We start from the raw sequence: 57,671 nt of genomic DNA, 5'->3' as shown, positions 1-57,671 counted from the left end.
GTGAAAAATTTAACGGCAAAGAATACGATGGTTCACGATGTTTCTTTTGAAGTTAAACCAGGCGAAGTTCTTGGCATTGCAGGACTAGGAGGCAGTGGACGAACAGAAACAGCAAAACTTATTTTTGGTGCTGACAAAAAGAAATCTGGCACTTTAATTTTGGAAGGAAAAGAGATTAAAACCAATTCTCCAGTCGATGCTGCTGGGTATCAAATTGGATTTGTTTCCGAAGATAGAAAGGAAGAAGGTGTGTTTCTACCATTATCCATTCGACGAAATATCAGTGTAACGAGTTTTAAGTCTATTTCAAGTAAACTCGGTTTTATAAACGTAGACAACGAGTATAAAAAAGTCTTGGGTTTAATTGAAAAACTAAATATTAAAACACCAAACTCTGAAGTCAATGTCAAAAATCTAAGCGGTGGAAATCAACAGAAAGTAGCATTAGCCAAGTGGTTAAGTATTGATAGTAAAGTGATTTTTATTGATGAACCCACACGAGGAGTCGATGTAGGAGCTAAAATTGAAATCTATAATTTAATTAATGAAGTCGCTAAGAAAGGCGTTGGTGTTGTGGTGATTTCATCAGATATGCCAGAAATTATGGGCATTTCAGATCGCATTCTCGTTATGCATGAAGGCACGTTTTATGGCGAATTGACAAAAGATCAATTTTCAGAAGAAAACATATTAAGGTATTCCATTGGAGAACCTTTAAAACAATATAACTAAACTAACTAAATATTCACATTATGACTTTAACATTAAAACAACAACTTAGCAGTCCTGCTGGGATTCTTAAGTTCTTAGTAAAGTATAATACTATATTCATCTTTATATTATTAGTGATTTTCTCTGCACTCATTTCCGATGTGTTTTTCACTTCTGTAAACCTCTCTAACTTATTAAAACAAGTCTCTGGTATTGGTATTATTAGTATCGGAATGTTGATTGTTATTCTTACTGGTGGTATTGACTTATCTGTTGGGTCTATGGTGGCATTATTAGCCGTTACTTTTGCTATTCTGGTCAATATTTTTGCTTTACCATTGGCTATTTTAATGACCATAGTTATTGGTTTTGGATTAGGAAGTATATCAGGTTATCTCGTTGCCTATCAAAAAATGGCACCTTTTGTGGCGACACTAGCTTTAATGACTATAGCGAGAGGTATGAGTTTTATTTATTCAAAAGGGTCACCAGTAACGTTTACAACGGTTGGAGGTCAATTTATGTCCGACTTTGCAAACAATTCAACTTTAGGTATTCCAAACATTGCTATCGTGTTTTTTATCATCGTCATCTGTACTATGGTTATGCTGCGTTACAATGTTTTTGGTCGATTAATTATCGCTATCGGGAGTAATGAAGAAGCATCTCGTTTATCGGGAATTAAGGTCAATAAGTACAAATTTTTAGTCTATGCCATTTCTGGAGCTTTAGCCGCAACTGCCGCTATAATTGTAGCATCTAGAACCAATTTAGGTTCTCCAAATATGGGCATGGCATGGGAACTAGACGCTATTGCTGCAGTAGTTATAGGTGGTGCCAGTTTAAACGGAGGTAAGGGAACCGCTATAAATACTTTAATGGGAGTGCTTATTTTAGGCTTAATAGGAAACATATTAAACTTATTAAATGTTCCTTCTTATCCACAACAAGTGGTAAAAGGTGCTATCATCATTTTTGCAGTATTACTACAACGATTCGAAAGTAAATAAAAACATATTCTGTAATGGAAAACTTAAAATTAAATAACGAAAATCTTTCTACTATTTCAGAAAGAATTGCTGTACCAAAATACAATAGAAAAACGCTTAAAACAGGTATTGTACATATTGGTATTGGCGGATTTCATAGAGCGCACGAAGCGTTTTATACCGATCAATTATTACAAGATGAATCCATAAAAGATTGGGGTATCTGTGGTGTAGCTTTATTAGATTTTGATACTAAAATTTACAATACACTAAAAGAGCAAGATGGCTTATATACTTTAATTGTTAAAGAATTAGATGGCACACATACCAAACGCGTAATTGGTGCGATAACAGAATACCTTTTTGCCCCAGAAAACCCAACTAAAGTCATTGAAAAAATGGCGAGTCCAGACGTTAAAATTATCACCTTAACCATTACAGAAGGTGGTTATAATTATAACGAAGCGACCAAAAACTTTGATTTTACAAATCCGTTAATTATTCACGATTTAGAAAATCCTAATGCCCCAAAAACTGTTTTTGGCTACCTAACACAAGCTTTACAACTGCGAAAAGAACGCGGATTAAAAGGCCTCACTATTCAGTCTTGCGACAACATTCAAGGTAATGGTCACATGACACAAAACATGTTATTAAGTTATGTCTCTAAAGCAGAGCCTGGTTTAACAGATTGGATTATTGAAAACGTTTCTTTTCCAAATGCCATGGTAGACAGAATTACACCGGTTACTGCGCCAGAAGATATTACGCATCTCAAAGAAACGTCTGGTATTGATGATGCCTGGCCAGTAGTTTGTGAGCCTTTTAAACAATGGGTTATTGAAAATAATTTTGTTGCAGGTAGACCTGCTTGGGAAAACGTAGGAGCACAGTTTGTAGAAAACGTTGTGCCTTATGAAAAAATGAAACTAAGTTTATTAAATGCTGGCCATTCGGTATTAGGAATTTTAGGAGCATTAATGGGATACAATACCATTGATGAAGCGGTGAATGACCATGAACTTAAGACATTTCTAAAAAATTATATGGATGTTGAAGTAACACCTACTTTAGGTAACCTCAAAGGCATTGACTTAGAGGCTTACAAACAATCGTTATTAGAGCGTTTTGGAAATGTAAATATCAAGGATCAAATCGACCGCATTTGTTCTGAAACGTCTGCGAAATATCCCATTTTTATTTTACCCACCATTCAATCGCAATTAGAAGATAAGGGTTCTATTCAATTGGCTGCATTTGTAACAGCAGCTTGGGCAATTTATAGTTTGGGTACTAATGAAAATGGAGACGCTTTAAATATAAAAGATGCACTAAAACATGAGTTATATAAAAAAGCTATAGAAGCTAAACAGAATCCAACTGCCTTTTTAAAAATAGAGTCGGTATTCGGTTTACTAAAACAAAACACAGTGTTTTCGAAGGCATTTGTAAATGCATATGAAGACATTACAAATAAGACCATAGAAACAAATTTAATCACAATAAATAATTTATTTAAATAATATGAAACTAGGAATTCACGCATACGCTTGGTGCTCAGAATGGAGCAACGACACACTAGATCTAATTGATAGAGTTAAAAATTTGGGTTTAGATTTTATAGAATTACCATTAATGGCTTTAGAGTCTTTTGATACCGAAGCTGTTTCAAAAAGACTTCAAGAAGTTGGTATTGAAGCTTGTACATCAACTGTTTTATTAAACGACACAGACATCACTAGTGATGATCCAGAAATTAGACGCAAAGGTGTCGATTATTTGAAAGCTTGTGTAAAAGCAACTAGCGATATTGGAGCTACCAATTTCTCTGGTGTTATCTATTCTAAACATGTAAAAAGCTTACCGCACAGACCAACAGAAAAAGATTGGAATTACAGTGCAGAAGCATTAAGAGAAGTTGGCGAATATGCTGCTACACTTAATATTAATGTAGGTATTGAGCCTGTAAATAGATATGAAACCTATTTAATTAACACAGGGGCACAAGCCCTTAAATTGAAAGAAATGATAGGTTTAGATAACATCAAAGTACATCTAGATACCTATCACATGAATATTGAAGAGAAAGATTTTTACACGGCTACTGTAAACGCAGGAGACGATTTAATACACTTCCACCTTTGTGAAAATGATAGAGGAATTCCTGGTACAGGAACTGTAGATTGGGATGGTGTTTTTAAAGGCTTAAGTGAAATAAACTATAAAGGTTATGCCGCTTTAGAAAGTTTTGTAGATGCTACAGATAACATGAACACTTGGGTTTGGAGACAATTAGCTCCAGATGGAGATACGCTGGTTAGAGAAGGAATTACGTTTATTAAAGGTAAAATGAAAGCCTACGGTTTAGGCGAATAACGTCAAATTTAAAAGTTAAAAACATGTATTTAGAAAAATATAACTTAGAAGGAAAAAATGCAGCTATAACTGGTGGAGGACAATCTATTGGGTACGCTTGCGCAGAAGCCTTAGCAGAGGCTGGAGCTGCTATTTATATATTAGATTATAATGTAAAAGTAGGAGAAGAAGCGGTTGTTAAATTAAAAGACAAAGGATACGAAGCACATTTTGTAGAAGTGAATGTCACTGATTTTGATCGTGTAGATGCTGTGGCAAAAGCGTTAAACGAAAAAACACACATAGATATTTTAGTCTGTTCTGCAGGTATTGATCGCTCGGGAACTGCTGCTGAAGATGTTAGTGAAGAGTTATTTAAAAATGTTATGGATGTTAATGTTAATGGGCTTTTTGCTTTTAACAAATCGTTTGCAAAATACATGATAGAACGTGGTGAGGGTAATATTGTGAATATTGGTTCTATGTCTGGTTTTATAGTGAATAAACCACAATTTCAAAGTTATTACAATGCCTCTAAGGCTGCTGTGCATCATTTAACAAAATCGTTAGCTGCAGAATGGGCTAAAAAAGGAGTTCGTGTTAATGCTTTGGCACCAACATATATTGAAACACCAATGATACAGTATATAAAAGAAGATACAGAAATGTTTGGCCAATGGATGGATGGTACACCAATGGGAAGAATGGGGTTACCTGAAGAAGTAGCTAGTGCATCTCTGTTTTTAGCAAGTCCAGCTTCTAGTTTAATGACTGGTGCTGTAGTTTTGGTTGATGGTGGTTTTACCTGTTATTAAATTGAAATAAAATGAAAAATATAGTTTGTTTTGGCGAGGTGTTGTGGGATGTTTTTCCTAATCACAAGAAAATAGGTGGTGCACCATTCAATGTGGCATTACGTTTAAAATCTCTTGGAAATAATGTGTCTATTATTACTAGAATAGGGAGAGATGCTTATGGTGAAAAGATAGTTCTTCATGCAGTTAAAGAAGGTATTGATATTGAAAACCTTCAAATGGATACTACGCTTAAAACAGGTGAAGTAGAAGTAACTTTGGACGACTCAGGCTCTGCAACTTATGAAATTAAACAACCTAGAGCTTGGGACAATATTGAACTAACAGATGAGGCTAAAAAAGCAACAGAACTTTCAGATGGTTTCATTTATGGGAGTTTAGTAGCAAGAAGTTCTACTTCAAAAAACACATTATACAAGCTATTGACCTTAGCAAACTATAAAATATTCGATGTCAATTTAAGAGCACCATTTTATACACAAGAAGTCTTGAACTATTTAATGAGCGAAGCCAATTTTATAAAATTTAATGATGATGAAATTTTTGAAATTTGTAAGGAATTAAATTTTAATTCAGACTCACTAGAAGCGACTATAAAGTTCATCGCAAAACGGACAGATACATCATCTATATGTGTGACTAAAGGAGGTAAGGGTGCTATTTTGTATGTTAACAATACCTTTTATTATAACGACGGCTATACAATAAAAGTGGTAGACACGGTAGGAGCTGGAGATTCATTTCTAGCTACATTGATCACTAAATTATTAAATAAAAACAATCCGCAAGAAGCCATAGATTATGCTTGTGCGGTAGGTGCTATCGTAGCTAGTAGAGAAGGTGCGAACCCCAAAATAGCACAGGAAGACATAGATAGATTCATTAATCCCTAAGTAATGAGTTTATCTTATATTTGATTAATAGCAACTAAAAGCCTTATGTTTTCATAAGGCTTTTTTTTAATTATAATTTTAAATGAGCTCACCTTACGTCATAGTTTTTAAACGATCGCCTATCATGATGACACATTAGAAATAGATGCTTAAAACGTATTATTAAAATCATCTTGTAGTAGGTCTACGATATAAATCGTCTTTTAAGTAGCGTAGTGATAATTTAAGATTTGGCAAATTTGAGTATCTTATTTTTTTTAATTTAACAATATTTTTCCTATAAATTATTAGAATCGTAAACCTAATATTATAATTAGTTTATGCACATTCTTTTTTGTACTTTGTTTGGATACAATGACTACTAAGACATTATCGATTTTTTTATTAACTCAAATCGTCTTTAAGTTAAGTTTAGTTAATAACTAAAATTGTTACTTATCGGAGATTTTAAAAATGTATGACACATCTTTTACGCTTATGCCAAAACTAGATTTCTCCGCTTACGACACCAAAGGGTTTTATGACGAAATGTTTGATGAAAACAATGTTATAAGACCTAATTATAAATTATTTGCAGAGCGTCTGCAAAATTTTAGTCAGAAGAAGTTAAACACACTGCAACATGCCACAGACCGCGCGCAGCTGTCCTTGGGTATGACCTTTAATGTCTACAGTGACAACCAAGGTATAGAGCGGATTCTTCATTTAGATATTATACCCAGAATCATTAGTAGTAATGAATGGACAGAACTCGAAAAAGGCTTACAACAACGCATAAAAGCCCTAAACTTATTTATTCAAGACATTTACAATGACCAAAAGGTGATAAAGGATAAAATTATACCGAAAGAAATGATTTTTTCTAGCGCGTCTTATTTAAAGGAATTAGAAGGCTTTAAACCACCAAAAGATATATGGTGTCATATTACAGGTTCTGATTTAATAAAAGGAGGTGATGGTCAATATTATGTCCTCGAAGATAATTTAAGATGTCCATCGGGCGTTTCCTATATGTTAGAAAATAGAGAAATCTTAAAACGTACCTTTCCTGAGTTATTTGAACAACTCGATGTAAAACCGGTTTATAATTACACACATACATTAAGAGATACTTTAGAATCTCTAGTAGATATAGATAAACCTACCGTTGTAGTAATGACGCCAGGAATTTATAATTCGGCATACTTTGAGCATTCGTATTTAGCACAGCAGATGGGAGCTGAATTAGTTGAAGGTCGTGATTTAGTGGTAAAAAATGATATGGTATATATGATTACCACCAATGGTTTGCAACGTGTAGATGTCATTTATCGTCGTGTGGATGATGATTTTATAGATCCTGAAGTGTTTAATAAGAAATCCTTATTAGGAACTCCCGGACTGTTTAGAGCCTACCTCAAAGGCAATGTTGTTTTAGTGAATGCACCAGGCACAGGAGTCGTGGACGATAAAGCCGTTTACGCATACATTCCACGAATCATTAAATACTATTTAGGTGAAGACATGATTTTACCAAATGTAAAAACCTACATCTGTGATGAAGCAGATGATTGCAAATATGTGATTGAAAATATTCATAATTTGGTCGTGAAACAAACGGATGCTTCTGGTGGCTATGGCATGCTCATTGGCCCAAAATCGACCAAAAAAGAACAGCAAGAATTTATAGCAAAAATTAAAGCGAAACCAAGAAATTACATTGCACAACCAATGATTAATTTATCTAGAGTTCCTACCATAGCAGATAATACTATAGAAGGTCGGCATGTTGATTTAAGACCATATGCCTTATATGGAGATGATATAAAAATTATTCCAGGAGCCTTAACACGTGTTGCATTAGAAAAAGGTTCTATTGTGGTGAATTCATCACAAGGAGGAGGCAGTAAAGATACTTGGGTTTTAAACAGTTAAAAATTACACTATGTTAGGCAGAGTCGCAAATACCATATATTGGATGAACAGATATCTTGAACGTGCTGAGAATTACGCACGTTTTATGGATGTAAATTATAATTTATCGTTAGAGTTACCTCCTAATGAGGTAGAGCAGTGGCAACCTCTTGTGTTGATCACGGGAGATTGGGAACTTTATGAATCCTTATATCCTAAGGTTGAAAAAAGTAAGGTAATTTATTTCTTAACATTCGATAAAGAAAATCCGAATTCGATTTTCAATTGTATTTTAAACTCTCGAGAAAATGCGCGCGCTGTACGCGCTGAAATTACAAAAGAAGTTTGGGAGCAAATCAATGCACTATATTATTTAGTGAAGAATACAGCTGCAAAAAAAAATCAAACCAATAAGGAGTTAAGACGCTTTTTTACTGACATAAAAAATGGTTGTCAGCTCGTATATGGCATGTATTATGCCACTATATCTCGTAATGAAGGCTGGCATTTTGCAAAATTAGGACAGATTATTGAACGTGCCGATAAAACGTCTCGTGTTTTAGATGCAAAATATCATTTACTGCTAAAATCCCCGAAATTGGTAGGGTCTTCTTTAGATTTAATTCAATGGGCAGCCTTATTAAAATCCGTCAGTGCCTTTGATATGTATCGAAAAAAATATGGCAAATTAACATCTTCGGGTATTGCAGAATTCTTGATTTTAGATACTGAATTCCCTAGATCCATTCTGGCTTGTTTATTAAGTGCCGAACGGTGTTTAATTACCTTATCGGGTAGTTCTGTTGGTTTTAGTAATTTAGCTCAGAAGAAATTAGGAGTTTTAAAATCGCAGTTAGAATATGCCGATATTAATGATATTATTGCAGAAGGTATGCATGAATATTTAGATGATCTTCAAGGCAAACTAAATGATGTGTCGTCGGCTATTTACAATTCATTTTTTTCAATAGAACCTTATATTCAAACACAATCGCAGAGTTAAATACCATAAACGGAGCATAACTTTATAACCGTTTATGAAGTATAAATGACTAAAAACTAGTTCATAAAATATCTATAAAAAGCTAGAATTTAATCTTGGGTATTTATTAATTTTGCGGATTAATTTTAACCTAAAAATTAGCGTTTAGACGTTAACATAAGATGAAAATATTTCAATGTGGTCATTGCAATGCGTCTGTGTTTTTTGAAAACAACAGCTGTGATACCTGTGGGCATTTAACAGGATATAGAGCGACAGATCATAAAATGTTAACGTTCGCTCCTGATATCGCTGCGCTTATTTCTGATAGAGAACATACGGAATACAAATATTGTAAGAATAAAGAATATAATGTTTGCAATTGGGTGTTAGAAAAACATGATCCTGAAGATTATTGTAGCGCCTGCCAACTCAATAGAACAATCCCGAATCTGTCAAATACAGCTTCAGATAATTTTGAAAATTGGCAACATCTTGAAATTGCTAAACACCGTCTAGTATATCAACTTCAAAAAATAGGATTACCATTACGAAGTAAATTACAGGATGAGGATGGTTTATGTTTTGATTTTGTATCCAAAAAAGACAACCCAAGCCTAATGACAGGTCACGCCAATGGTGTGGTGACTATTTTAATTAGAGAAGGTAATTCAGTTTTAAGAGAACAAGCCCGTAAAGACATGGTTGAACCATACCGAACTTTAGTGGGGCATTTAAGACATGAAGTAGGGCATTATTACTGGGAACGTTTAGTGCGCCATCACCCTAAGGTTCTCAAAGACTTCAGAGCTATTTTTGGTAATGAAGAAACGGATTATTCTGAAGCACTTCAAACCTACTATAAAACAGGCGCACCTAAAGATTGGCAAGATTCATATATTAGTGAATATGCGACTTCGCATCCATGGGAAGATTGGGCAGAAACATGGGCACATTACTTACATATTATGGAAATGGTGGAAACGGCTTATTTCTTTCGTGTAAATGTGAATCCGAAATTTAAAACTAGAGCCTTAAAAACTAAAGTTTCTTTTGACCCTTACACCAAGAAAAATTTTGATGCTATTTTACATAAGTGCGTGCCTTTATCTTTAGCTGTAAATAGTATCAACAGAGCGATGGGAATTCCTGATGTCTATCCGTTTGTGATTTCTCCGCCTATTATTGAGAAATTAAAGTTTATTCATCAGTTGCTATTATATAAGCGCAAGTAAACTTCAAATTAAATTATTGTTGGGATTGGCTATGCATTTGATTGAGATACGACGTGGCAGGTCTTAAATCTACAGATACTTCCATAGTGTTTTTCCCCATACTATAAATCACCCCTTTTAGAGGAGGGACATCATAATAATCTCTACCGTGCGCCACAACGATGTGTTGGTTTTTTGGGATTTGATTATTTGTCGGGTCAAAATCGACCCAGCCATATGTTGGAATATACACCGAAAACCAAGCGTGAGACGCATCAGTTCCTATTAATTTTTCTTTACCTTCTGGAGGAACGGTTTCTATATAACCACTCACATATTTAGCAGGTAAACCCATAGAACGCACACAAGCAATAGCGATTTGTGCAAAATCTTGACAAACCCCTTTTTTAGCTGCCATTACTTCTTTTAATGGAGTCGCAATGTTGGTAAACCCTGGCACGAAGTCAAAATCTGTATAAATACGTTGCATCAATTCATAAGTAGCTTCATAAAATGAACGTTCTGGTTTAAAAGATAACGATGCATAGGCAGCAATATTTTCGTTACCATTAGTAATTAAAGGGGACGGCATTACAAATTGCCTCACATCAATGATTTCTGAATCGATTTGTTTTAAGTGTGCTTTAGTTTCTGCAACAGTCACTTTCTTAGCTTTCAAAAATTGAACCTCATCAAATTGCTCCTCATAATTTCTCTCTACTATGCTTCGAGCTATTACAACAAGTTCTTTATGGTGCTGTTGTATTGAGAATCGCGTCACAGAATTTCCAAAGAAATCTAAGCGTTCTGAAATATCTGTTGGAGTAGGAGTGATTTCTAAATGATAATCTAGAAGTGTCTGACCGGCAAAACTTTTAGGTTTAATAGTCGTAATATTATGACAAAACGAAGCACCATGTTCGTAACTATATTTTGTTTTATGCCAAAGATCAAAAATCATATTATGTCGTAATGTTTCTGTTCACCAACTGTTTCTGTGGCTGCGAATGGTTAAAATACGTGTTTGATATAGACAGTGAAGTGGTATGCAATAAATCACTTAATTCTGATAATGAATTATCTAAATTTTTACGCATATTCGATTCTGGATCCACAACCAGCATCTCTTTTACATTTAAACTTTCCATTTTAGAAATAACCATATTTATATTATTCTGACAAACGGTGAGTTCATTAGTCGTATTGATTTTAGGTAACTTATCTATATCCTTTTTTAAACGATGCATTTGATAGGTTAAAGATCTTGAATATTCCTTATCTAAAATAATTAAATTCAAGACGTTCTCTAAACTTAAATACGAGTTATAACTGTATCTATAAATGTTTAAACTTTCATGACTATTTAATAACGATTCCAAAATCTCATATTCTAACTCTTCGTCATAATTTACAATGAGTAAGGCTCTAAATTTTTCAATATTCATTGCTCCAATTTCAAGCTGTAAACCAATAAAATAGAGCAGAAGCCCTTGCCTAACTAATATACTTTCTTCTGTAAGTGTCATAAAAGCAATGAGTCGCGTTATGATCTTATCAAAGAAATTAGTAAGTTTATAAACACTGTAACTCTCTTCTTTTTTTAAGTTTTTGATATGCTTTTGTATGCCATCAAATACCCTCCACATATCTCTAGACCATAAATTTCGTAAGGCGTAATACGATGAACTAAAACTTTGCATGGATTGCGCAAAACTACCTATTTTAGTGTCATCGAGTATAATGTCTTTAATTTCTAAAAGTGGATTATTCAACACCTCATCATTTTCAGACATAAAACCAGGAAAGGTCGACGTGATTTTTGTAATGGATTGAAATAGTATTTTTAAACTTTCGGACTCCGGTTTTCGATCGGTATATTGTGCATGTGTCATTTGACTCAATACCATTCTTAAATATCTTGCCGTGACTAAAGCTCTGCCAATATATCTTCCAGACCAGAATAAATTCTCAGCAGTATTGCTTGGCACATCGTTTAAACCTGTTGCTGGACTAGAACTCGTTTTATTCCAAGAATAATTTTGAAGGTTGGCTTGCGGTACATCATTTACTATCCAAAAATCTTTACTCGTACCACCACGTTGATTTGATACAAATAATTCTTCACGCTCTGGAGCGACTCTCACCAAACCGCCTGGCATAACACTATAACTATCTTCCTTAGCAATTGCAAAGGTTCTACACAATATTTTACGTGGCTCCAAATGCGTGCTCACAAAGTTAGGTGCCGTAGAAAATGATATTTTTTCTTGAGCTACAAATTTATACGGATAGTCTAAAATCTCTTTCTTTAGATTTTCAAGTGCTTTCTTATCTAAAAATTCACAGAAATATATACGTTCTCTATTAGACCTATCGATTCTTTTTAAAACAAAAGATGGTAAATCTGCTAATACATGTTTTCGTTCTTTTTCCTGACCACACCACCACGATGCTATTTGGGGTAGAATTAATTCTTCATCTAAGAAATACTTGCAAATATTTTCCATAAAGGGCACTAATGCAGGATTTTCTAAAACACCACTTCCTATAGGGTTAATAATGGTTACATTTTGCAACCGAACGGCCTCCAATAAGCCTGCAACTCCTAAATACGAATCTTCTCGTAATTCTAAAGGATCCATAAAGGTATCATCAATGCGTCTTAAAATCACATCAATTTGCTTTAAGCCATTTAACGATTTTAACCAAACTTTACCATGTCTTACCACTAAATCATTGCCTTTAACGAGCGGATACCCTAAGAATGAAGACAAATATGAATGTTCAAAATAGGTTTCGTTATGAGGACCTGGTGTGAGAACAACAATCATTGGGCTTTCTGTATTGTTAGAAGCCGAATTGAGCAACAACTGGTTAAAGTCATTGAAGAAATTTGAAGGTTGTGTAACGTTGATATCGGTATATAATTCTGGAATTATTTTACTTGTAGAAAATCGATTTTCTAAAGCATACCCCATTCCCGAAGGTGCTTGCGTTCTATCATTCACCACCCACAAACGCCCATCAGGACCTCTGGCTAAATCTGCAGCATATACTGATAGTTGTTTGGATTTTTTATATTGAATCTGATCACAAGCACGTAAAAAGCCACTGTGTGCATAAATTAATTCTGGTGGAATAATGCCATTTTTCAGCAAGTCTCTTTTACCATATAAATCTTTTAATATAAGATTTAAAAGTTCGGCACGCTGTTGAATACCTTTTTCAACACCTTTCCATTCTTTTTGATGAATAATATAGGGTACAACATTTAAATCCCAAGGTCTATTTAAACCTTTAGGGTCATTATAAACGTTATAGGTAACACCGTTTTCGGCTAGCAACCAGTTAATCTCAGTCTGTTTTAGAGCTAAATTTTCAGAACCAATTTTTAATAAATTCTGAGACAATACTTTCCAATTTTCTTTGATACCCATTTTAGACGTGAGTAACTCATCGTAGCCAGATGACGCTGAAAAATAATTTTCAAATAAAGTCTTTGTTAGGGTCTTCATATATAATTAAGAACGCTTTTATTTCTTTCGTAAATCTAATGTATAAGGAAATTCAAAATTAACTGGTAATTCCTTATAAGAAAAACGTTTTGAGCTACTTTTTTCCTCAACATTTCTAAAGGTTGGTTCGGTATCAAAAGTCATGTTTTCAAATGGACTAATTTCACCTTGCGTGTGTCCAAATTCCCAAAAACGGTTAATCCGTCGTGATTCTGCTTCAAAGCTATTCACCGGATGCACATCATAAGAGCGTCCACCAGGATGCGCTACAAAATAAGTGCAACCACCAATGGAGCGCTTGTTCCATGTATCTACAATATCAAACACTAACGGAGTATCGGCAGGAATTGTTGGATGCAATGCAGAATAGGGATTCCAAGCTTTATAACGTACACCTGCTACATACTCTCCTTTGACACCAGTACTTTTCAGTTGCACTTTGACCCCATTACAGGTTAGTACAAAGCGTTCATCTATAAAATTAGAAACTTTTACTTGTAAGCGTTCTAAAGATGAATCCACGTATCTGGCAGTTCCACCACCAGTCATTTCCTCACCTAGGACATTCCATGGTTCAATGCCTGCACGCAATTCTAAATGGATGTTATTAATTTCAACCATGCCATGCAGCGGAAATCTAAATTCGAAAAACGGATTAAACCAATCTTCCTCAAATTTATATCCAGCTCTGTTTAATTGGGCTACAATATCCTTAATATCTTCTCTAACATAATGTTCAATTAAGAACTTATCGTGTAACTCCGTTCCCCAACGCACTAAATTGTGTTCGTAAGGTTTTTTCCAGAACCAAGAGACTAAAGTTCTTACCAGTAACATTTGTACCAAACTCATTTTAGGATGTGGTGGCATATCAAAACCACGCAATTCTAAAATCCCGAGTCGTCCGGTTGACGAATCTGGAGAGTATAGTTTATCGATACAGAACTCTGCGCGGTGCGTATTTCCTGTTAAATCGGTGAGTAAGTGTCTAAATAAACGATCGGTTAACCAAAATGGAACTTCACCACCTTTAGGAATTTGACTAAAGGCTATTTCTAATTCGTATAAATTATCTTGTCGTGCTTCATCTATTCGTGGAGCCTGACTTGTAGGTCCCACAAAAGACCCCGAAAATAAATAGCTTAAACCAGGATGATGCTGCCAAAACGTTAATAGACTTCTTAGTAAACTAGGCTTTCGTAATAACGGACTATCATCAGGACTTGTACCACCCAACGTCACATGGTTGCCACCACCAGTACCTGTATGTTTACCATCTAACATAAACTTTTCGGTTCCTAATCGCGATAATTTGGCTTGCTCGTAAAAGGTGAGTGTATTATTGACTAAATCTGTCCAATTCGTCACAGGATGCACGTTAACTTCAATAACACCAGGATCTGGCGTAATTTTTAACGATTCTAGTCGGTTGTCTTTAGGAGGATCATAGCCTTCCATAATGACAGGTACTTTTAATGCTTTCGCTGTAAATTCAATCGCAGCAATAAGGTCTAAAAAGCTTTCTGCCGAATCTAAAGGTGGTAAGAATAAATATAATTTTCCATCTCTTACTTCCGAACATATCGCAGTTCTTACAAAATAATTAGGCTGATTACTATCCAATCCATGTTCTAAAAAGGCTTTATGGCGCTTTTTTACATGATCTCTAAAACTTGGTAAACGTTTCTTTTTAGAGAATAAATCCGGTTCATAAGCCGGAAACACTTCATTTTCCGGATTTTCTAATAACGAATTTAAAGGCAATCGTAAACCCATTGGAGAATTTCCAGGAGTTAAGAATAAATGCTGTCTTCTAAATGCCCATTCGCTTGTAAACCATTTTCCATCGGTACTATTTAAGGGTAATAAATAGCCCACAGGAGTGGACGTGCCATTTTCTAAGATCTCTTTTAATTTGTTTTTGACTAAGGTGTTATCTCTATCTTTAGTTGGATCGACATCTATGGGAAGATTCCCATGTTCCCATAAAAAATAGAAGGCATCTTCAAAACCTGGAATGATATGTTGAGTTGAAACTCCTAAGTAGGTTGTTAGCGTTTCTAAAAATAATTTATCGGTGTTTGGTGGTACGGTATAATTGTCAACATACGTACCGAGATACCTCTTGTTATACCAAATAGGTCGTTTATCTTTCCTCCAACAAATTTCTATTTGCCATCTCGGTAAAGGTTCGCCTGGATACCATTTACCTTGAGCATGATGTAACACACCACCTTTACCAAATTCTTTATGTAAGCGTTTGGATAACTCTTTAGCGAGTTGACGTTTATGAGGTCCGTCTGCATCTGTATTCCATTCCGGAGACTCTAAATCATCAATAGAAATAAAGGTCGGTTCGCCTCCCATGGTTAACCGCACATCATTTTTTTGTAATTGCTTTTCAACTTTATGGCCGAGCTTATCAATGGCTTTCCATTGGTCTTCGGTGTAGGGCTTTGTGACTCGTGGTGACTCAAAAATTCGTGTGACTTTATTTTCAAAGAAGAACTCCGTTTCACATTTATCGGTCATTCCCGAAACCGGAGCCGCACTTTCAAACGATGGAGTACAGGCTAAAGGAATATGACCTTCTCCAGCTAATAGGCCAGAGGTGGCATCAAAACCAATCCAACCAGCTCCAGGCAAATACACTTCTGCCCAAGCATGTAAATCGGTAAAATCTTCTTCTGGTCCAGAAGGGCCATCTAATGATTTTTCATCCGATCGTAGTTGCACCAAATAACCCGAAACAAATCGTGCTCCAAAACCTAAATGACGTAAAGCTTGAACAAATAACCACGCATAATCTCTACACGATCCTTTTTTAGTTTCTAAAGTTTCTTCACAAGTTTGAACACCAGGATCCATACGGATATTATAACTGAGATATTCATAAATCATTTGATTGACATGAATAAGAAAATAGATCGTTTTTCTTGGAGTATAATCTAAGGTTTCTAAAAATTCATTTAGTAATTCACCATCGTCTGTAATTTCTAAATAGGGTTGTAATTCTTTTTTTACCGTTTCGGTATATTTAAATGGAAATTCTTCAGCATATTCCTCAATAAAAAAATCGAAAGGATTAATGGTCTGTAAATCTGCAATAATCTCAACGTCCACAGACAACTCATCCGTTTTCTCAGGAAACACCAAGCGCGCCACATAATTACCAAATGGATCTTGTTGCCAATTAAAAAATTGATCTTCTGGAGTAATTTTTATCGAATAGGATTCAATTGGAGTTCTCGAGTGTGGAGCTGGTCGTAATCTAAAAACATGCGGAGACAAGGATACTTTACGATCATATTTATACGTCGTCTTATGAGATATTACAATTTTTAATGCCATAGTATGGGTTGATATATAAATTCAGTAGCACAATAGAATGAAAACATCTAATGCCTATGCAAAATAAGGTATTTTACCTAAAACTAATATGGAAACTAAACGATTGTTAATTTTTTTGGATTAATCCAATCAAAAGTAGAAATGGTTTTTAAAATCGTAATTAAAATGGTTAAAAAATACTCATTTCTGAATGAGTCGTCACCGTTTCTAGCAATTTCATACCTTTAAATGAGTTTCCATTGGGATTTAACTTAGGACTCCAAACCGCAATCGTAAAATTATTAGGATATAAGGCGACAATACCTCCGCCAACACCACTTTTTCCTGGTAACCCAACTTTAAATGCAAATTCACCAGACTCATCATAGAAGCCACACGTAAGCATTAAAGCATTAATACGTTTGGTTTGGCTGCTTGTTAAAATCTTTTTGCCATCGCTCAATTTTTTGCCTCCATTGGCTAAAAACGAAAAGGTACGGGATAATTGCTCGCAATTCATTTCTAAAGAACACATATCGAAATAAAAATCTAATACTTCAGCAGGATCGTTTTTAATATTACCCAAAGACTTTATAAAATTACATAAAGCGACATTTCGGAATCCAGTTGCTTTTTCAGAATCAGCTATTTTATCGGAATAGTTCAAATCTGGAATATCACTGAGGTCTCTAACAAATTCTAAAAACTCTTCACGTGCATTTTCTAAATGTGTGATTAAGATGTCGCAAATAACAATAGCACCAGAATTCACGAATGGATTACGAGGAATTCCCTTATACGTTTCTAGTAAAAGAAGTGAATCGAATTTTGTTCCCGAAGGCTCAACATCAATACGTGTCCAAATACGTTCCCCAAGAAATTTCACGGCTAACGAGAGTGACAATACTTTAGCAATACTTTGAATGGAAAATTTTTCTAAATGGTCTCCAATTCCGAAATTATCTCCATCTAGTTTCGTCATATGTACTCCAAATTTATCGGGATCGACGTTTGCTAATTCGGGTATGTATGTGGCTAATTTACCTTGATTTTTAAGGGATTTTGTAAACTTGTATGCGTTTTCTATAATCTGACTGTAATCTGAATTCATGTGCTTTACTACTTTTGAAAAATTAGAGCAAGTTAAGTTTTAAATTGGTATTTCTAAATAGGTTGTCGTTCAGAGGCATATTTTGAGATGTTGCTAATGCAGTTGTCAATAGCTAAAAGTCTGAAACCACTACAATGATATTAAATCGGTTTATATCTAATTGGAATATAAAATCAGAAAAACCCCAATCATAATGCCTGCTAAAGGCACTAATTTTTTACGTTTGTTTTGTTCTTTGAAGACTAAACCTCCAACGACTACAGCTATTAAAATTTGACTTCGTTTTATGGCTGATAAGAGCATAATTAAAGCATCCGGATCTTGTAAGGCTTTAAAGTAGAAGTAATCTGCGGCTTGCAGTAAAATACCGACTGCAATGATGGACCAACGGAATTTAAAGGCTTTTCGTTTTTCATCATGCGGAAACCATGTGATGGTTAAGATGAGTAGTAAAATTAATATGGTGTATAGGCAAAACCAGAATTGTAAGGTTTGTGGGTTAAGGCTCAGGTTTTGGATTAAGAATTTGTCGTACAAACCACTCGAGGCTCCTAAAAATGTGGCTCCGATAATGGCGAAAATCCATTTGTTGCGTTTGAAATTAATGCCTTCTTTTTTTCCTATTTTAGAATAAAGCATTACTGAAAAAATGATGAGGAAAAAGCCAATCCATTGTAAGGTGTTTGGTTTTTCTTGATAAATTAAAATGGCACCAATAAAGGTGAAAAATGGTCCTGCAGAACGAATGGGCGTTACAATCGTAATAGGTAAATGCTTTAAAGCTTGATACGCTAAAATCCATGAACTCGCCATGATGGCCGATTTTATAAAAATAAAACCATGAGTTTGCCACGAAATCTTTTGAAAGTTATAACCATGCTCAAGCGCGTAATCTGGATAAAAGATAGACAAACCATAAAACGTAGCAACAAATAAAAAACCACTAGATACCGTTCCTAAAAGCACAGGAAATACTTCGTTTCCTTGTACGGCATGTTTTTTACATAGGTTGTGTAATCCTAAAAAGAGTGCGGCTAGTAAGCCTAAATACATCCACATATTGGGCTATAAATTTTAGTGATTAATGGTTGTGAAGCATTAAGATTTATCTACTTAAACGTATGACGAATTTCACCCGTTGCAGATGCTTTTAACAACTGATTGAATGTTTTTATGTTGTCAAAATTTTCAGTGATTGCATCAGATACCGCAATTCCAGAAATACCTGTTTCTAATATATCTGTGACATCATTTGTAGTGATATCACCAAAACCAATAATTGGTTTTTCTGTTATTAAAGCATTACTAATAGTCGTATAGCCGTCCAGACCTAAAGCTATACTTGAACTATCTTCGGTTGTTGTTCTAAAAGGTTCTAACTTAATATAATCGATGTCTTTAGCAAGTAAAGCTTCACAATCTTCTAAGCTGTTTGCTGAGCCACCAATAATTTGCCAGCTGTATAAATGTGGTCTTGCAACCGTTGAGCAGACGTCTGTTTTTTCTAAATGCACACCTTCAGCTTTAACTTCTTTTGCTATGTTATAGTTCCCATTGATGATTAATCGTGTTTGAAAATGAAACGTGATATCTCTAGCAGCTTTAGCAATCTCTAAATATTTAGCCTCCGAAATACCTGAAAGGTGTAATTGTACTAACTCCGCACCAGATGTACACGCTTTTTGAATGTTTTCTAAATGTGCTTCAGGAGTGTTTCCTTGAGATATATAATGTAGTTTAGATATAATCATGTTGTGGTGTCTTAATATTAAGCCTTCTCATCAAATGCGGCGCAAAAATACAAATGTTTAGTCGTGTACGTGATTAATATGGTTAAAATGGTGTGTTCTGTAAATTGAGAACTTATAAATGGAATTCTAAGGTCTTTAATAGACCAATAAAAAGCCTGCAAACATAATGTTATACAGGCTTTTCGCTATTAATCAACTTAGGGAATTGACTATTTTAATGCTTCTAATAACTTTTCTGCTACTAATTCTGAAGATGCTGGGTTTTGACCCGTAATTAAATTTCCATCTTGAATAGCATAAGCTGCCCAAGCATCTGCGTTAGAATAAAACGCACCGTTTTCAATAAGCATATCTTCTACTAAGATTGGTACTACCTCAGTTAAACCCACTTGTGTTTCTTCTAAATTAGAAAAACCAGTGACTTTTTTACCTTTTACAAGTCTTGTGCCATCAGCATTTTTGACATCTTTTAAAGCTGCAGGAGCATGACATACAAAAGCGATTGGTTTTTTCTGATCATTAAACTTTTCGATTAAAGCAATAGAAGTGCTGTCATTTGCTAAATCCCATAATGGTCCATGACCTCCTGGATAAAATACGGCATCAAAATCATCAGCGTTGATATCCGATAATTTCTTGGTGTTTGCTATTTTATTTTTTGCTTCTGTATCCTTATTGAAACGCTCAGTGGCTGCAGTAGCTGCATCTGGTCCATCACTAGCTGGATCTATTGGAGCAGCACCTCCTTTTGGTGTTGCCAATGTAATGGTCGCTCCTTTATCTAATAAGGTGTAATATGGACTTGCGAATTCTTCAACCCAAAATCCTGTTTTTTTTCCTGTATCTCCTAATTTATCGTGAGATGTTAATACAAATAATACCTTCATTTTCTTTTCTTTTTTTAATTCTTTTTGTCCTTCTGAAACCGTTTCAGAAACGTTATGTTCTTTACAACTTGACGCTGTAATTAATGATAGAATTACTACTATGGTTTGTAGTGTCTTCATTTTTATAAAGTCTATTACCAGTTTGACTATTGAAAAAACTGTTCTCGATACATCCCGACGTAAAAGTTTGGACATTCGAACTGGTATTTAGTTTTAAATTAATACGCCATTTTTACGATTTTCTCTACTTTATCTGGTGATAAGGTTTGGTGCTCTCCTAAAGTTTTCCAACCACGATCTGTAAAACGTTTCGCTATTTCTTCAGCTGTACCTTCATAATCTTCTGTATACTCCGATAATTTCGTCTTAATACCTAATTCATGGAAAAACTCAGTTGTTTTTTCGATAGCTGCATACGCTTTATCGTCTGTGCTACCTTCGGTAATATTCCAAACACGTTCTGCATACTGTGCTAGTTTTTCTTTCTTTGCTTCAAAATTAAACTTGTAATGGCTTGGTGCAATAATAGCTAGCGTACGTGCATGATCGATACCAAATAATGCTGTTAACTCGTGACCCATCGCATGAACTGCCCAATCGTTTGGTACTCCTTTTTGTATTAATCCGTTTAAAGCCATAGTACAACTCCACATAAAGTTAGAGGCTGCTTTATAATCTGTTGGATCTTTCAGCACTTTTGGTGCGATTTCAATAATGGTTTGTAAGATGCTTTCTGCAAAACGATCTTGCAACAAAGCACCAATCGGATACGTCATGTATTGCTCTAGCACGTGTGTAAATGAATCCATTAATCCATTTGCTAATTGACGTTGTGGAATGGATGCAATGACTTGAGGATCTAATATGGAGAACTCAGGAAATAATCCAGGTCCACCCATAGTGCGTTTCTCTTTAGTTTCTGCTCTTGTAATTACCGCACCAGAGTTCATTTCAGATCCTGTAGCTGGCAACGTTAAGACAGTTCCGAAAGGCATGCCTTTATGTGTTCTTATGTTTTTTGCTAAAATATCCCAAGGCGTATCACCATCATAAAGTGCTGCAGCGGATAAAAATTTAGTGCCATCAATCACTGATCCACCACCAACGGCTAATAAATACGTGATGTTTTCATCTTTAATGACTTTTAAAGCCGCCATCAATTTAGCATATTCTGGGTTTGCAGGAATGCCTCCAAACTCAACAACATCAACATTAGATAATGCCGTTTTTACCTGATCGTAAATACCGTTTTTCTTAATACTTCCTCCACCGTAAAGCAATAATACTTTAGCATCTTTAGGAATTTCGTTTGCTAGTTTTTCTATAGTGTTCTTTCCAAAAATTATTTTGGTCGGATTTTTAAATTCAAAATTGTTCATTGTCTTTTTCTTTTTTATTATTTATAATTCAACGATCATTTTCCCTTTGTTTTTACCTTCGAAAAGGTCGATAAAAGCTTTTGGGATATTATCAAAACCTTTAACGATGGTTTCTGAGTACATGAGTTTACCTTCGGATAACCAAGTTGCTAATTGCTTTATAGCTTCGGGAAATTTCTCAGCATAATTAGAAACTATAAATCCTTGCATTAACGCACTATTTTTTACTAAGAAGGGTTGTACGCTTAAACTTTTAGGTGCTTCTGTATTGTTGTAAACCGAAATGGCTCCGCATACGATGATTCGTGCGAGTCTATTAATATTCACTAATACAGCATCTGATATTGGGCCTCCTACATTATCAAAATAGATATCTACACCATTTGGTGCTGCTTCTGCAATCGCTGATTTCATATCTTTGGTGGTGTTGTAATTAATACCAACATCGAAACCGAATTTGCTTTTTAGCATTTCTATTTTTTCATCTGTTCCGGCAATACCAATTACTCGAAGTCCAAGGATTTTTCCAATTTGTCCCACAACAGATCCTACAGCACCAGCTGCTCCAGAAACTACTAAAGTTTCTCCAGCTTTAGGTTTTCCTATTTCTGTTAAGCCTGTGTAAGCGGTTAAACCCGTCATGCCTAAAATACCAAGATAGGCTGATAAAGGAGCTTTATCCGGATTAACTTTAGTCAATCCTTCACCGTTAGAGATTTGTTTTGTTTGCCAGTTGAGCATTCCAGAAACATAATCGCCTTCTGTAAACGTATCATTTTTAGATTCGAGTACTTTAGCAATGACGCCAGATTGAATGGGTTTGTTGAGTTGAAATGGTGGCACATACGATTTGGCATCACTCATTCTGCCTCTTAAATAAGGATCTACAGAAACGTATTTGGTTTCCAATAGTATTTCACCTTTACTAATTGTATTTTCAGATTCCTCAGTTATAAATTCGAAATCTGACATTGAAGGTTTTCCTTCAGGTCTATTTTTTAATAAAATGGTCTTTGTCATAATTCTTAATTTTTTATTAGTCTATTACAGTTACTAAATCTTCCATAGGTTTTCTCACCTTAACGAGATTTACTAACCAATCGTCATCTTCTTTTCTATAGCCTATTGGCAACATAACAGCACTACGTAAACCTTTTTCACGAAGTCCTAAAATTTCATCTACTGCAGCGGGATCAAAACCTTCTAGAGGTGTCGCATCAACCCCTTCAAAAGCCGCTGCTGTTATGGCTTCAGCAAAAGCGATGTAGGCTTGTTTGGCGGCATGGTTAAAGTTGTCTTCCGCATCTTTTTGTGGATATGAACTTAGTAGCATTTGACGGTAATTTTCCCAGCCTTCATTTTTAAAACCACGAATATCATTGGTTAAATCGAACATATAATTGATTCTATCTGCCGTGTAGGTATCCCATGCTGCGAAAACGAGTAGGTGAGAGCAATCTGTAATCACCGATTGGTTCCAAGCTACTGGTTTAATCTTTTCTTTAAGCTCTTGATTTTTAACAACAATAATTTCAAAAGGTTGTAAACCACTTGATGTTGGTGCTAAGCGTGCCGCCTCAAGAATGCGTTCTATTTTTTCTTCTGGTACTACGTTTCCATTCATGGCTTTAGCAGCATACCTCCATTTTAATTTATCTAATAATTCCATCGTTATTTTTTCTAATTCTAATTGTTTTTGCCTAATTTGTTAATTATATCTGATGCGATAATCGTGTCCTTGCAAGCCTTTGTATTGGCTAAATAAATCATAGTGTTAGCGATAACATTTGCGTTAACGACTTTGAATTTTTTTAGCGGTCCTATAAACAAAGGTTGAATGAGACTGAAAATCTTTAATCCTATTTTTTCAAGTGTTCTGGACTCTTTGCGATTTCCGCCAATTAAAGACGGTCTTAAGATGTAAGTGATGGGAAGATTCGGTGCTAATACACCTTGTTCCATTTCACCTTTTATTTTATTGTAGAATACACTACTATTTTTATTGGCACCCATAGCCGATACCACGATAAACGTTTTAATGTGTTTTGCTTTGGCGAGTTGCGCTGCTGCTACAGGAATACCATAATCTATGTTCTTATAGGTTGATTTGTCTGGTGTTTTCGATTTAGTTGTACCAATATTACAATACACTTCATCACCCGTAAAATCGGCTTTAAATTGATCTAAATTCATTAAATCCCCAATAAACTGCTGTACTTTGACGCTTGATAAGCCTTCAATCTTACTCCTAGAAAATAATTTAATGATACCATAACGGTCATCATCTATTAATTTCTGGAGGACGTGAGATCCAGTTAAACCAGAGGCTCCTAATATAATAGCTGTTTTTTTCATGTTATGATTTTGGTTTAATGCTGATGCTGTCCCATGCAGCGTCATAGGCCTCTGCTAAATGTGATGCATCTAACTGAAAAGCTCCGCGCTTTTGGGTAATCATTAAAAACGATAACGGGTTGATAGCGTAAGCATATAAAATATAATCTGATAAGGGTTTAATAACACCTTCTTCTTTACCACGTTGCCATAAGTCGAGTAGGGGTTGTAGGTGTTTTATACCTTCAATTCTACTTGGTTCATCAATCATTGGAGTATTGTCACATTGCGCTAAAAACATGGCGTGCTCACATTCTTTTAATTTGAAATCGGCAATACGTTTCCATATCAATTCAAAACCAGCTTCTACAGACATCGTTTCATCGTACGTCGCAAAAGCATATTTGGTATATTCCGCTTTAACTTCTATATAGGTTTGATTGACTAAATCTTGTTTATTTTCAAAATAGAGGTAAATCGTTGCCGGAGACACATTCGCCATTTTGGCTATTTTACTCATCGGTGTTGCATGAAACCCATCGTTATTAACCAATTCAATAGTGGCCTTAACTAATGCATTTCTTTTATCTATACTTTTTTGAAGCTTTGCCATAATCAATGTAATTCTGATACAAATGTAAACAAAAATGAACGTTCATTCTTTTTTTTAACATAGGTTTATGTTCTCTAAAAAAAAACGAATTTAATTGACATTAATTAGGGGAGTGACTTTACACGTAAAAGGAATCCATACGTTTTGAAATCGAAACAATACAGTAGTCGCACTTTTAAATGAATTTCTCCTTAAGATCCTCAGGGTTCACCACCGCTGTTGTGGAGATAAAATGCATTAAGAGGTATATGGCCATCACATGGCAGATTACAATTAATACCGTAAATGTATTGTCAAAATACAAAAACTCGTTAATAGCAATCAATGTTATCTGAAAGAAGGTAAAAATACCAGAAGCCAGTAAAATTGTCCCATTATGATACGTATCTCTAATATAAATAATCGCTATGGCAATGGTTTGAATTATTAAACTAGCTGCAATTAAAAACACAAAAAACAAGGTAAAGCCAGCTAGAAAGTCGATAAGCAAATCGACAATAGCATAGGTAATATAAAACACCAGTAATCCACTTAATATGACTGAAAACGATAGAACCGATTTTAAGGTGCCTTTTTGTAAATATTTCTTTAAGCTAAACGTGCAGCATAGTAAATAGATAGATGATGATATGGCAATCCAAGGAAAACAAGCTTCAAAAGCACGAAATGATAAGATATCAGATATTAAAATGGCTAATAAGGCTAAAATAAAAATAGGATTGGCGCTCTTTTTCGTGCGGCTTATATATTTAATTAAAATAGTCAGAATCACAACAGGTAAGGCATAAATGAGTTGTGAACGATCTAAGCACACACTCACGAGTATAGCTGCTAAAAATGATATATAAAACAAACTGTCGATGAAAATCGCCTTCTTAAAGGAACTTATATAGACCTCTTCTTTTTTAGTCATTGGTTTAATTTAGAGCATGTTAATACGACAAAGATAGCCAATTAGTTGTTTTTTAAGTAACTCAATCCGTTTATAATCAGACTGTATACCCATTTCAGAGCAAAAAAAACTAAAATAGAAGTACTCCTATTAAATTGAGAAACATTTTTATAAAAGCCTTGTTTAATAAACTATTTATAAAATCATGCATGTGTTTAAGTATTCAAACGTGGTGCACAATTCCCGCGTTTCAATAACATATATTCACCATTATTTTTAAATTCACGTATGGATATTCCTGCGTAGCGTTTAAAAGTTTTAGATAAGTGGCTAACATCAGTAAAGCCTAACTCATCAGCTATTTGAGTTAGGGTGAAATCAGAATTTAACAATCGGATTTCGACCAATTTAAGTTTTGCTTTAATTATATATTCACGAAGAGACATTTTGACTTGTTTCTTGAAAAACTCACTAACATACGTAGACGACATCATAAACACTTCTGCTAAATTTTCAACTTTTAACATTTCTGTTTTATCTATATTGTCATTAATATAGGTGAGCATTTTTGTGATTCTATCATCCGAATTCGTTTTAGGAACTTCAAAATAACGACTCTTCTTTATATTTCTAATTAATAATTCTAAAACGCTAGTCATTAAGCTCGTTACTAGGTTAACAGATGATTCGCCATAATTTCTAGATTCTAGTAAAATCATGGCGACTAAGCTGTTTAAATGGTTCCTATCCATTTCATTCTTTATTATATCACCAGGTAATTGATTATAATTAGAAAGTATATAAGCAGCTTCTTTAAACCATTCATTTCTATCAATTGTAATGCTATTCACATTTTTAAAAAATGAATCTGTAAACTTTAAAAACACAAAACGCGTAGGTTTCTCAATCGTGAAAGAATGGCATTTTAAAGGAGGCAACAAAAACATACTGTTCCTGCTATAACGATATTCATTATAATTGATGCATTGTGTACCTTCACCGTCTTTGATCAAAACAAGTTCAAAAAAATTGTTTTTAACAGGACGTTGTTTCCAGTCTGTTAATTCTATTTCTTGTATTTCAAAAGGTTTATAAGCTTCTAATACTTGCATTATGATGTGTTTTAAGTCGTAATTTAGAGTAAAACTAGAGAAATATTCATATAACAACTACTCATTTTATATCAAAACCTTTTTTTATACCTAATTATCCTTTCTATGTACCTTATAACCTGACGCATTCTAATTCGATTTAAGTTCTTTATATTTATGTTTACATAAAATTAGATCCATTGCTTTTAAAATTCATTACAAAACATTCAATTTTAACCCTTTCCATAAGCATTATTTTTGTTTTTAGTTTCATTGTGTTTTTTGCAACCGAAGCCAGTTACAATGCTATTGATAGGACTTCGTTATGGGTTAGAAATTACTTTGGGTATTTTTATTTATATCTTGGTTTAGCTTGTGTTTTGGCTTTGTTTACACTTGCTTTTTCAAAATTTGGAAACCTAAAATTAGGGAAATCAAACGATAAACCAGAATATTCACTTTGGTCATGGATAGCCATGTTATATAGTGCGGGAATGGGTTCTGGCATATTGTTACGCGCTGTTCAAGAACCGGTATTTATGCAACAACATCCGCCATTTGAGTCTAATTTATCTAACGATATTTTAGCTTTAGAATTTACATTTTATCAATGGGGATTTACAGCTTGGGCATTTTACGGACTTTTTGCAGTGGTGGTGGGTTACGCCTTACACGTTAAGAAAAAGAAAGTGAGGATAAGTGCCACGGTAGAAGACCATCTTAAAAGTAATTTTCTAAAACATGGAGTGGATGTTATCACTATCATTACCACAGTGTTCGGTCTAATTGCTGCAATTGGCTTGGGGACCACACAAATTAATGGAGGACTTAATCATGTGTCAGCTAGTAGTTTCGGGCTCACCACAACGATTCTACTTTGTGTCTTTATCACTGCTATAGCTTGTTATTCTGCATGGCAAGGTGTGAACAAAGGCATTAAAATTTTCTCTAAAGTCAATATTATAGTCACCTCATTTATCTTGATTTTTGTATTTGTTACCAATAATATACAAGTGAGTTTGCTGTCGTTTTGCAAAGCAACTTTTCATTATATCATAGATTTTATACCGATGAGTTTGGCCTTAGGCGATTATAATCCTGGGTTAGATTTTTTAACCGGTTGGACCTTTTATTATTGGGCATTTTGGTTAGCTTGGGCACCATTCACAGGTATTTTTATTGCACGTATTTCTAAAGGAAGAACCATCAAACAGCTATTATTAGGTGTTCTTATAATTCCATCTATTGGCACGTTTTTTTGGTTTTCGGTTTTTGGAACTTCAGCTTTTAATGTCATTGAAAATTGGGGCACCTATAATAGCGAATTCGGCAACGTATTTACCTCTATTTTCGTGTTTTTTGAACAGTATCCTTTTGCTACCGTTTTAAATATTATCTCAATATTTTTATTAATCAGTTTCTTAATAACCTCAGTAGATTCTGCAGTTTATGTACTCAGCATGTTTACAGATCAAGGTCGTAAAACGCCTAATAAAATACATCGTGTGATTTGGTCTGTTTTCATTTTATTAGCAACCATAGCTTTATTACTATTAGGAAATATAAAAGCTAATATTGATGTTTTAGAGACCGTACAGCGCCTACTAATTATAACTTCTTTGCCATTTGCCTTCTTTATTGTAGTTATGTTTTTCTTCTTTATTAAAGATATCTACAAAAAGCATTAGTGGTATGAATAAAGGTTAATCACTTACTTGAAGTACATTTAAGCGTAAAAAACCAGTGTTGCCTATAGTTTTTAGGAAAATTTTAAGATCACAACTTGAATAAACCTTTTTTTATACCTGTATTACCTTTTTTTGTACAAAAAATAATGAAGTGTGGGTATATACCTTTGTAGCGTAATTAAGAATCAACTCAAAAACATAAACAAATGAATTTAAAAGAAATTTTAAACTGGAGATACACAACTAAAGAATTTGACCCAACCAAAAAAATATCTGAGGCTGATATGGCTGAAATCAAAAACTTATTAAGAATGAGTCCATCGAGTGTAAACTTACAACCTTGGCATTTTATAGTTGCGGAAACTACAGAAGGTAAAGCGCGTATGGCAAAAGGAACTCAAGGTTTCTTTCATTTTAATGAGCCTAAAGTGACCAACGCTTCAGCAGTCGTATTATTCTGTTCAAAAATTGATGCCGATGACACTTATTTTCAGCACATTGCAGATACTGAAGATAAGAATGGAAGATTTCCAAATGAAGACATAAAAAACGGATTCCTAGGTGCTGTAAAAACTTTTGCAGGTATTCATAAATACGATTTAAAAGACCAGCAACACTGGATGGAAAAACAAGTATACTTAAATATAGGAAGCTTTTTACTAGGTGTAGCGAGTTTAGGTATAGATGCAACTCCAATGGAAGGTATAGATGTAAAAGCATTAGATGAAGAATTTGGTTTAAGAGCAAAAGGTTTTACAGCTTTAGTTGCTGTTTCTATAGGATACAGAGCAGAATCTGACTTTAATTCCACAGATAAAACACCAAAATCTAGATTATCTGAAAGTGAAATTTTTACACAAATATAAACTGCTAGCCTGCTAAAATTACAAGCTAGTTTTAAGGGTGAAATCAAAAATTTAAATTTAAATTTTAGAGTCGTAATTATTCAAGGTACTGTGGCGCATCAAATTTCTGGAGATAAAATTGTGAACCTCTTAGAAGCCGGAACGTATTTTGGAGCTGCTGAAAATTCAACACACAACAAATCGGTGAAAGAGGACCAAGAAGCATACGTTCTATAAATAGTATAACCACCAAGAAACCAAATAATTAGCAAATATTACATCGATTGAAATATGATTTAAAATTTAATTGTTAAATTATAGGAAATTACTTTGGTAAAATAGAAGGAATTCAAGTTCTTGCACGATTAATTTTTAAACGAAATGGATAACCTCATTACATTTTCAATTACTGTATTTACGGGCTTTTTTGCTATAACGAATCCGATATCAAATATGACTGTTTTTGTGTCATTAACTCAAGGTTTAGATAAGGCAACGAAAAGAGATATTAATAAACGAGCTAACATTACAGCATTTATCATTGTTACCGTTTTTGTACTTTTAGGAAAGTATATTTTTGAATTATTTAATATTAGTATTCCTGCCTTTAAAATTACGGGTGGTATCTTAATCTTTTATATTGGTTTTGAAATGCTACAGTCAAAAAAATCGAATGTAAAAAACATTAAAAATGTAGATGAAGATGAGAATATTGCGATATCTCCATTAGCTATTCCAATTTTAGCAGGTCCAGGAACCATTGTGACAGCCATGAATTTTGTGGCCAATGTAAATCCTATACAAACAATTTTAGTTATTGCGATTTTCGGATTAATGAGTTTACTGGCTTATTTTACATTTAGATTGAGTGACCTTATTGTTAGAATAGTGGGGAATAATGTGATCTCTGTTATTGGTAAAATTATGGGTTTAATTATCGCCATTATTGGTACAGGAATGATTATTCAAGGCATAAAAATTTCATTTAATTTAATCACAACTTAAACTCATTAAATATCTTCCGCATTTAGAAAAACGATATCGTCTTCAATCGGTGTTTAAAATAAGATTACCCAATTAAACTTTCAAAATACATCTCAATTATCGATTCCCAAATTTGTGTTGAATGACGTTTATAGATTAAATTGTAAATCCCATATGATAAAGTTTTAACGCTAAAAACTACGATAACGTTTTCGTAACTACCTGTAATGCAGTGTATTTTAAAAATTTATTCAGGATTTTTCACTTAATACCATATTTATTTCAAATACACGTTAAAACCTATTCATATTTAATAAAACAAACACACTATTTTTATATTATTATTAAATTTACCGCCTCTAAAATAAGAATATCATAAATCTTTAATTCTTATTTTTTCAATTTATCACACCTTTCTGATACTAATAGTTCTTGTAAGTCAATAACTACGCTATTCTCCACGCTATAGTATTTCTATTAGATAAGAAAATGAAGCTATTTAGTTTTTATAACATGATTTCTGTCATAAAACAAAAAACTGTCCTAAAGTAAATTTGTACAAGAACTAAAATTATAATCATGAATATATCACACATAGAGCATTTAGGAATTGCAGTAGAAAATTTAGACGAGGCTATAAAGTACTATGAACAGGTTTTAGGAATGAAATGCTATTCTATAGAAGAGGTTGTCGATCAAAAAGTGAAGACAGCCTTTTTTTTGGTAGGTAATACAAAAATTGAATTACTAGAAAGCACATCACCAGATGGACCAATTGGCAAGTTTATAGCCAAGAAAGGCCAAGGCATACATCATATTGCATTTGCTGTAGATAATACCAACGACGCTCTAAAAACCGCAGAAGAAAGAGGTGTTAAGTTAATTGACAAAACCGCAAGACCAGGAGCAGAAGGCTTAGAAATTGGATTCTTACATCCAAAATCAACTTTAGGCGTGCTTACAGAACTGTGTTCAAAACCAGAATAATTTGATATACTATTTAGATAAGAAAAGAAATTATGGCAAATCAAGATAAAATTAACGAGCTCATAGAAAAAAGAGCAAAAGCAAAGTTGGGTGGTGGAGAAAAACGTATCGATTCTCAACATGCTAAAGGTAAATTAACAGCACGTGAACGTATCGACATTCTTTTAGACGATGATAGTTTTGAAGAATTCGACATGTTTGTAACACACAGAACAAAATCCTTTGGGCTAGATAAACAAATTTATCTCTCTGATGGTGTGGTCACCGGACACGGTACTATAGATGGAAGAGTAGTTTATATTTTTGCTCAAGACTTCACGGTGTTTGGTGGATCCTTATCAGAAACCTACGCTTTAAAAATTTGTAAAGTCATGGATATGGCCATGAAAATTGGTGTTCCGGTGATCGGGCTAAATGATTCTGGTGGTGCACGTATTCAAGAAGGAGTGAGATCCTTAGCCGGTTATGCTGAAATTTTTCAACGTAACATTATGGCATCGGGTGTTATTCCTCAAATTTCTTCAATTCTAGGACCATGTGCTGGTGGAGCGGTGTATTCTCCGGCATTAACGGACTTTACGATTATGACCGAAGACACCAGTTATATGTTTGTTACTGGCCCTAAAGTCGTAAAGTCGGTCACTGGAGAAGAAGTTACTGCAGATCAGTTAGGTGGAGCTAAAATTCACTCTACACGTTCTGGTGTATCGCACTTCTTAGCCAAAGATGATGAGACAAACTTATTATTGATTCGTAAGATTTTGAGTTATATGCCTTCCAATAATTTGGAAGAAGCTCCAATCATTCCTTGTAATGATCCTATTGATCGCTTAGAGGATGCGTTAAACGAAATTATTCCTGAAAACCCAAATCAACCTTATGATATTGTTGATGTGATTTCAATCCTTGCAGATAATGGAGAGTTTACAGAAGTACATCGAAACTATGCCAGAAATATATGTGTCGGTTTTGCAAGATTTAATGGACGACCAGTTGGTATCGTGGCTAATCAACCTAAATATTACGCAGGTGTTTTAGATATTGATGCCTCTCGTAAGGCAGCACGATTTGTGCGTTTCTGTGATGCTTTCAATATTCCAATTGTAACTTTAGTTGATGTACCAGGATTCTTACCGGGAACAGGACAAGAGTATGGCGGAATTATATTACATGGAGCCAAATTATTATTTGCCTATGGTGAAGCCACTGTACCTAAAGTCACTATTACATTGAGAAAATCTTACGGTGGAGCGCATGATGTCATGAGCTGTAAACAATTACGAGGAGACGTCAACTACGCTTGGCCAACGGCAGAGATCGCTGTAATGGGAGCGAAGGGAGCTGTAGAAGTTTTAGAAGGCTCTAATATTAGAAAAATAGAAGATGCTGACGAAAAACAAGAATACATTGATAAAAAAGAAGATGAATACACAGAGCGATTCGCTAACCCGTATCAAGCAGCTAAATATGGCTTTATTGATGATGTTATTGAACCAAGAAACACACGTTTCAGAATCATTAGAGCATTAGAATTACTTCAGAATAAAAAAGATGTAAATCCACCAAAAAAACACTCAAACATCCCATTATAATGACACAGATACTATTATATACAGATACTATAAGCGAAGGCTACGTGATTCTAATTACGGGATTATTAATCGTTTTTGGAGCCTTAGTAACCCTTGCCGTTTTCTTTAACTATGGATTACCGTGGATGCTATACGTTTACAAAATAATCACGAAAGGAAAAGATAAAAAAATTAGTGAAATTAAAGTCAAAGGAGATAGTGGTTTTACTGGAGAGATTTCTGCGGTTATTGGAGCTTCTGTTCATATGTACCTCAGCGAGCAACACGATATTGAAAGTGGCATCTTAACCATCAAACAAGTTAAAAAAGCATATTCACCTTGGAGTTCAAAAATATACGGAATTCAAAATAGATTAAAATCATGAAAACATATAAATTCAAAGTCAACGAAAACGGCTATACGGTCAATATAAAGTCACACGAAGATAATGTCATCAACTTAGAGGTTAACGGAACCACTTATGATGTCATTATGAATAAAGAAATTAAAAAAACAAAGACTCCTACTTTGGTGCGTTCGGCTTCAAAACAACCAACAGCACCGATACAAACCACACCAAAATCTACAAAAACGAATATTGTAGCTCCGATACCTGGAGTCATTCTGTCTCTAAACGTAAAAGTTGGAGATACCATTAAGGAAAACGATTTGTTATTAGTTCTAGAAGCTATGAAAATGGAAAATAACATCGTAGCCGAAAAACCTGGTGTTGTGGCGTCAATAAAAGTAGCTGTTGGACAACAAGTGTTGCAAGATGCCATATTGATAGAACTCGAATAGCGTTAAAAATGCTGGTCATCAAAGTAAACTAATCATTATTTAAAATTAAAAAATGAAGAAATTAATCATAATATTTAGCGCTTTAGCCTTGCTCGTTTTCATAAGACCTGTCCTTGGTTTAGGCCAAAATATAAACGCAGCCACTAATTCTTCAGTAGCTACAACACAAGTTGACGATGTTGAAGAAGATAACATAGTTAATAAAGCCGTTGATGGTATAAAATCATTTTACAGTTATACAGGATTTGCAAATTCGACTTCTGGAAATGTCATTATGATTTTTATAGGCATCGTTTTTATTTACTTAGGTATAAAATATAATTACGAACCTTTACTCTTAATCCCCATTGGTGCAGGTGTGATCTTAGGAAACATTCCTTTTGTCGCCGGAAACCAAACCGGTATTTATGAAACTGGATCTGTCTTAAATTACCTCTACTTTGGAGTGGTAAAAGGGATATATCCTCCTTTAATATTCTTAGGCATTGGTGCCATGACCGACTTTTCGTCATTAATAGCCAACCCTAAGCTCATGCTTTTAGGTGGTGCCGCACAAATTGGTGTATTCGCAACATTTTTAGGTGCATTGTACTTAGGATTTGCCCTTCCTGAAGCTGGTGCGATTGGAATCATTGGTGGTGCCGATGGACCAACAGCAATTTTCTTATCGTCTAAATTGGCTAATGGTGTGAATATATTAGCGGACGGTACAACGGTTAAAAACCTAATTGGCCCCATCGCAATTGCTGCGTACTCTTACATGGCCTTAGTGCCTGTAATTCAACCACCATTAATGCGCTTGCTGATTTCCAAAAAAGACAGAAAAATCAAAATGAAACCACCAAGAGCGGTGACTCAAAAGGAAAAAATGATTTTCCCGGTAGTGGCTATGATTCTAACGCTGTTTATTTCGCCAAGTGCCTTACCATTATTAGGGATGTTATTCTTTGGGAACTTATTAAAAGAATCTGGAAGAACCGAACGTTTAGCTGATACAGCAAGAACAAAATTAATTGACATCGTCACCATTTTACTTGGTGTTACGGTTGGTGCGTCAACACAAGCTGATATTTTTATCACGAAAGATTCTATGTTAATCTTTGGTCTTGGTGCTATTTCATTTGTGATCGCAACAATGGGAGGCTTACTGTTTGCAAAATTCATGAACCTATTCTTAAAAGGGGATAATAAAATAAATCCACTCATTGGAGCTGCAGGTGTTTCTGCCGTACCAGATAGTGCGAGAGTCGTACATCATGAAGGTTTAAAATCCGATCCAACCAATTATTTACTGATGCACGCTATGGCTCCTAACGTTTCTGGTGTTATTGGCTCTGCCATCGCTGCTGGTATCATTTTAAGCTTCTTAGCATAAACAACTATAAATTTAAATTTCTATAGCATGAAAATACCTAATATAATGACAGCCAATGAAGCTGTTAAGCTCATAAAATCAAACGATCGTGTATTAATACAAGGTGGTTCTGCCACACCGCAAACCTTAGTTAAAGCTATGGTTGGCCGTGCACCAGAATTAAAAAATGTGGAAATCGTACATTTACACACCGAAGGTGAAAGTGGTTACACAAGCCCCGAGTTACGCGAAAGCTTTCAAACTAAAGCCTTCTTCATTGGTGGTAATGTTAGAAAAATGGTCGGTAATACCGTGGATTATATTCCTATTTTTTTAAGTGATATCCCTAGTCTATTTCGAGAAGGGTATATGGATTTAGATGTCGTTCTAGTTAACGTCTCTCCTCCAGATAAGCACGGATTTTGTTCTTTAGGAGTGTCTGTAGATATTGTAATCTCTGGTATTGAAAAAGGGAAGAAAGTCATTGCACAAATCAACCCTAAAATGCCACGTACATTTGGTGATGCTGTGGTGCATTTAAACAAGTTTGACGCTTGCGTTTTAGTTGATGAAGACATCTATGAAATGAAATTTGTACCGCCAACTGAAGTAGAACAAGCCATTGGGAAGCATATTGCCGGAATTATTGATGATGGATCAACGCTTCAAATGGGCATTGGTGGTATTCCAAATGCCGTGTTAACTTACCTTACAAATCATAAAAACTTAGGGATACATACTGAAATGTTTTCTGAAGGCATTGTCGATTTAGTAGAAAAAGGCATTGTCAACGGTTCTCAGAAAAAAGTAAATCCATTCAAAATTATCTCTGGTTTTGCCATGGGAACACGTCGTTTATATGATTTTATGGATGATAATCCAGAAATCGAAATGAATGATATCGCTTATGTGAATGACACCTCCATTATTCGTCAAAATCCTAAAGTTACCGCAATTAACTCGGCCATAGAAATCGACTTAACAGGTCAAGTTTGTGCTGATTCTATCGGTACACGAATGTTCTCTGGTGTTGGTGGTCAAATGGACTTTATGCGAGGTGCAGCCTTATCTAAAGGAGGTAAACCTATAATTGCCATTCCTTCAATGACTGGTAAAGGTGTTTCAAAAATCGTATCTTTATTAAAACCTGGATCTGGCGTGGTGACCACAAGAGCACATGCAAGATATGTAGCTACAGAGTATGGTATTGCCGATTTATTTGGTAAAAGTTTAAAAGAACGCGCACAATCATTGCGAGATATTGCACATCCAGATAGTAGAGAAGAGCTCGATAAAGCTATTTTCGAAAGATTTGGGAGTAGTGTAATGGTATAATAATTTGAATAATAGATTATATTATGGATAAAAAGAACAAACCACTCTTTTCAGAATTCCCGCCGGTTTCTACCGAACAGTGGATGGAAAGAGTAACAGCAGATTTAAAAGGTGCTGATTTTGATAAAAAACTCGTTTGGAAAAACTTAAATGGGATCAATATTCAACCGTGCTATTCAAGTGAAACCGAAAGCACTCAGCTTAAAAACACAGGCGAGAATTCTCAAACATTAGTGAATTATCGTACGGTTGCCGTATGCTGTTCTGAAACAGGAAATGAAGCTGCTAAAAAAGCGATAGAAGAGGGCATTAACGGTGTCATTTTTCAAATAATAAGTGACGTTAAAGTTGAAGACCTTTTACAAGATATTGATTTAAAAACCATCACCGTGGCTTTTGAATTGTATACGAATGCAGTTGCCTTTACTAAAAATTTAGTCAATTATGCTAAAGACAAAGACTTAAAGGGATACATTAACACAAGACCTATTTCTAACTATGTTACAACAGGTTCGTTTGACGAGTCTCAAGTCGATGTTTTGGCAGAGTTAATACAATTAACAGCAGACTTCCCAAATTTTAAAGTGCTCACCATTTCTGGAACTGAATTTTTAGATTCTGGTGCTAACCAAGTGCAAGAGATCGCATATACACTAAATGCTTTAGTCTTCTTAACTGAAAAACTAAAAGCAAAAGGAGTGGCGGTTCAAGATATTTTCAACAATCTAAACGTCCTTTTAGCCATCGGATTAGAGTATTTTGTTGAAATCGGAAAATTTAGAGCGTTCAACAATTTACTAACGGAAGTAGCTGCCAAATATGGCATATCAGACTTTTCTAATACCATAACCGCTAAAACATCAATTTGGAGCAAATCCATAACAGATGCAGAAACCAATTTATTGCGTTGTACTACAGAAGCCATGTCTGCTATACTAGGTAATGTAGATGGTGTGTTAATCGATCCCTATGATGCAACATTTAATAGCCCTTCTGATTTTTCAAGTCGAATTGCAGGCAATATAACGACCATATTACGAGAAGAATCGTATTTCGGAAAAGTTTCAAATCCTGTGGATGGTTCCTATTATATTGAAGAAGTTACTTCTAAAATTGCAGAAAAAGCCTTAGAACTATTTAAAGCTATTGAAAACAAAGGAGGCTTTTATACAACGTTTGAAAACGAAACGATTCAACAGCAAATAGCTGAAATACGATTACAAAAGCTAAAATTATTAAGCCAACGTCGTACGGCCATGGTTGGGATCAATAAGTATCCTAACTTAATGGAAACCGTGGATAAAAATTTGCTTTCTAAAGACAATACAGCGAACCCTAAAGTATTAACTCCGCGTCGTGCCTCTCTAGAAATAGAAGCGATGCGTAGAGTGACAGAAGACTTAGTACAGGAAACAAATATACGTCCAATCGTACAATTAGCGAGTTATGGGAACTTAACCATGCGAAAAGCGCGAGCAGCATTTGCTTACGATTTTATTGGAGTGAGTGGTTTTGACGTGCACCAAGAAGAAAGCTTTGAAAATGCTACAGTCGCTGCATACGAAAGCGCAAAATCAAATGCACATGTAGTGGTAATCTGTAGTTCAGATGACGATTACAATGCTACGGCACTGGACTTTATAAACACATTTAGAGCGGTTAATAAAGACAAAGTATTGCTATTGGCAGGAGCACCAAAAAATATGGCCGAATTAACTGAAGCTGGCTTGGATGGTGTAGTTAATATGAGAACTGATGTTCTTGTCACCCTTTCAGCGATTCAGAAAAAAATTCAAGAAACCTTTAAATCTTTAGAAGTATGACTCCCGATTTTTCAGATATAACATTAAACACAGCTGTAAAGTCTACAGTTGAAAAGAAAGCGGAGGCGCAAGAGGTATGGAATACTCCTGAAGGCATCCCAGTTAAAAAACAATTTACAAAAGACGATATTTCAGAAGCGGAACATTTACAGTTTACCGCTGGTGTACCTCCGTTTTTAAGAGGACCTTACTCTGCGATGTATGCGATGCGTCCTTGGACCATTCGGCAATACGCAGGATTTTCAACAGCAGAAGAATCGAACGCATTCTACAGACGAAACTTAGCGGCTGGTCAAAAAGGACTATCCGTAGCTTTTGATTTAGCCACACACCGTGGTTATGATTCCGATCACCCACGTGTTACAGGTGATGTTGGTAAAGCTGGTGTGGCTATCGATTCTATTTTAGATATGGAAATTCTATTCGATCAGATTCCATTAGATAAAATGTCGGTGTCTATGACTATGAATGGTGCCGTTTTACCCATTATGGCCTTTTATATTGCAGCTGCTAAGAAACAAGGCGTGGCTCTGGACAAACTTTCTGGAACCATTCAAAATGATATCTTAAAAGAATTTATGGTGCGTAACACCTACATTTATCCACCATTACCGTCTATGCGTATTATTGGTGATATTTTCGATTACACCACCAAATACATGCCTAAGTTCAATTCCATTTCTATTAGTGGGTATCACATGCAAGAAGCAGGAGCAACGGCTGATATCGAATTAGCATACACTTTAGCTGATGGTATGGAATATATTAGAACCGGATTGAAATCAGGTTTAAAAATTGATGAATTCGCTCCGCGTTTATCCTTCTTTTGGGCCGTGGGTATGAACCACTTTATGGAAATTGCAAAAATGCGTGCAGCACGTATGCTTTGGGCAAAAATCATCAAATCATTTAATCCAAAGAATCCAAAATCAATGGCATTGCGTACGCACAGTCAGACATCGGGTTGGAGTTTAAGTGAGCAAGATCCTTTTAATAATGTCGCCAGAACCTGTATTGAAGCCATGGCTGCGACTTTAGGTGGCACACAATCACTTCACACCAATGCCTTAGATGAAGCTATTGCCTTACCAACTGATTTCTCAGCGCGTATTGCACGTAACACACAGATATTTATTCAAGAGGAAACCCAAACGACTAAATCCGTAGACCCTTGGGCTGGCTCTTATTATGTAGAATACCTTACGCAAGAAATCGCTAAAAAAGCATGGACACTGATTGAAGAAGTAGAGGAGCTTGGCGGCATGGCTAAAGCTATTGAAACCGGAGTGCCTAAATTACGTATTGAAGAAGCGTCGGCGCGTAAACAAGCCCGTTTAGATTCTGCACAAGATATCTTGGTCGGTGTGAACAAGTTTAAAACCACTGAAAAATCAAATATCGAAATTTTAGAAGTTGATAATACGGCTGTTAGAGAATCGCAAATTGCGCGTTTAAATAAAATGAAAGCGGAACGTAATGCTGACCTTGTGGCGGCAAACTTAAAAGCCTTAGAAGATTGTGCCGGTGGAGGCGAAGGGAACTTACTAGCCTTAGCTGTGGAAGCCGCTGAAAACTTTGCCACTTTAGGTGAAATTTCAGATGCTTTAGAAGTGCACTTCGGACGCCATAAAGCAGCGACTAAATTAATTAGTGGCGTGTATGGTAATGAAGTCAACAATGATTCTACTTACGCAAGCGCTCAAAAATTAGCTGATAAATTTGCAGAGATCGAAGGCCGAAGACCGAGAGTTATGATTGCTAAAATGGGACAGGATGGCCATGATCGTGGTGCCAAAGTGGTGGCCTCTAGTTTTGCCGATTTAGGTTTTGATGTCGATATGGGCTCCTTATTCCAGACACCTGAAGAAGTCGCGAAACAAGCCATTGAAAATGATGTGCATTTTGTGGGAGCGTCAAGTTTAGCTGCTGGACATAAAACCTTAATTCCACAGTTAATTGGGGAATTAGAAAAACTAGGAAGACCTGATATTATGGTCTTTGCTGGTGGAGTCATTCCTGCTCAAGATTATGATTTTTTACTAGAACGCAAAGTCGTCGCTATTTTTGGTCCTGGTACCGTTATATCTGAAGCAGCAATTACTATTATGACTAAATATTTAGAGCAGGAGTAGAGAACCTGGTTAATATGTTAGCGAAAAGGCCCGAGCAATATGGTGTTCGGGCTTTTTTATTATTTCAATGTAAAATCAGTAACTAATAGGGCTTCCAAAGTGTGGTGGCTGTAGCACAAATTTTGTCGCTCCCTTCAACTTTTATACTGTGCTGAAACGTAGTGGGATTGTCCAATGTTTTGGTCAACGACATTACGGTATCACCAGACTGTGCTTCTGCAATAAAACGACCATCAATCACGTGCAAAAAGTGGGTATTTATGATAGCTTCTGGAATCGACTCCATCACCCATTGTAAATATCGAATATTATTGACGTGTTTATTCATATCCGTATCAAAACGATGCACTTGAAACGTTCCTGAATAATCAGCAACATCCACAACAGGTAGTTTTACCTTAATATTAGTGTCAATTGAACTTTCTTTGCAATAGGACCATTTTTCTTTAATCTCATGAAAAATCGGAGTTGGCCGTCTTTTTTCAATATCAAAAAACACCCACAAGCCTTTCGCGCGACCGATAATATTTTGCTGTGCATCAAAAATCAAGTTTTCTCTATACCCTTTAATTGTAGAGTAGCTAGATAACCAGGTTCTAATCGTGATGTTTTCTTTATAACTGGGATACCGATCCATTTGTAAGACCCCAGAAAACAAGACCCAACCAATATTTTTTTGAAATAAATCGAATAAACTATGATCTATAGCATAACAGTGTTCTGCGGCAGTTTCCTCAAGTAAGGCTAACATAATCGCTGGTGTAGCAACACCAAATTCGTTCATTTCAAAATACCGTAATTCAAACTGCTTATCAAAATAGTGCTCAACTGCCATGTGATATCGTTTTAGAATGGTTGAAGATAAGGTATTCTAAATTGAATTTTTAAATTTTTCAATAATCTGAAGCGCTGCTTTTACAGGTGAAATTTCTGAAGACACAATCTCGTTTTCTAATTGAGCCAGTTCATCTTTTATATGTGCTGAACCATAAAACATGTGTTTTAATTCTTCATTGATGTTATTGTACATCCATTTGATTTGTTGATGATTTCTATTCTTAACGAAGTAACCATTCTCGTCGACTAAGGTTTTGTATTTGAGTACCTGATCCCAAACATTAGAAATCCCAATATTCTTGGTAGAGGATGCGGTACTTACCACAGGACTCCAACCAGATTCAGACAACGGAAAAATATGCAATGCGTTCTGGTATTGTCGTTTCGCTATTCGGCTATTCGTAATATTATCTCCATCGGCTTTATTAATGACCAGCATATCCGCCATTTCCATAATGCCTTTTTTAATGCCTTGTAACTCATCACCAGCACCAGACAACATTAAGAGTAAAAAGAAATCCGTCATACCATGCACTGCCGTTTCTGATTGCCCCACACCAACAGTTTCAATTAAAATCACATCATAACCAGCCGCTTCACACAGCAACATGGTTTCTCCTGTTTTATTGGCCACACCACCTAAGGTATCACCAGAAGACGAGGGTCTAATATAAGCGGCTTCTAAATTGCTTAAGTGTTCCATTCGTGTTTTATCACCGAGAATACTGCCTTTGGTGCGCTGACTACTTGGATCAATAGATAAAATAGCCACCTTATGACCTTCGTTAACGAGGTACAACCCAAAGGCTTCAATAAACGTGCTTTTTCCAACTCCTGGCACTCCTGTGATTCCAATTCTTATAGACTTTCCTGAATGTGGTAATATCGCTTGAACAATTGCTTTGGCTAAGATTTTATCACTTTCTAAATTACTTTCAACAATGGTAATAGCACGAGATAATATAACGCGATCTCCTTTTAAAATACCATCAATATAAGCTTGGGCATCTAATCTGTTTTTGGGTTTGTAGTTTTTCATTGGAATGGTCTAAAGATTCGTCTATCTCAACAGTGATTTTCAACACTAACAAAGATACTGATAATGCAAAAAACAGCATAAAATAACCCAACTTTTTAACTGGTTTTTTCTATTTTATAATTCAGTCATATAACGCATTATTTTACATAAAAATAACAACAGAATATCCTAAAAACGTATAAAGTTTACTACTTTTAAAATAAGAAGCGCAATCGTGAATTCAAGTTTAATACGATAACTTAATAGGTGGCAATTATTATGAAAACAACACAACTCAACGAGCTTAAAAAAGAACTCGAGAAAATTATTAAGCTACTAGAAAAAGTTGAGTTGCCTGATGACCTAAAACCTATTGAACGAAAATTAGCAAGTGCTCAAAATCTTTTGCATTATATAGCGATTCGAACGATTAATGTCAGCGGACTTCAAAAAAAATTAAAAAAAATTGGAGCGTCGCGTTTGGCACGTTCGGAAGACCATATGCTACATTCACTTTATCTTTTACACCGTTTGGTCTGCGGTTTGTTACATGAGCCAGACCATCTAAAGCGACAAAAGCGAATCACCATTGCACGCGCAGAAAAAAAATTGAACAAAAACACGAAAAGGCTTCTTGGGCGAAAGTCTAGAATAAAACGTGTGAGACTCATGGTTACTATGCCTTCAGAAGCTGCGAATAACTACCTAATGGTTGAGAATTTCGTCATACAAGGTATGAATTCTGCACGCATAAATTGTGCTCACGATTCGGAAACCGAGTGGATTGCAATGGTGAAACATATTCGAAAAGCAGCCTTAAAGCACAATCGAAATGTCACTATCGCCATGGACTTAAGTGGACCAAAAATTAGAACGGTATTAGGTTCTGAAGACCAAACTTATATTAAATTAAACCAAGGTGACACTATAGAGATTATAGATGATAGCCTGCCAATCTTAAATATAGAAAAACAAATACGATGCAGTTTCCCTGATATCATTTCAAAAGTAAAACCAGGAGAACATATCTATTTTGATGATGGAAAAATTGAAGGTACGATTACTGCTGTAGAAGCAAAAAAGATAAGCGTCAACATTACGCGATGTAAAATAAATGGTGAAAAACTGAAGACTGACAAAGGAATTAACCTTCCAGAATCTAATTTGGAAATTGCAGGTTTAACACCAAAAGACAAGATAGATTTTGCGGTTATTGCTAAATATGCAGACATCGTTAATTTTAGTTTTGTTAATACCACAGCCGATTTAAAAGAATTGTTTGAACTCATGGCATATCATAACTCCAATAACTTGGGTGTGATATTAAAAATAGAAACCAAACAAGCGTATAACAATCTAAAAGATATACTTTTAGACACCAAAACCAAAACAAACGCTTTTGGTGTTATGATTGCAAGAGGCGATTTGGCTATCGAAGTTGGCTGGCAAAATATAGGACGGGTTCAAAACGAAATTCTTCGAATGTGTACCGCTGCGCATACACCTGTTATTTGGGCGACTCAAGTACTAGAGAATTTAGCAAAAAAAGGTATTCCATCGCGTTCAGAGATGTCAGATATCAACAATGCTTTTAAAGCAGAATGTATTATGCTCAATAAGGGACCATATATACTCGAAGTGATTCAATTTTTAAATGAAGTGTTACGCAATGAAGAATTATTTCAAAATAAAAATGAAGCCATGCTGCCCGAATTAAAACGCTTGTAACTCAAATTGTACATTTAAACAACAAAAACAATCAATTGAGACATATAGGAAAACCAACTTTATGTAACCTTTTTTATTGTTAGTTTTATAACATGAAAAAGATTCTAATTCTATTTGCGCATCCTAAACTCGAAAAGTCTAGAGCCAATTTACCTTTAATTAATCATATTAGAGATAAAGAAAACGTGACTATCAACGATTTATACGAGCAATATCCAGATTTTCATATTGACGTTCCAAGAGAACAACAATTATTAGAACAGCACGATATCATCATTTGGCATCATCCGTTTTACTGGTACAGTTGTCCTCCTTTAATGAAACAATGGATAGATATGGTTTTAGAGTTTAATTGGGCTTATGGACCAAAAGGGAAAGCACTGCATAATAAAATTTGTTTAAATGCCATTACAACGGGTGGTTCTAAAGAGGTATACTGTTCCGCTGGCTATAACAGTTTTACGGTAGAACAGTTTTTAAGACCTTTTGAACAAACGTCTAATTTGTGTGGCATGACGTACTTTCCACCGTTTGCGGTTATGGGTACGCATAGTATCTCGGATGAAGTATTACATAATTATAAAATCAGTTACGGAAAATTAATCGATTTACTTCAGGCAGATCTCTCCTTACAAGATTTTGAAAAGCTTTCATTTATAAACGATATCCCACAACTTAAAACCACTTAAACATGACTGGAGGTTTACTTTTTATGGCCATTGTCTTTTTAGCAGGCGCTATTATTTGTGTCTCTATAGCCAAACGCTTGGGATTAAGTTCTGTAATTGGCTATTTGTTGGCTGGTATATTAATTGGTCCCTACGTTTTAGGTTTTATCGGAGAGGAGGGTGATGATATTCTTCATTTTGCTGAATTCGGAGTGGTAATGATGTTATTTCTTATTGGTTTAGAAATCGAACCAAAGAACTTTTGGAACATGAGAAAAACCATTATTGGTATGGGAGGAATTCAGGTAGGTGGAACAATGCTATTATCCTTTTTATTGTTTTCATTACTTGGGTTTGATTGGGAGGTCACCTTAGTGATTTCAATGGCCATAGCACTTTCTTCTACTGCGATAGCCATGCAAACGATAAAAGAAAAAGGCTTAATGCCTACAACGTTCGGAACCTCTGCATTTTCAATTTTACTTTTTCAAGATATCATTGTCATTTTTATGATTGGTGCCATGCCGCTTTTAGCAAACACAGGAAACACAACTGCGACAGACGACCATAGTACTTCTGCAAATTTAATTGAAAGCTTACCATTAGGATTGCAAACCTTAGCCATTATTTCATCTGTTATAGTAATTATTGTTTTAGGCCGTTTTATTATTGTGCCTATGCTTAGAAAAGTAGCCAAAACTGGTGTGAGAGAATTGTTAATTGCAGCCGCTTTTTTAATTGTGTTTGGTATTTCGTTTATTATGGAACTGGTAGGATTAAGTCCAGCATTAGGGGCCTTTTTAGGTGGTGTGGTGTTATCTAATAGTGAGTTTAAACACGAATTAGAAAGTACCTTAGAACCCTTTAAAAACTTGCTACTCGGTTTGTTTTTTATGGCTGTTGGTGCCTCTATTAACTTTATCGTCATTGCCAAAAGTCCGCTTACTATTGGTGGACTTTTACTAGCCATCATTTTATTAAAAGCATTAGTATTATATATCACGGCACAGGTATTTAAATTAAAATTAGATCAAAAACTATTACTCACATTCAGTTTAGCCCAAGTAGGTGAGTTTGCATTTGTATTATTATCATTCGCGTTTAGCCTTCACATTTTAGAACAGGAGCAAATGGATATGATGCTCGTTATTACAGCACTAAGTATGGCATTAACCCCTATTATTAGTATGCTTAATGAGCGTGTGATACTTCCAAAAGTGGGCACTAAACAATCTATTAAGCGCCCAATGGATCATATTGCAAAATCCCACAAAATAATTCTTGTTGGATTTGGGCATTTCGGTAGTACTATTGGCCGTTTTTTAAGATCGCATGGTATTGAAGCTACAATTCTAGATCAAGATTCTAACCGTGTAGATTTTCTTCGTAAAATGGGATTTGAAGTCTATTATGGTGATGCCACACGATTAGATTTACTAGAATCTGCCGGAATTGCTGATGCCAAAATCATCATCGTAGCCACCAATAAGCTCAATGTATCTAAAGCCATTAGTAAAATTGTGAAGGAAAAGTATCCACATGTCGAGATGTTAATTCGTACCAAAAACAGATACGATGCATATGAATTATTAAACCTTGGTCACGACAACATCTATAGAGAATCCTTAGAAACCTCATTGGCAATGGCTAGTGAAGTACTGCACAAAATTGGATTTAGAAAATACACACTAAAACGACAGGTTAAAAACTTTATAAAGTATGACGAAACCAGTTTAAGGCGTCTAGCTAAAACATCGAAGCGAGGTGATGACTATATTTTTAAAGCGAGGAAAGAGTTACAAGAGCAAGAGGAATTATTGGGTGCCGATTTTAAAAGAGGTATAGTCGATTTTGACAAACATTGGGATAGTGAACACATTAGAAAAGCATTAGAAAACTCTAATACAAAGCTGTAACTCCTTAGCGCTTATTTGAATCCAAAATCACCATAGTTTGAGTCCTTATAATTAGCAATAATTTAGTAATTATTTAATAAAGAAAACGACTATGAAATTGTAATTTCACGTTTTAACCCCAAAATTTATATTCGAATATAGTTATGAATCCTAAGCACGTTGCATATTCCATATTAGACCTTGCCTTAGTATCTGAAGGCCAAACACTTAAAGCTACTTTTAATAATGCTTTACAATTGGCACAAGAAGCAGAAAGCTTTGGCTACAAGCGATTTTGGTTGGCAGAGCATCACAATGCCGAAAATATTGGAAGTAGTGCCACCTCTGTACTCATTGGCTATGTGGCGCAAGGCACAAAAACCATCAACGTAGGTTCTGGTGGTATTATGTTACCTAATCATTCTCCACTAATTATTGCCGAACAATTTGGAACCCTCGGAACCCTATATCCTAATCGCATCGATTTAGGCTTAGGAAGAGCACCAGGAACAGATAAAGAAACGGCGGAAGCCATTCGCTCGGACTTTATGCAGGCAGCACATTCCTTTCCCGCGGAAGTGGATAAAATACAAACCTTTTTCGATATAGAAAATGAAGATGCTAAAGTACGTGCCACCGTAGCAGAAGGAGTAGAGGTGCCTATTTATATTTTAGGTTCTAGCACAGATAGTGCACATTTAGCAGCAAAAAAAGGCTTGCCTTATGCTTTTGCTAGTCATTTTGCTACCACTCATTTATGGGATGCTATAGCGACGTACCGCAAAGAATTTCAACCGTCTAATGCTTTAGCACAACCCTACGTTATGGCCGGTGTCAACATTATTATCGCCGAGACTGACGCGGAAGCCGAACGCTTAGCCACCTCCTTAATCCGGATGATTGTCGGCATTTTTACAGGCAGACGCGCAAAAGTGCAACCTCCAACAGATATGACGGACGACTTAAGGGATATTATGCGAAATCCGCAAGTGCATCAAATGTTGAAATATTCATTTATTGGTAGCAAAGCCACCGTAAAAGCTCAGGTTAAAGAATTTTTAGATCAAACTAAAGCCGACGAATTAATTGCAGTCACGCACGTATACGATAGCAATGATAGAATTCGATCATACGAATTATTTGCGGAGATCATGAACGAACTACAACCTAAGGCATAAAAAAACTCCTAGAGTTACTAGGAGTTTAATGTATCTATAACGTCTTAAACGTTCAATTTAATTTGTTTTATCTGCAGTCGATTTTTTAAACTTATAAATCACACCAAAGTTAATCCCAAACGATGAATACGGTACTTTTACCGCTAGTTCCTTTGAGGTATCCGTATTATCGTTAGACAACTCATCAACATAGGTTGTGGTTTTGTTGACACCTGCTGGTAAATTATCTAAAGAGTAAAGCCCACGTACAGCAACCGTACCATCAGCTAAAACCACATCAGTATTAAACTCAGTGATTTCAGAATCTTTTCGTTTTAAACTAATACCATAATACTCAGCTTCTGCAAAAAGACTAAAATGATCATTCAATGGATGTTCATAACCCAAAGCCGCCACAAAGCCTAAAGGAAATTGACCGTGGTAATCTTCAACATAATTGGTTTCAGAATACGACCCTAATGGCACGCCAATAGCATCGGCTTCCGCTTGCGAAAACGTCGCTTTCTGATAGACAACCGCTTCTGTTTTTCCACCTAATTTAACCAATGCACCAAGTCGTGCGTAAATATTAGGATTAAACTTATACACAATAGATGCCGCAGCTCCAAAGGCACGTGCTCTGGCAATAGCATCGACTTCATAACCTGTTAAATTCACTTTAGATACCGTTTGGTCAGAGCCATGAAGATAGCCTAAACTCAAGTCAACACCTATAGCATCATTAAAAAAATAAGTACCTCGTAATTGAGCGTTTAAACCTTCACCATAACTACCATACGAGTTTTCTGTACTGCTAGACGTTTGGGTTTCACCTAATTTCATACCTGCACTGCTTATCGCGTAACCACCACTGGCAGACACTTGAAATTGAGCATAGGTTGTGGTGCTAAATATGAGGGCTGTAACTACTATAATAATCTGTTTCATAATTTTATATTTTGGAGACATTTTCATTTTTGCAAAGATACGGGTTCTATTGAGTTAACTGGGTTAAGTTTTTCATATTTCTTTGCCCAAACCCCAAATAAAACTATGGTCATGCAACGTTAATAAACCTCCGTTTGACTGTCTCATTTTTTTTATAAAAACGTAACGAGTATATTAGGCGAAGTAAAGAGCTAAATAAAAGTGTTTAAATCGAGTAAACAGCATGTCAAAAATTTCCCCTCCACAAAGCATACACCTTAAAACAGAAAAGCAATCACAGTTGGAAAAAGATAAAATTATAGAAAGACAGTTGCGCTTTCAAGACTTACTTATAAGCATTTCTACCACCTATATCAATGCCGATTTATCGGATGTCGATACACTGATCCGCACCTCATTACAACAAATTGGAGAATTCGTAGAATCTGATAGAAGCTATATTTTTACCTATAATTTTAAAGATAATACCACCTCTAATACTTATGAGTGGTGTGCTACAGATATAGAGCCCGAAATTCACAACCTTCAAAATATACCTATCGATTACATTCCGCAATGGATTGAAGCACACAAAAACGGAAACGCTTTTTATGTTGAAGACGTCAGTCAATTACCCGAAGATGGAGAACTAGGCCTCAGAGCTGTACTAGAGCCTCAAGGCATTAAAAGTCTTATCACCATCCCAAAAATTAAAAACGGAGAACTCATTGGTTTCATTGGATTCGATGCCGTTAAGAAATTAAACAAATACACCGAAAACGAAAAAGACATTCTCTTTGTATACGCTAATATGCTCGTCAATGTTATTAAGCGTAAAGAGAATGAAGAGCGCATCAAGGCACAAGAAAAGAAGAAGGAAGAGCTCTTACAACACTTATCCTTGCAAAACGAAGAACTTAACGAATACGCCCACGTGGTGTCTCACGATCTTAAAGCTCCACTCATCAATATCCACACCCTAATCAGTTGGTTTATGGACGATCATAAAGCCGCCTTTACTGAAAGCGATTTAAAACCCTTGCATCAGGTGTTGTTTAATGTTGAGAAAATGGACTTCCTGATTAAAGGTATTCTGGATTACTCTACCATTGATAAATTAGAACAACAAGACAAACTGGTCAACTTTAATACACTTATCACAGAGGTTTTACAAACCTTGCTCATCTCTTCACACATCAGCATTACCGTACAAGAGAACCTTCCGGGCCTCTATGGCAATACCTGGAGATTTAAACAAGTCTTCCAAAACCTAATTCAAAATGCCATTAAGTATAGTGATAAAGACCAAGGCACTATAGAAATTGGCTGCACAGCGCAGGACGATCTGTATCAGTTCCATGTCAAAGACAACGGAGTGGGTATTAAACCCGACTATTTCGAAAAAATCTTCAAGGTCTTTACCAAATTAGAAAGTAGCAGCTCGTCTTCGGGCATCGGACTCTCTATCGTAAAAAAAATCATCACCTTTTACAAAGGCAGCATATGGCTAGAAAGCGAAGAGGGTAGTGGCAGCACTTTTTATTTTACCTTGCCTAAATCCGGAACGCAATAAAACCGTTGAGATCAGTTGGAGTGTCCCGACTTTTTCTGTCAGGATGTATCGAGAACCTTCACGTCAGTTCGAGTGCTTCTTAATGAGAAGTACAACGAAGCATTAAGAAATGTATCGAGAACTATCTAATCATCTAACAATCTAACTGAGTCTAACAATCTAATCATCCAAGAATCCAAGAATCCAAGAATCCAAGAATTTAAATCCACCGTTAGTACAACCAAGTTTAAATTTATACTTTTGTGTACAAACTACACATAATGAGTAATCAATCTATAAAACTTTCTGTAGATGCTGTTGTATTCGGTTACGAAGAAGGCAACATATCTGTATTATTAATCAAAAGAAAATACGAACCATTTAAAGGAGAATGGGCTATTCCTGGTGGTTTTGTATTTAATGAAGAATCCTTAGAGGAAGCTGTTGAAAGAGAACTACATGAAGAAACAGGGATTAAGATTAATTATCTAGAACAACTATACACCTTCGGAAAGCCAAGCCGAGACCCAAGAGGTAGAGTAGTGTCTGTGGCCTATTTTGGACTGGTACGACCAAACGCTTATAAAATTGTGGCTTCAACGGATGCCGAACAAGTACAGTGGTTTAATATTAATGAATTACCAAAATTAGCATTCGACCATAAAGTAATCTTAAAAGCAGCAATAGAGCGCTTGCAAGGTAAAATAACCTACGAGCCTATAGGCTTTGAATTATTAGATAAAAAATTCCCGTTCTCAGACTTAGAAAAACTGTATACTACTTTACTAGGTCGCGATATCGACAGACGTAACTTCCGTAAGAAAATAGTGGGCTTAAATGTGTTAGATGAACTCGATGAAAAAGTATCAAAAGGGTCTGGTCGACCAGCAAATTTATTCCAATTCAATCCCAAACGTTATTTCCAATTAAAAGAAGAAGGTATTATATTCGAAATATAAACCCTTTTAAATCAACACTTTAAATAGTTTGCGTAAAAATAACGCATAATAAAGTTGGTGGATAATTTATTTCGATTTACATTTGTGTTATAATTACGCAAATAACCTTAAATACTTCATATTATGTTAGGAATAAATTATATCAAATTCGACTCAATGAATTACGTTATTCATTATCAAAACGGAAAAATTAAGAAAGAGGGAAGAGGATTATCATTCTTTTATTTCTCTCCAAATGCATCAATAGTGTCTATTCCGGTGCAGAGTAATGATTTTCAATTTGTATTTAACGAAACCACTAAAGATTACCAAGAGGTGACCATACAAGGTCAAGTGACTTATAAAATTGTACAGCCAAAGCAACTCGCAGAGACTTTAGACTTTACAGTCAATAGTAAAAAACAGTATTTAAAGAGCGACTACGAAAAAATACAACAACGTATTATTAATGAAGCACAAACAGCAAGTGCCTCTATTATTCAGAAACTAAGTCTTAAAGAAGCCTTACGACAATTAGAAGGCATCGAAAACGAAATATTCACTAGCGTGCAAGACTCTAAAACCGTAAAAATGTTAGGCCTAGAAATTCTTAGTGTCAATGTACTTGGCGTCTCTCCAAATCCAGAAATGGCAAGAGCCTTAGAAGCACAAACAAGAGAGTCTTTACAAAAAGAAGCCGATCAAGCAGTTTATGAGCGTAGAAATTTTGCCGTAGAACAAGAACGCATCATCAAAGAAAGTGAACTTAATACGGAAATAGCAGTAGAAGAGAAGCAAAAGCAAATTGTAGAAAAGAAAATGGAAACCGATGTGGTAAAGCAAGAAAACGAGCAGAAACTTAACGAAATGAATATGACCTCTAGTATCGCTCTAGAAGAACAAAAGAAAGCGCTTATAGATATTCAAGTAACCAACGAGAAAAAAGAAGCAGATGTGAAGGAGTATGTATTAAATGCCAACTTAAAACCATACAAAGAGCTAGACTGGAAAACCCTAATGGCCATCAGTAATAACGGCAATGATCCAAGCAATAACATCGCATTAGCCTTTAGAGAATTGGCGGAAAATGCAGATAAAATTGGAAATCTTAATATCTCTCCAGACTTATTAGAGTCTCTTACCAAAAGTAAATAACATGAAATTCGAAAACGTCATAATAATTAGAGACAAAACACGGCTTGAGCAATTAATCGAAAGATTCAACTCTAAAGCGCAAGCCAAATTTTATATTGAAAGTTCTGGTAGAGACTTTGCCTTTTTTGAAAGCGAACATCATACGTTTTATGAATCCCTTTCAAAAATTAAAACAAGCATCACCGATGGTCTCAAATACAAAGTGATCAATCGGTCTTTTCTGCCAACCTATATGTTTACAGCAAAAGATATCGTACTCGTCATTGGGCAAGATGGCTTAGTCGCTAATACAGCTAAATACGTTAACGGATTACCAATCATAGGTATCAACCCAGATCCTAAACGCTATGATGGTATTCTATTAAAACATGCACCCAACGATTTAAAAAACCTGCTCAAAAAGATGCTTAAAGGAACATACGACTCCAAACAAGTCACCATGGCGAAAGCTACTTTAAACGATGGCCAAGAATTATTGGCTTTTAATGATTTTTACATCGGTGCAGATTCACACGTATCGTCTAGATATAGCATAGAATATAAGGGCATCAAAGAACAACAATCCTCTAGTGGTATTATAGTATCAACAGGAGCAGGTTCTACAGGTTGGTTAAGTTCTATTTTTAATATGACGAATAATATTTCTGAATATTTTCATAATGAAAGTCGTTGTAGCAACAAATTAGAATGGAATGCCAACCAACTTGTCTTTGTCGTAAGAGAACCATTCTTAAGTAAACAATCACAAACTAATATCGGTTACGGCATCATAACAGAAAACACCACATTAAAAATAGAATCCAATATGCCTACAAAAGGCATCATCTTTAGTGATGGTATTGAATCTGATTTTTTAAATTTTAACTCTGGTAGTGTTGTGGATATTGGATTAGCTGATGAGAAAGCTAATTTGGTGGTTTGAAGTTTGAGTTATTAAAACCGATGTCAATGTATTGCTTTTAAAAACAGATTTCTATAATGGCGCGATTTTGCTGGTTCTGGTAGATTTGCTGGTTTAGAGATAGTGCGTATCGTTTGGCTTTGATTTTTAATTGGAGCGTTTGATTGGAAGTACAAAGTAAATCGTGTTAATTTATATTATCTTTGATATATCAATAAAATGATTGGATAGTGAGTAAAAGAAATTTTTTTAATATTACTGAATCAACTCCACAAGGAGTTAAGAAATTCTATTTCTTAGATTATTTTCTCATACTTCTACAAAGTTGCAATATCTCAGATGATCCACAAAAAATCTTTACAGTCTTCAAAACATTAAAAGAAAAAGAAAGACTAGGAGAATCAAAATATAAAAAACTTATCATTGATGATAGTGAAGAATTATCTGATTCTCAGGTAGCAAGATATAAATACACTTTTAAGCAGGTAATTAGTGAATCATTATCTTGTGGTTTGTTAAATGAAAAAGAGCATTTATTGTCTTTAACAAAGAAAGGAAGGAACACACTGAATATTGGGCTTAGAGACAAAAGAGCTTTTTATGATGTGATTTTAAAAATTTTAGAAAAGAAGTACTCTGCATTTTATCATTTAATTAAACTCTGTTATGAACAGAACAGTAGTAAGAATGGATTACTAATATTCCCTATTTATTCTCCGAGAAAATTAGGGTTTGACAAAAAGGAGATGAAAACTAACAATCATCTAATTAAATACTCTAACAAATTAAGAGTTACGCTTGAAAAAGATATAGAGAAATTTTTATCAGTTAAAATGTCTCTCAAAGAACCTGAGAAAGAGCTTATTAAAAAGTTAATAGATGATGATATATTAGTCTCAGGTGATTTAGATAATTTATTTAATTCGTTAAAGTACAATGCAATAATTGGAAGATTTAGAAAATTTTGGTTAAATTATTTTTTAAACGAAATTTATGAGTATCCTTTTTCTTTTACGACATTCAATATCTGGGTTGAAAGAGGTAAGCAACTAGGCGTAATTCATACAACTGAATTTTATCCTAATTTTGATGGAAGACTTGTTTATCCAACTTCAATTATAGTTGAGGATAATAAAAACAATGATTTAGTAAAAGCTTACGATTATGGACAAGGAGAGTTTTTATTTATACATAAACCTAAATGGAAGAATAATAAAAATAAATTTATTGATACTTTGCACAATTCTTATTTTGATTTAAAAAATAATAAAAGAACAAATTTTATAAGAATTTCAGACTTAAGAGAAAAAGTATGTTATAAACTTAAATTACCTACTTTTATATTTAATAATTTTCTTCAAGAAACTTATAATGAAAGCTTAAAAGGTGAAACTAAAATACAAATATCCCTTGAGGCAGATAGATTACCACAAGAAACTAGTGCAATGTATTTGAAGAGAGAACCAGTAATAATTAACAATCAGCAAAAAAATATAATTGCTATAGATTATAAAAAATAGATTATGTCAAATTTATTAAGAAAACCAAAATCCAAACATAGCATAGATAGCGAAGGTCGTTATCAGTTTCTTAATCTTAAAGAAAACCCATTTCCAAATACACCTTATGTTAATAAAAATAATGATGATATTAGATACAATGGAAGTATTTATGAATCAAGAATTAGAGAAAAAGAGCATGAGCAAATAATAAAAAATTTCATCAAAGTTCCGCAAAGTGATCCGAATCATATAAGATTGGGTTATATTCTTGATTATTCATATGTTGGTAGAGGTAATGGTAAATCTGCATTTGCACTCAATTTATTGGAAGAAATAAATGAAGAATATTGTTTGGATATATCAAATGAACAAAACAAATGTTTTGGTTTACATATAACCCCAGAAGTAAGTGGAAGGACTAAGACATTCTATAGTTTTACTGATTTGATTTTTGATACAATTTTAGATAAAAATTTAATAAATTATTCTTTGGCATCGTTAAGGTTAGGAGTAATAAATGAATTATATCCTAATGCTGATACTGATAATTTTGAAACTGAAGATGATTTAGTTGATAAGCTTAATGACTTAAAATGGTACAGAGAAAATAATATAGAAATCGCGTCAATAACAAAAGAAATATATAAAGAAAACGAAATATTAAAGAAAACGAACAATACCTTTCCATTAAATAAGGATAAATCAACATATTTTTCAACACAAATAACTAATCAAAAAGACTTTAAAAAATGTTATTATGAAACACTTAAGAAAGGTAAAGATAGAATTGAATTTCTATTTAACGACTTAGTATTACTTTTTGAAGCCGCTGGATTTAATGGAGCATATTTAATCGTCGATGACTTTGAAAGAATACCTGACTTTCAGAGTAAAAAACTTAAACAAGAATTTGCTCTTGAGCTAAGAACTAATTTCTTTGATGGTATTTTAGAAAATGCAAAAATTGGATTTTATAATTTAATTTTAGTATTGCACGCTGGTGTACCAAGATTAGTAGAGGAAGCATGGGCAGTTTCTGGTATGGATAGAAGAAGTCCTATGAATGATGATAATGCTTTGAATGTAATAAGGTTTGATAAGTTAACTATAGATCACGCTGTACTAATGTTAGAGAAATACTTGGAGAAATATAGAATTGATTCTAAAAAAGACAGCCTTAATCCTTTTACAAAAGAAGCAGTAAAAATAATTAGTGAAAAAGCAGAATTAAATGCTTCTACAATTTTAGCAAATGCCCATAGATTAATTGAGAAAGCTGCTGATCAGAAAATAGAATCTATTGATGAAGCATTTGTAAATAGTCAGTTAGGAAAAGTTGAGGAAGAATCTGTCAACGGTAAAAACGAAGATATTTCTTCCGAATCGACAGAAGATTTATTTAAAAAATCAAAAACTAAATAAATTGTATCACATATTTACGCCTATTGAATTAAAAGAATTTGTTTCGGTACTATTATTGAAACATAAAGATTTTGAAGATGATAATGAATACATAAACGATTTATTTAATGACTCCATCTCATGGCAAAGAAAGTTAATCTCGTTTAATCATTTTTTATCTATCGTGATTGAACAATTAGAAAAAAGAGGTATTGATTGTTCTAATTTAGTTCAAAGTATCTATTCACAGGTGGATACTTGCCATTTTGAAATACAAGAAGGAGATATTCGGTTTTTAGAATCTCTTTTTAAAAATGATTTTGGCTCCTCTTTGACTCTAGAAGAAGAATTAATTGAAGCGCAAAACCGTATAGAGAAATGAAAAGTACTTATGTAGTTGATACTTGTGCGTTAATATCATATTTTTCAAAAATACTTATTGGTTCTAATATTTCAATTAGCAAAGAGTCTATTGAAATAATAGATAGTGCTTTTTATTCTACAGAAATAAATTTAATTTTTCCATCCACTGTATTTATTGAGTTATTTAAAAAATGGTTTAGGACGGAAGAAGATGCTGAAAGAATTAAAACCGAGATTTACTTAAGAATTTTTGAAAGAGAAAATATGGAAATCCAGCCTTTTGATAAAGAAGTTTTAGAAAACTTCATTAAAATTAAAGATATAGAACCAAAATATAATTTTGATAATCACGATAAGCAAATATTGGCAGCAGCTATGACAATGGAATGTGCTTTGATAACTTCTGATACTAAAATTATAAGATATAATAAGAGAAAAAATGTAATTCCTTATATTTTAGATTAGTTGTTTTATTTCTATGGTCTGGTGTGATGATAAAAAGCTAAATTAGATATAACACTTAAACAAATAGTTCCCGTCTAAACACCATAACGCTCCTTCAACATTTCAAACAAATACATAAAATTGGTAGCACCAAAAGCTTCAGCAATTTGTTTTTTAGAAGCAAATTCATATAAAACATAACAAAATTTCACCCCAAACCACTAAAAACATTAAAAACATTCTTTTAATTTCGCACTTTACAAACGCCGCATAAATTTAGAAGCTTGCTAGAAAAAAGACCACAATTACCCCAAGAACAGATTACAGAAACAGAGTATTTTATTTATTGCTTAGAAGGAGTTGATGATGTAGACGCCAACACGGTAACCGAAGCCCAAGAAAACTTAGAGCAATTGGCCCTAAACTATGGCATAGCCAGTATCTACAAAACCTGCGACACCATTGAGGGCCTAGAAGATAGCCTAAACGCGCTGGTAGTAGATGATCATTATTTTAAAGATTATGAAATCATCTATTTGGTGATTAGGGGAGAAGCCAATACCATTTGTTTAAATGACTACTACTATAGTTTACAGGAAATTGCAGAACTTTTTGAAGGCCAATTAGACGGAAAGATTTTACATTTTTCAAATGCCAAAATTCTAGATTTAGACGAAGAAGAAGCACAGTATTTTTTAGATATCACGGGAGCAAAAGCGATTTCTGGTTATGGTCATGCCTATAATGGCATAGCAAGCACAAAACTCGATGAAGCCTTCTTTAATTTATTTAAAGAAGATGATGATATGTTTGCTGTGGTAGAAGAGTTGCACCAAAGACATTATAACGCCTGCAAAGTATTGGATTTTAGATTGTATTATTAAACGCAGGGCTTCTTAGCTCTTGGCT

The 57,671-nt window shown here is 34.7% G+C and carries 51 protein-coding genes (1 of these 51 running past the window's edge); 34 read left to right on the top strand and 17 right to left on the bottom strand.

Translation table 11 applies throughout. The features are described 5' to 3' along the window. The 9 genes from KO515_RS13890 to KO515_RS13850 form a co-directional block, all read left to right on the top strand. Positions 1–732 carry the 3' portion of a sugar ABC transporter ATP-binding protein gene (locus KO515_RS13890; protein WP_215936942.1) on the top strand. It extends 792 nt beyond the left edge of the window, so 732 of the gene's 1,524 nt are visible here — the last part of the coding sequence; its start codon lies off the left edge, out of view; the stop codon is at positions 730–732. Between the two features lie 20 nt (positions 733–752). Then, a complete protein-coding gene (locus KO515_RS13885; protein WP_215936941.1) occupies positions 753–1,721 on the top strand; it encodes an ABC transporter permease in 969 nt (322 codons plus the stop codon). A 14-nt stretch (positions 1,722–1,735) separates the two neighbouring features. Beyond that, complete coding sequence (locus tag KO515_RS13880) at positions 1,736–3,223, top strand: mannitol dehydrogenase family protein (protein WP_215936940.1); 1,488 nt, start codon at positions 1,736–1,738, stop codon at positions 3,221–3,223. A gap of 1 nt (position 3,224) precedes the next feature. Continuing rightward, complete coding sequence (locus tag KO515_RS13875; RefSeq protein WP_215936939.1) at positions 3,225–4,076, top strand: sugar phosphate isomerase/epimerase family protein; 852 nt, start codon at positions 3,225–3,227, stop codon at positions 4,074–4,076. Positions 4,077–4,099: 23 nt separating this feature from the next. Beyond that, positions 4,100–4,870, top strand: coding sequence for an SDR family NAD(P)-dependent oxidoreductase (locus KO515_RS13870; RefSeq protein ID WP_215936938.1), 771 nt, complete (start codon positions 4,100–4,102; stop codon positions 4,868–4,870). 11 nt (positions 4,871–4,881) lie between these two features. Further along, positions 4,882–5,763: a carbohydrate kinase family protein gene (locus tag KO515_RS13865; protein WP_215936937.1), complete on the top strand. Its 882-nt coding sequence runs from the start codon at positions 4,882–4,884 to the stop codon at positions 5,761–5,763. A gap of 453 nt (positions 5,764–6,216) precedes the next feature. Then, positions 6,217–7,677, top strand: a complete 1,461-nt coding sequence (locus KO515_RS13860; RefSeq protein ID WP_252723876.1) for a circularly permuted type 2 ATP-grasp protein — start codon at positions 6,217–6,219, stop codon at positions 7,675–7,677. A 10-nt stretch (positions 7,678–7,687) separates the two neighbouring features. After that, entirely contained in the window at positions 7,688–8,659 is a 972-nt protein-coding gene (locus tag KO515_RS13855; protein ID WP_215936936.1) for an alpha-E domain-containing protein, read from the top strand. A 161-nt stretch (positions 8,660–8,820) separates the two neighbouring features. Further along, positions 8,821–9,873 (top strand): zinc-binding metallopeptidase family protein, encoded by a 1,053-nt coding sequence (locus KO515_RS13850; RefSeq protein ID WP_215936935.1) that lies wholly within the window; start codon positions 8,821–8,823, stop codon positions 9,871–9,873. Between the two features lie 13 nt (positions 9,874–9,886). Here KO515_RS13850 and KO515_RS13845 read toward each other — a convergent pair whose 3' ends face one another. From KO515_RS13845 to KO515_RS13780, 14 genes are all read right to left on the bottom strand, one after another. Next, positions 9,887–10,813, bottom strand: a complete 927-nt coding sequence (locus KO515_RS13845; protein WP_215936934.1) for a transglutaminase family protein — start codon at positions 10,811–10,813, stop codon at positions 9,887–9,889. 1 nt (position 10,814) lies between these two features. Beyond that, positions 10,815–13,367, bottom strand: coding sequence for a circularly permuted type 2 ATP-grasp protein (locus KO515_RS13840; protein ID WP_215936933.1), 2,553 nt, complete (start codon positions 13,365–13,367; stop codon positions 10,815–10,817). Between the two features lie 18 nt (positions 13,368–13,385). Next, positions 13,386–16,718, bottom strand: coding sequence for a DUF2126 domain-containing protein (locus KO515_RS13835; RefSeq protein WP_215936932.1), 3,333 nt, complete (start codon positions 16,716–16,718; stop codon positions 13,386–13,388). A 169-nt stretch (positions 16,719–16,887) separates the two neighbouring features. Next, entirely contained in the window at positions 16,888–17,808 is a 921-nt protein-coding gene (locus tag KO515_RS13830) for a glutaminase (protein WP_215936931.1), read from the bottom strand. Between the two features lie 156 nt (positions 17,809–17,964). Beyond that, entirely contained in the window at positions 17,965–18,867 is a 903-nt protein-coding gene (locus KO515_RS13825) for an EamA family transporter (RefSeq protein WP_215936930.1), read from the bottom strand. Between the two features lie 50 nt (positions 18,868–18,917). After that, positions 18,918–19,559, bottom strand: a complete 642-nt coding sequence (locus KO515_RS13820; RefSeq protein ID WP_215936929.1) for a thiamine phosphate synthase — start codon at positions 19,557–19,559, stop codon at positions 18,918–18,920. A gap of 209 nt (positions 19,560–19,768) precedes the next feature. Then, entirely contained in the window at positions 19,769–20,566 is a 798-nt protein-coding gene (locus KO515_RS13815; RefSeq protein WP_215936928.1) for a type 1 glutamine amidotransferase domain-containing protein, read from the bottom strand. A 98-nt stretch (positions 20,567–20,664) separates the two neighbouring features. Continuing rightward, positions 20,665–21,825, bottom strand: coding sequence for an iron-containing alcohol dehydrogenase (locus KO515_RS13810; RefSeq protein ID WP_215936927.1), 1,161 nt, complete (start codon positions 21,823–21,825; stop codon positions 20,665–20,667). A 21-nt stretch (positions 21,826–21,846) separates the two neighbouring features. Continuing rightward, positions 21,847–22,845 (bottom strand): NADP-dependent oxidoreductase, encoded by a 999-nt coding sequence (locus tag KO515_RS13805; RefSeq protein ID WP_215936926.1) that lies wholly within the window; start codon positions 22,843–22,845, stop codon positions 21,847–21,849. A gap of 16 nt (positions 22,846–22,861) precedes the next feature. Continuing rightward, positions 22,862–23,494, bottom strand: coding sequence for an NAD(P)H-dependent oxidoreductase (locus KO515_RS13800; RefSeq protein ID WP_215936925.1), 633 nt, complete (start codon positions 23,492–23,494; stop codon positions 22,862–22,864). A 17-nt stretch (positions 23,495–23,511) separates the two neighbouring features. Then, a complete protein-coding gene (locus KO515_RS13795; RefSeq protein WP_215936924.1) occupies positions 23,512–24,180 on the bottom strand; it encodes an NAD(P)H-binding protein in 669 nt (222 codons plus the stop codon). Position 24,181: 1 nt separating this feature from the next. Further along, positions 24,182–24,772 (bottom strand): TetR/AcrR family transcriptional regulator, encoded by a 591-nt coding sequence (locus tag KO515_RS13790; RefSeq protein WP_215936923.1) that lies wholly within the window; start codon positions 24,770–24,772, stop codon positions 24,182–24,184. A gap of 175 nt (positions 24,773–24,947) precedes the next feature. After that, complete coding sequence (locus tag KO515_RS13785) at positions 24,948–25,685, bottom strand: hypothetical protein (RefSeq protein WP_215936922.1); 738 nt, start codon at positions 25,683–25,685, stop codon at positions 24,948–24,950. Between the two features lie 194 nt (positions 25,686–25,879). Further along, the gene (locus tag KO515_RS13780) at positions 25,880–26,776 is read right to left on the bottom strand and encodes an AraC family transcriptional regulator (RefSeq protein WP_215936921.1); all 897 of its coding nucleotides are present in this window, start codon (positions 26,774–26,776) and stop codon (positions 25,880–25,882) included. A 179-nt stretch (positions 26,777–26,955) separates the two neighbouring features. Here KO515_RS13780 and KO515_RS13775 point away from each other — a divergent pair, with 179 nt between their 5' ends. The 12 genes from KO515_RS13775 (at position 26,956) to scpA (ending at position 40,276) form a co-directional block, all read left to right on the top strand. Continuing rightward, on the top strand, positions 26,956–28,443 hold the full coding sequence (locus KO515_RS13775) for a BCCT family transporter (protein ID WP_215936920.1): 1,488 nt from the start codon (positions 26,956–26,958) through the stop codon (positions 28,441–28,443). Between the two features lie 206 nt (positions 28,444–28,649). Next, the gene (gene nfsB / locus KO515_RS13770; RefSeq protein ID WP_215936919.1) at positions 28,650–29,309 is read left to right on the top strand and encodes an oxygen-insensitive NAD(P)H nitroreductase; all 660 of its coding nucleotides are present in this window, start codon (positions 28,650–28,652) and stop codon (positions 29,307–29,309) included. A 9-nt stretch (positions 29,310–29,318) separates the two neighbouring features. Next, the gene (locus KO515_RS13765) at positions 29,319–29,525 is read left to right on the top strand and encodes a DUF4437 domain-containing protein (protein WP_215936968.1); all 207 of its coding nucleotides are present in this window, start codon (positions 29,319–29,321) and stop codon (positions 29,523–29,525) included. Positions 29,526–29,669: 144 nt separating this feature from the next. Beyond that, positions 29,670–30,293, top strand: coding sequence for a MarC family protein (locus KO515_RS13760; RefSeq protein WP_215936918.1), 624 nt, complete (start codon positions 29,670–29,672; stop codon positions 30,291–30,293). Positions 30,294–30,851: 558 nt separating this feature from the next. After that, entirely contained in the window at positions 30,852–31,259 is a 408-nt protein-coding gene (gene mce / locus KO515_RS13755) for a methylmalonyl-CoA epimerase (protein WP_215936917.1), read from the top strand. A 32-nt stretch (positions 31,260–31,291) separates the two neighbouring features. After that, positions 31,292–32,851 carry an acyl-CoA carboxylase subunit beta gene (locus tag KO515_RS13750; protein WP_215936916.1) on the top strand — a complete coding sequence of 520 codons (1,560 nt, stop codon included), beginning with the start codon at positions 31,292–31,294 and terminating at the stop codon, positions 32,849–32,851. Further along, positions 32,851–33,216 (top strand): OadG family protein, encoded by a 366-nt coding sequence (locus KO515_RS13745; RefSeq protein ID WP_215936915.1) that lies wholly within the window; start codon positions 32,851–32,853, stop codon positions 33,214–33,216. The genes KO515_RS13750 and KO515_RS13745 overlap by 1 nt, the downstream gene beginning before the upstream one ends. Further along, positions 33,213–33,632, top strand: coding sequence for a biotin/lipoyl-containing protein (locus KO515_RS13740; RefSeq protein WP_215936914.1), 420 nt, complete (start codon positions 33,213–33,215; stop codon positions 33,630–33,632). The genes KO515_RS13745 and KO515_RS13740 overlap by 4 nt, the downstream gene beginning before the upstream one ends. A gap of 52 nt (positions 33,633–33,684) precedes the next feature. Continuing rightward, positions 33,685–35,007 (top strand): sodium ion-translocating decarboxylase subunit beta, encoded by a 1,323-nt coding sequence (locus tag KO515_RS13735; RefSeq protein WP_215936913.1) that lies wholly within the window; start codon positions 33,685–33,687, stop codon positions 35,005–35,007. 27 nt (positions 35,008–35,034) lie between these two features. After that, positions 35,035–36,321, top strand: coding sequence for an acetyl-CoA hydrolase/transferase family protein (locus KO515_RS13730; RefSeq protein WP_215936912.1), 1,287 nt, complete (start codon positions 35,035–35,037; stop codon positions 36,319–36,321). A 23-nt stretch (positions 36,322–36,344) separates the two neighbouring features. Beyond that, positions 36,345–38,144: a methylmalonyl-CoA mutase family protein gene (locus tag KO515_RS13725; protein ID WP_215936911.1), complete on the top strand. Its 1,800-nt coding sequence runs from the start codon at positions 36,345–36,347 to the stop codon at positions 38,142–38,144. Then, positions 38,141–40,276 (top strand): methylmalonyl-CoA mutase, encoded by a 2,136-nt coding sequence (scpA, locus tag KO515_RS13720; RefSeq protein ID WP_215936910.1) that lies wholly within the window; start codon positions 38,141–38,143, stop codon positions 40,274–40,276. Before KO515_RS13725 ends, scpA begins: the two co-directional genes overlap by 4 nt. 82 nt (positions 40,277–40,358) lie before the next feature. Here the strand turns inward: scpA and KO515_RS13715 are convergent, their stop codons facing one another. Both KO515_RS13715 and meaB read right to left on the bottom strand, forming a co-directional pair. Then, positions 40,359–41,111, bottom strand: a complete 753-nt coding sequence (locus tag KO515_RS13715; protein WP_215936909.1) for an acyl-[acyl-carrier-protein] thioesterase — start codon at positions 41,109–41,111, stop codon at positions 40,359–40,361. 36 nt (positions 41,112–41,147) lie between these two features. Further along, on the bottom strand, positions 41,148–42,152 hold the full coding sequence (gene meaB, locus KO515_RS13710; RefSeq protein ID WP_215936908.1) for a methylmalonyl Co-A mutase-associated GTPase MeaB: 1,005 nt from the start codon (positions 42,150–42,152) through the stop codon (positions 41,148–41,150). A 258-nt stretch (positions 42,153–42,410) separates the two neighbouring features. Here meaB and KO515_RS13705 point away from each other — a divergent pair, with 258 nt between their 5' ends. The 4 genes from KO515_RS13705 (at position 42,411) to KO515_RS13690 (ending at position 47,600) form a co-directional block, all read left to right on the top strand. Continuing rightward, positions 42,411–43,859 carry a pyruvate kinase gene (locus KO515_RS13705; RefSeq protein WP_215936907.1) on the top strand — a complete coding sequence of 483 codons (1,449 nt, stop codon included), beginning with the start codon at positions 42,411–42,413 and terminating at the stop codon, positions 43,857–43,859. Positions 43,860–43,951: 92 nt separating this feature from the next. Beyond that, on the top strand, positions 43,952–44,548 hold the full coding sequence (locus KO515_RS13700) for an NAD(P)H-dependent oxidoreductase (protein WP_215936906.1): 597 nt from the start codon (positions 43,952–43,954) through the stop codon (positions 44,546–44,548). Between the two features lie 2 nt (positions 44,549–44,550). Then, positions 44,551–46,443, top strand: a complete 1,893-nt coding sequence (locus KO515_RS13695) for a monovalent cation:proton antiporter-2 (CPA2) family protein (protein ID WP_215936905.1) — start codon at positions 44,551–44,553, stop codon at positions 46,441–46,443. 143 nt (positions 46,444–46,586) lie between these two features. Beyond that, on the top strand, positions 46,587–47,600 hold the full coding sequence (locus tag KO515_RS13690; RefSeq protein ID WP_215936904.1) for an LLM class flavin-dependent oxidoreductase: 1,014 nt from the start codon (positions 46,587–46,589) through the stop codon (positions 47,598–47,600). 57 nt (positions 47,601–47,657) lie between these two features. On the opposite strand, the gene KO515_RS13685 is transcribed toward KO515_RS13690, so the two are convergent. Further along, positions 47,658–48,527: an outer membrane beta-barrel protein gene (locus KO515_RS13685; protein ID WP_215936903.1), complete on the bottom strand. Its 870-nt coding sequence runs from the start codon at positions 48,525–48,527 to the stop codon at positions 47,658–47,660. Between the two features lie 223 nt (positions 48,528–48,750). Between KO515_RS13685 and KO515_RS13680 the strand changes: the two genes are divergently transcribed. The 9 genes from KO515_RS13680 (at position 48,751) to KO515_RS13640 (ending at position 57,646) form a co-directional block, all read left to right on the top strand. Next, positions 48,751–50,079 carry a sensor histidine kinase gene (locus KO515_RS13680; RefSeq protein ID WP_215936902.1) on the top strand — a complete coding sequence of 443 codons (1,329 nt, stop codon included), beginning with the start codon at positions 48,751–48,753 and terminating at the stop codon, positions 50,077–50,079. A 260-nt stretch (positions 50,080–50,339) separates the two neighbouring features. Beyond that, positions 50,340–51,017: an NUDIX hydrolase gene (locus KO515_RS13675; protein ID WP_215936901.1), complete on the top strand. Its 678-nt coding sequence runs from the start codon at positions 50,340–50,342 to the stop codon at positions 51,015–51,017. A gap of 156 nt (positions 51,018–51,173) precedes the next feature. Next, positions 51,174–52,151, top strand: coding sequence for an SPFH domain-containing protein (locus KO515_RS13670; RefSeq protein WP_252723875.1), 978 nt, complete (start codon positions 51,174–51,176; stop codon positions 52,149–52,151). 1 nt (position 52,152) lies between these two features. Continuing rightward, positions 52,153–53,073 carry an NAD(+)/NADH kinase gene (locus tag KO515_RS13665; protein ID WP_215936899.1) on the top strand — a complete coding sequence of 307 codons (921 nt, stop codon included), beginning with the start codon at positions 52,153–52,155 and terminating at the stop codon, positions 53,071–53,073. Positions 53,074–53,282: 209 nt separating this feature from the next. Then, positions 53,283–54,572 (top strand): hypothetical protein, encoded by a 1,290-nt coding sequence (locus KO515_RS13660; protein ID WP_215936898.1) that lies wholly within the window; start codon positions 53,283–53,285, stop codon positions 54,570–54,572. A 3-nt stretch (positions 54,573–54,575) separates the two neighbouring features. Next, complete coding sequence (locus KO515_RS13655) at positions 54,576–55,976, top strand: hypothetical protein (protein ID WP_215936897.1); 1,401 nt, start codon at positions 54,576–54,578, stop codon at positions 55,974–55,976. Between the two features lies 1 nt (position 55,977). After that, positions 55,978–56,337, top strand: coding sequence for a hypothetical protein (locus tag KO515_RS13650; protein ID WP_215936896.1), 360 nt, complete (start codon positions 55,978–55,980; stop codon positions 56,335–56,337). Beyond that, complete coding sequence (locus KO515_RS13645; RefSeq protein ID WP_215936895.1) at positions 56,334–56,783, top strand: PIN domain-containing protein; 450 nt, start codon at positions 56,334–56,336, stop codon at positions 56,781–56,783. Before KO515_RS13650 ends, KO515_RS13645 begins: the two co-directional genes overlap by 4 nt. Before the next feature lie 263 nt (positions 56,784–57,046). After that, positions 57,047–57,646, top strand: coding sequence for a DUF6642 family protein (locus KO515_RS13640; RefSeq protein WP_215936894.1), 600 nt, complete (start codon positions 57,047–57,049; stop codon positions 57,644–57,646). The last annotated feature ends 25 nt before the right edge of the window (positions 57,647–57,671 follow it).

The organism is Winogradskyella psychrotolerans (assembly GCF_018860545.1).
Taxonomy (GTDB): Bacteria; Bacteroidota; Bacteroidia; order Flavobacteriales; family Flavobacteriaceae; genus Winogradskyella; species Winogradskyella psychrotolerans_A.
The sequence above is the reverse complement of the archived record's forward strand: the minus strand, read 5'-3'. Positions and strand labels throughout refer to the sequence as shown.

Bases quoted from the DNA above. Each gene is read 5' to 3' on its own strand.
- KO515_RS13810 (WP_215936927.1), bottom strand. From the start codon at position 21,825: ATGAACAATTTTGAATTTAAAAATCCGACCAAAATAATTTTTGGAAAG.
- KO515_RS13870 (WP_215936938.1), top strand. From the start codon at position 4,100: ATGTATTTAGAAAAATATAACTTAGAAGGAAAAAATGCAGCTATAACT.
- KO515_RS13705 (WP_215936907.1), top strand. From the start codon at position 42,411: ATGAAAACAACACAACTCAACGAGCTTAAAAAAGAACTCGAGAAAATT.
- KO515_RS13790 (WP_215936923.1), bottom strand. From the start codon at position 24,772: ATGGCAAAGCTTCAAAAAAGTATAGATAAAAGAAATGCATTAGTTAAG.
- KO515_RS13845 (WP_215936934.1), bottom strand. From the start codon at position 10,813: ATGATTTTTGATCTTTGGCATAAAACAAAATATAGTTACGAACATGGT.
- KO515_RS13645 (WP_215936895.1), top strand. From the start codon at position 56,334: ATGAAAAGTACTTATGTAGTTGATACTTGTGCGTTAATATCATATTTT.
- KO515_RS13830 (WP_215936931.1), bottom strand. From the start codon at position 17,808: ATGAATTCAGATTACAGTCAGATTATAGAAAACGCATACAAGTTTACA.
- KO515_RS13675 (WP_215936901.1), top strand. From the start codon at position 50,340: ATGAGTAATCAATCTATAAAACTTTCTGTAGATGCTGTTGTATTCGGT.
- KO515_RS13700 (WP_215936906.1), top strand. From the start codon at position 43,952: ATGAAAAAGATTCTAATTCTATTTGCGCATCCTAAACTCGAAAAGTCT.
- KO515_RS13780 (WP_215936921.1), bottom strand. From the start codon at position 26,776: ATGCAAGTATTAGAAGCTTATAAACCTTTTGAAATACAAGAAATAGAA.
- KO515_RS13695 (WP_215936905.1), top strand. From the start codon at position 44,551: ATGACTGGAGGTTTACTTTTTATGGCCATTGTCTTTTTAGCAGGCGCT.
- KO515_RS13730 (WP_215936912.1), top strand. From the start codon at position 35,035: ATGAAAATACCTAATATAATGACAGCCAATGAAGCTGTTAAGCTCATA.
- nfsB (WP_215936919.1), top strand. From the start codon at position 28,650: ATGAATTTAAAAGAAATTTTAAACTGGAGATACACAACTAAAGAATTT.
- KO515_RS13715 (WP_215936909.1), bottom strand. From the start codon at position 41,111: ATGGCAGTTGAGCACTATTTTGATAAGCAGTTTGAATTACGGTATTTT.
- KO515_RS13820 (WP_215936929.1), bottom strand. From the start codon at position 19,559: ATGATTATATCTAAACTACATTATATATCTCAAGGAAACACTCCTGAA.
- KO515_RS13750 (WP_215936916.1), top strand. From the start codon at position 31,292: ATGGCAAATCAAGATAAAATTAACGAGCTCATAGAAAAAAGAGCAAAA.
- KO515_RS13685 (WP_215936903.1), bottom strand. From the start codon at position 48,527: ATGAAACAGATTATTATAGTAGTTACAGCCCTCATATTTAGCACCACA.
- KO515_RS13875 (WP_215936939.1), top strand. From the start codon at position 3,225: ATGAAACTAGGAATTCACGCATACGCTTGGTGCTCAGAATGGAGCAAC.
- KO515_RS13825 (WP_215936930.1), bottom strand. From the start codon at position 18,867: ATGTGGATGTATTTAGGCTTACTAGCCGCACTCTTTTTAGGATTACAC.
- KO515_RS13745 (WP_215936915.1), top strand. From the start codon at position 32,851: ATGACACAGATACTATTATATACAGATACTATAAGCGAAGGCTACGTG.
- KO515_RS13680 (WP_215936902.1), top strand. From the start codon at position 48,751: ATGTCAAAAATTTCCCCTCCACAAAGCATACACCTTAAAACAGAAAAG.
- KO515_RS13880 (WP_215936940.1), top strand. From the start codon at position 1,736: ATGGAAAACTTAAAATTAAATAACGAAAATCTTTCTACTATTTCAGAA.
- meaB (WP_215936908.1), bottom strand. From the start codon at position 42,152: ATGAAAAACTACAAACCCAAAAACAGATTAGATGCCCAAGCTTATATT.
- KO515_RS13885 (WP_215936941.1), top strand. From the start codon at position 753: ATGACTTTAACATTAAAACAACAACTTAGCAGTCCTGCTGGGATTCTT.
- KO515_RS13815 (WP_215936928.1), bottom strand. From the start codon at position 20,566: ATGAAGACACTACAAACCATAGTAGTAATTCTATCATTAATTACAGCG.
- KO515_RS13690 (WP_215936904.1), top strand. From the start codon at position 46,587: ATGAATCCTAAGCACGTTGCATATTCCATATTAGACCTTGCCTTAGTA.
- KO515_RS13835 (WP_215936932.1), bottom strand. From the start codon at position 16,718: ATGGCATTAAAAATTGTAATATCTCATAAGACGACGTATAAATATGAT.
- KO515_RS13865 (WP_215936937.1), top strand. From the start codon at position 4,882: ATGAAAAATATAGTTTGTTTTGGCGAGGTGTTGTGGGATGTTTTTCCT.
- scpA (WP_215936910.1), top strand. From the start codon at position 38,141: ATGACTCCCGATTTTTCAGATATAACATTAAACACAGCTGTAAAGTCT.
- KO515_RS13670 (WP_252723875.1), top strand. From the start codon at position 51,174: ATGAATTACGTTATTCATTATCAAAACGGAAAAATTAAGAAAGAGGGA.
- KO515_RS13760 (WP_215936918.1), top strand. From the start codon at position 29,670: ATGGATAACCTCATTACATTTTCAATTACTGTATTTACGGGCTTTTTT.
- KO515_RS13860 (WP_252723876.1), top strand. From the start codon at position 6,217: ATGTATGACACATCTTTTACGCTTATGCCAAAACTAGATTTCTCCGCT.
- KO515_RS13805 (WP_215936926.1), bottom strand. From the start codon at position 22,845: ATGACAAAGACCATTTTATTAAAAAATAGACCTGAAGGAAAACCTTCA.
- KO515_RS13800 (WP_215936925.1), bottom strand. From the start codon at position 23,494: ATGGAATTATTAGATAAATTAAAATGGAGGTATGCTGCTAAAGCCATG.
- KO515_RS13725 (WP_215936911.1), top strand. From the start codon at position 36,345: ATGGATAAAAAGAACAAACCACTCTTTTCAGAATTCCCGCCGGTTTCT.
- KO515_RS13735 (WP_215936913.1), top strand. From the start codon at position 33,685: ATGAAGAAATTAATCATAATATTTAGCGCTTTAGCCTTGCTCGTTTTC.
- KO515_RS13785 (WP_215936922.1), bottom strand. From the start codon at position 25,685: ATGACTAAAAAAGAAGAGGTCTATATAAGTTCCTTTAAGAAGGCGATT.
- KO515_RS13840 (WP_215936933.1), bottom strand. From the start codon at position 13,367: ATGAAGACCCTAACAAAGACTTTATTTGAAAATTATTTTTCAGCGTCA.
- KO515_RS13850 (WP_215936935.1), top strand. From the start codon at position 8,821: ATGAAAATATTTCAATGTGGTCATTGCAATGCGTCTGTGTTTTTTGAA.
- KO515_RS13855 (WP_215936936.1), top strand. From the start codon at position 7,688: ATGTTAGGCAGAGTCGCAAATACCATATATTGGATGAACAGATATCTT.
- KO515_RS13655 (WP_215936897.1), top strand. From the start codon at position 54,576: ATGTCAAATTTATTAAGAAAACCAAAATCCAAACATAGCATAGATAGC.
- KO515_RS13795 (WP_215936924.1), bottom strand. From the start codon at position 24,180: ATGAAAAAAACAGCTATTATATTAGGAGCCTCTGGTTTAACTGGATCT.
- mce (WP_215936917.1), top strand. From the start codon at position 30,852: ATGAATATATCACACATAGAGCATTTAGGAATTGCAGTAGAAAATTTA.
- KO515_RS13665 (WP_215936899.1), top strand. From the start codon at position 52,153: ATGAAATTCGAAAACGTCATAATAATTAGAGACAAAACACGGCTTGAG.
- KO515_RS13740 (WP_215936914.1), top strand. From the start codon at position 33,213: ATGAAAACATATAAATTCAAAGTCAACGAAAACGGCTATACGGTCAAT.